Origin of the sequence: Methylophaga sp. UBA2513, assembly GCF_002341285.1 — a bacterium.
Lineage (GTDB): Bacteria > Pseudomonadota > Gammaproteobacteria > Nitrosococcales > Methylophagaceae > Methylophaga > Methylophaga marina.
Genome location: NZ_DDNT01000021.1, coordinates 60,754 through 118,424, shown reverse-complemented (window position 1 = coordinate 118,424; position 57,671 = coordinate 60,754). Strand labels below are relative to the sequence as shown.

Below are 57,671 nucleotides of genomic sequence, written 5' to 3'. Positions count from 1 at the left end.
CAGTCGCTGTGCGGGTTATCTGAGTAAAAAATGTGATGGTCAGTTAACTGATTCATTGGCTGATGTAGCCTTGTTTGAAAGCTTCACCAATCAAGCTGAGTTGATAGCAGAACGCTATGAAAAACGTGAGTTTGGTCAGGCCATGCGTGAAATTATGGCTTTAGCTGATCGGGCTAACCAATATATCGATGAAATGAAGCCGTGGGCGCTGGCCAAAGAAGAAGGCAAAGAACAAGAAGTCCAGGCCATTTACAGCATGGGCATTAATTTATTCCGTGTGTTAATCGCTTATTTAAAACCAGTATTACCAAAAACGGCTGAACAAGCTGAAGCCTTCCTTAATATCGAACCATTGAACTGGACTGATATTGCATCGCCACTGCTTGGTCATACGATAAATAAATTCACACCGTTGATGACACGTATCGAAAAAGAAAAAATCGATGCGATCATTGAAGAATCAAAAGAAAATATGACAGAAACAAAACCAGCAGAAAAGCAAACTACAAGCAATACGAATATTGATCCGATAGCTGATGAAATCCAATTTGATGATTTCGCCAAGATCGATTTACGCATTGCCAAAATCGTCAATGCAGAGCATGTGGAAGGTGCAGATAAATTGCTTAAACTCACCTTAGATATTGGCTTAGGTGAACGTCAGGTGTTTGCAGGCATTAAATCAGCCTATTCTCCAGAAGACCTTATCGGTAAATTAACCGTGATGGTCGCCAATCTAGCGCCACGTAAAATGCGTTTTGGTTTATCAGAAGGGATGGTCTTGGCTGCAGGACCAGGTGGAAAGGATTTATTTATCTTAAATCCAGATAATGGCGCTCAGCCTGGGATGAGAGTGAAGTAATCTCACTTAGTACAGACGAAAAAAAGCCCCGCATTGCGGGGCTTTTTTAAGTCAGCTTAGTGAAGCCATTAACATAACTCGGCTCTCGCACAAACAGTAGTCCAAGTAGTTGTTCCATTAGCAAAGTTACCAGTCATAGTAAACGTATCTGCAGCAGTAATACCACCCACTGCATTAGGTGTCACAACAATTGTTCCTGCACCATTATTCCAAACAACATTGTCAACCATTTGAGTAGGGTCTGTACCAGCAGCCATGTTAGCAGGAACACCATTACTACCAGCCGCACAGCTAGCAAAACCATTATTGACTTGAGCACATGTTTCAACAGCTGTTTTAACAGCAGTAGCTGCCATGACTACTTCCGTGTAACGTGCTTTTTGCGTGTACTGTTGATAAGCAGGTAATGCAATTGCAGCCAAAATACCAATAATCGCAATGACGATCATCAACTCAATTAATGTAAAACCTTGTTGGACTTTTTTCATGTTTTATCTCCGTATCTTTTGATGTAAGCACTACGCTTAAACTTCACTAATACAGTTATTGTGCCAACTGTACTTCCATTGATTTTTCATACACTTATAGAAATAGATTGAATTACTTATTTATTACATATGTTAGCCAGTGTCAGAAAGTGACACTTTATGTCACTTTCTTGAGCAGGTTGCTAAATATTTCTTTAAGCCACCATTCCATGGATAAATCTTTAATGCACGTTCAGCAACTAAACAACTTTGTTGTTTAGCCTCTAACGCCTCAAAGCCGTTAATGACATCTTCAAATAGTTTTAAGTCAGGATTAATATCTAATTCCTGTTGAAACTGATTGAGTAGTTGGGTGATTTTCTGTTTATCGTCATTTTTAATTGCATAGTAGAGCACGCTACGGTTCGCCATCGCTCTGGCATCAGCTTGAAAATAAGGATTTATCAATGCCTGCTGAAGTGGCTTATCAGTTGAGCGACCATAGACATAATCAGTGATATCTTTTTGTGCCGAGGCTGTTTGTAATAAAAATATTAATGAAGTAAGGCCAAATACAAATGTAATACCCCGGATAGAATGCTTTGCCTTCAGACTAAGTTGATTACTTTTATCAGTAGATATGGCTTTTAGTGCAACAAAAATAAGAAATAACCACACGAACCAGTGTAATGATGAAATATAAAATGGCAGTTCAAGCATGTTATGCGTAGATATGGGTAACAACAATGAAAAATAGGCGAAACTTGTTAACCCATAAAACCTTGCTACAGACCATAGTGTTGAAACTAACGCTATCAGAATACCAATAACGGCTATCGCCCCCCCCTCAATCGCCCACATCAGAATTTCATTGTGTGGGTGGCCAAGCGTGTATGGCATATGCTCAACATTTGGATACTTTGGATACAACTCAGCTGAATGATTTAACCACTCACTTTTATAACTCCCGATACCATGCCCAAAAACAGGTGATGATTGAATGGAATCCAGAGCAGCACCATAGATAACCACCCTAGCTTCTGAGTTGTTTGCCTTAACTAAGCCATATGTCTTATCAACAGTTTTATTCAAGCCAGACGGACCAGAAAACAATACATATGATGTTACTGAGCCCACTGACAACAAGACAATCACGCCAAGGAGTTTTGTTTTATTTTTCCTTAGTGTTTTTGCCAATCCTATAGTGAGGAAAATCAGCCCCAATGCTAAAGAAAGTAACCCAAGTCTAGAGCCCGATGATACTAAGACATAGGTACTCAATGTCATAGATACATAGAGAAATGCTTGGATTGTTTTTTTTGTATTTTCTAGTGATATAAACAGTAGATAAATAGCAATTAATAATGTTGTAGCTAGATAGCTAGCTGTAACATTCACCTGCTGGAAAATCGTCGTAGGCAATAAAGTTTTGGTACTTGTTATCGAGTTTTCGTCACTAGCTTGCAAGGGGTGCATTTGAACTATCCCATACAGAGAAATGAACAAACCCGATAGAACAATAAAAAACAGCACACGCTCAATAGACAAGCTTTTGAACTGAAACAAACCAAACAGAAAAATAACGCCTGCAAGGATGTATAAAATTCTGAATAACCAAGTCACAGGCTCAACCACACCCGCTATGACAGCCGATAATAAAATGCCGGCTGGCAACATCAATAGATAAAGGTAATTTTTGGGTAGAGTAATCGTGTCACTACTGGCGATATGCCAGAGCATATAACCAATAACCAATGTTGCAGCAAACCAAACCGAAATATTAAACGGTAAATCAAAACCCGTACCACCAATACTCGATGTAATGTAAAACGGCGAAATAACAAATAATAAAAACAGCAGACCTTCAAGAATTCTGCTGGGCGATAAAGATTGGTTTTGCATTGTGCAATATCCTTTTGGCTTTATTTATTCAATTCACATTGGCTTCAAATCAAACGCAATACAAATACGTTCCTCATCTGAGCTGAATGGAATGGTGCGATGGAAGCAGGATGAGGGAAACATCACCAAGTCACCTACTTCTGGAGCAATAGTCTTTGTGGGAAAGTTGTCGTGTTTTTTTGGGTAATCGTCACCATGCGTGCTTAGCTCAATACTACCTTCATGTTCGTGCTGCTTATTTTTTGGTAATGACAAGTACAGCGAACCACTGACCCAACCTTCCTCATGAATATGGGAAGTCAGGTGACCGCCACTTTTCATTTTCACATACCAGGAGCTGGCGAACTCGGTAGTTTTAGGGAACCCTTTCACAAACTGGCAGTTTTCACCTGCAAATGTTTGACGATACCGTTCCACTGCCTGAGCGACATATTCAGCCAGTTGTCGGAAGGAGGCTTCAGGGCGTTTAAATAAATTCCCAGAAGATTGCACACCGTTGTAGAGTCTTCCCTGCGACTTTTCATCCACATCGCAGGTATGAATATCTTGTAAAAGCTGATTTAAAAACACAGTATTGTTTTTTATCTCAGGTATTTCAGTATGAAACACAAAGTCCAGTGGATTTTTACAGAAGTTGTAATCATTCTCGGTGCCAAAGTTTTCAGCATAATGACCAGCCAGCGTGGCTAAAAATGGCGAGTTATCTTTACTGCGTTTTAATGCATCAAGGCCGTTTTTAAACTCCTCAAACTGCCCTGTTTTATACAGACAGTATAAAGAACGCTCCTGCCAGTCAGCATATTGTGAGCGTTGAAAATGTTCCAAGGCACCCTGCAAATCACCACTATCATAAAGGTAAACCGCCAAACTATAGTTTGCCATCGGTAAATCAGGATTGAGTTCTAAAGCCCGTTTATAGGCAGCAACGGATTCTTCATAGCGGCCTTGATCGCGTAACACTTCACCCACACTACGATGCACATCTGCATAATTCGGGTTGAGTTCTAATGCTTTGTTATACGCAGTAATGGCTTCACCTAATTTGCCTTGGTTTTTGTAGGCTGTGCCTAGGTTGAAGTAAATCTGAGCATCCGAATGAATGGCCAGTGCCCGCTTGTATGTGTCGATAGCTTCAACCAACATGCCCTGCTCTTGTAAAACAACCCCCAAGTTCACTATGGCTTCATAAAAGCCTGGTTCCAGATCGATGGCTTTTTGATAATTCTGACTTGCTTGGGGATATTGTTTTAAGGCTTGATGAGCAATGCCCATATTATAATAAGCGTCGACCAAACCAGGTTTGATACTAACGGCTTTTTTATAACTTTGAATGGCTTCTTCATGACGATTCATATTGGTCAGCAGCGCTGCCACATTAAAATGCATCTCAGCAATACTGGGATCAATTTTTATCGCTTTGCGAAAAGCGTCGACAGCCTCTTTGGTTTTATTTTGTCCGGCGAGAGCATTACCGTACAAGTTATGCAAGACAAAAGCGTTAGGAAACTGCTTTAACAATTTCTTCGCCATTGATTCTGCTACTGCTAGCTGGCCAGAATTCAAAGCATTCACAATGGGTTGAATTTCAGCTTGAGATACTTGTCTTAATGAGGCATTTTTTTTCATGTTGAGCTCAGGGTCTTGAATTCAGCGGTTAGAGGTATCATTTAAAGCAGTTGAATGTAGCGTAGGGAATTTCTTCCCGCAACACTTGATTAAGCATCAAACCTCACAGTCATTGACTCATTTACTTTAAGGTTAAAGAAATCAGATGGATACAGTAACACAAGCTTTACTCGGTGGCGCCGTAGGGTATATGGTCGCGGGTAAAAAAGCCCCACGAAAAGCGGTGTTATGGGGAGCAGCGATAGCTGTATTACCTGATTTAGATATTTTCATTCCTCATGAAACCGATTTAGCGTCCATGACTTTACACCGTAGCTGGACACACTCCTGGTTTGTGCAGACAGCTATTGCTCCTTTACTAGCTATGTTATTCCATCGTTTCGACCGGAATAAAACGTTTAGCTACCTTACATGGTTTCTCCTTACCTGGTTAGCTTTGACAACTCATTCCGCTCTTGATGGCCTGACCGTCTATGGCACGCAGTTATTCTGGCCGCTCATGCCAAGCCCGGTCTCTGGTGGCAGCGTGTTTATTATCGATCCCACCTACTCTATACCCCTATTAATAGGGATTTTGGCAGTGTTACTTTCCCCTGATAAACCGTTCAGTCACAAACTGATGCGTTACACCTTTGGGTTTAGTTGCTTATATCTGACGTGGGGAGTATTTGCTCAGCAGTGGGTGGAACACGAAGCTGAAACAGCTTTCAAAGAACAAGGTATCGAGATTGACCACATGCAAGTTTCAGCGACGGCGTTTAACACAATTTTGTGGCGAGTGGTTGCCGTCAATGATGCTCATTACTACGAAGGGTTTCACTCTTTATTAGAAGGGAATCAGCCCATCATTTTAAAGACATACCCACGTGGTGCCGAACTCATCGATAAGGTGGATCATTACCCAAGCTATAAACGCATCAACTGGTTCACCCGTGGTTTATTCAAGCTTGAGCTGCAAGGTAATCAAGTGATTGCTTCAGACTTACGTATGGGTATGGAGCCAAGTTATTTTTTCCGCTTTCAAATTGCCGAAAAACAACAGCAACGGTTTATGCCCGTTACGCCAAACCGGTTTCCAACCCAGAGTCATCGACGGGATGGCGTGCGTTGGGTGTGGCAACGTATCTGGAATCCGGCTGTAGAATTCAATCCACAGCTGAACTAGATAAACACCTATAAACAACACTTTTAACAGGTTTTCTGTATTGGTTAATTTTGATGTAATGGTGTCATGACACAGACAACTGAAACCAACTTCACTAACGGCCTGCTGAACTGGCAGTTTGATAATCAATTTGTTCAGCGTTTACCCGCCGATCCAGAAACAAAAAATTTCCGGCGACAAGTGTTAGGTGCCTGTTATTCCTATGTCACGCCAAGGACAGTCACATCCCCTACGCTGCTGGCTTATTCAACTGAGATGGCTCATGAACTTGGCTTGAGTGATGAGGATTGTCAAAGTGGGTTATTTACAAACGTCTTTGTAGGCAATCAGAAACTCAGAGGCATGCAGCCTCATGCCCAATGTTATGGTGGTCACCAATTTGGCAATTGGGCTGGTCAACTGGGTGATGGTCGAGCGCTCAATCTTGGTGAAATAATGGGTGAGTCGGGTCAACGTTGGAGCTTACAACTTAAAGGCTCTGGTGAAACCCCTTATTCACGCTCTGCTGATGGTCTTGCTGTGTTACGTTCTTCGGTGCGAGAATTTTTATGTAGTGAAGCCATGTACCATCTTGGCGTGCCGACCACTCGTGCATTAAGTCTGATAACGACTGGTGACGAAGTCATTCGGGATATGTTTTACGATGGACGGCCACAAAGCGAACCCGGTGCTGTGGTGTGTCGGGTTGCCCCATCGTTTCTACGTCTCGGCAGTTACGAAATCTTCAGTGCCCAAGGCGATATTAAAACCTTAAAAACACTGGTTGATTACACCATCGAGTCTTTTTTCCCCCACTTAGGTGCACCAGGTAAGCAAACCTATTTAGACTGGTTCCAAGAAGTGTGTGAACGCACAGCCGATATGGTGGTGGACTGGATGCGAGTCGGTTTTGTGCATGGTGTGTTTAATACTGATAACACGTCTGTTCTTGGTCTCACCATTGACTATGGCCCTTATGGTTGGATTGATGACTACGATCCTAACTGGACCCCAAATACCACTGATGCTACCGGCAAACGTTATCGCTTTGGTGCTCAGCCACAAATTGCTCAGTGGAACCTATTACAAATGGCCAACGCTATCTATCCTTTAATAGAGGATGCTGAAGCCTTGAGAAACATTCTGAACGACTATGTCACGCTCTACACGGATAAATGGCAACAAATGCGCGCAGATAAATTAGGCTTAGCTGCGTTTAACGCAGCTGATGAAGAGTTACATCAAGAACTGAATCGCATCATGCAGCTCACCGAAACCGATATGACCTTATTTTATCGGCATTTAGCTGATATTCGCATCGAAGATAAAGACAAAACAGATGATGAGATTCTTTCGCCCATCATGGTGGCTTTTTACTCACCGGATGCATTGACTCAAGCAGACAAAGAAGATATCGCACAATGGCTAAGAACCTATCTTGGTCGTGTTGAGGAAGACGGTATCAGCGATGACAAGCGACAGAGCAAAATGAATGCGATCAACCCGAAATATGTGTTGCGTAATTATTTGTCACAGCTGGCCATTGATAAGGCTGAGCAAGGCGATCCCAGTCTCATAAACGAACTATTAGATGTGATGCGCCATCCCTATGATGAGCAACCTCAATATGAACAATACGCGGCTAAACGCCCTGACTGGGCCAGGAACAAACCCGGCTGTTCCATGCTCTCATGTAGTTCATAGTCAATTAATAAGGAAATGACAGTGAAACTCGCCAAGACACTCTCCGCGTTTGCCCTTATTTTCAGTAGCCAGTTTATCGCTGCAGATATCACTCGGGATAAAGACCTGACCATCGAAAAGTTAACAACAGATATTTCTCTTGGTTGGGGAATGGATTATCTGAATAACAAAACCCTACTTATTACCAGTCGCGAGGGTCAGTTATTTCAATACGATTTTGACACACACCAAAAAACGGAAATCCAAGGCTTACCTGAGGATATTCTGGTAGAAGGCCAAGGCGGTCTATTTGATGTTAAACACGCGCCGGACTTTGATAAAACAGGCTGGATTTATTTCAGTCATGCCAAAGACATTGATGGTGAGGGAGCAACTACACTCGCCAGAGCTAAACTGGATAACAATAAACTCATCGACTGGCAAGAATTACTGGTAACTCAATCTCGTACAGGCAACGACGTCCATTATGGTGGTCGTATTACTTTTGATGGTCAAGGCCATATTTTCCTGTCTGTGGGTGATCGTGGTGAGCGTCCAAACGGACAAAATTTAATGACTCATGCCGGCAGCATTTTACGACTGAATATGGATGGCACTGCAGCATCCGATAATCCATTTATTAATCAAGACAAGGCTCTGCCTGAAATTTGGAGCTATGGCCACCGTAACCCTCAAGGTTTGTTTTATAACCAACAAAATCAACAACTTTGGGAAATTGAACATGGACCACGCGGTGGTGATGAGATCAACTTAATCGAAGCCGGTAAAAACTACGGATGGCCAGAAATTTCTTACGGCAAAGAATACTGGGCGCCACTTTCCGTCGGCCATGGCACACATCAGGATGGTATGGAACAACCAGTGAAAACCTATATTCCATCTATCGCCCCAAGTAGCCTTATTCAATATCAGGGCACGTTGTTTCCTGAATGGCAAGGTAAACTTATTTCAGGCGCACTCAGTTTACAACATTTAAATATTGTCAGCCTTAATGAGAACAACGAAGCCGTTGACGAGCAACGTTTATTAGACACGCTCTCCAGCAGAGTTCGTAACGTCATTGAAGCACCCGATGGCGCTTTAATCATTAGTACTGATGCTGGCGCTGTATATCGAATTTCACCTGCACTTTCAGCAGAAAATTAGAGCTAGCCAAGACTTAGTTGTCAGCACAGAATCTTAATCTATTAAGATTCTGTGCATTATTTTTAACGGTTTCTTTTATCAAAAAAAGATAAAAATCACCACACGATATGTTCGGCATAACAAATAGCTACACCCTAAACGCCATAGGGCATGGCATCACACCATGCCCTTTTTTATTAAGCTCAGGCTGAATATTGGCCTGATAGTTTGGTCGCTAAATAATCTCTGTGCTGCTCTTCCATAAAGGCATCAGTGATACCGTAATGACTGATTTTCATCGTGTAAAAACGATCAAAATAATCTTGCACTGTCTGTTCAATTTCCTGATTAAAACCAACAGAAGCGGTCACAGTACTGCCGTTAGTGCGTTGTGTTACACGACCATCATTCAGTACAAGCTCACCATTTTTAAACACTTTTTCAGCATGGCGGAACATAACCGATTTGTCATCTTGTTCACGATAAACAGCAATGTCAGCTCTTGACCCTGGTTGTAACGTCCCTCTGTCATTCTGCCCCAGTAAACGGGCAGGCGCCGCTCGGGTCATAATCGCTATCTCATACAAACTGAATTCTTTTTTCAGATCTTTTAATAAGGTCATTTCGGTGATTTCAGGATGCAGATTTTCCAAACAAGCCATGCGATACTCATAACTCATTAATAAATGTAATAAGTCTGGATAACGGGTAAATGGCGCACCATTTGGATGATCAGTAGTAAAAAATAATCGCCATGGATCTTCTGATAGTAAAAATATCTCCAGGCCAATCGCCCACTGCAAGCCATTCACAAAGCTGGTTTGTTTGTATTGATAAGGCACGATACCACCACTGCCCTCATTCTCTGCATGCCAGACGTGCCATTTATTGGGACTGGCATCGCCACGACGAGCAAACTGTGCCATGACGTCACCTGACAAAGTCACCGTTTGACCAAATAGCACCTGCCCGACATCCATCGTAATATTCGGATAACGATTAAATGCTGCCATCAACTGAGCTGCAGCGGAAGAAAAACCAAACTTACCTTCATTGCCATAGCCATAAAACTGCACATGCGCCAGATGCATTGGCAATCCCTGCGCCGCTTCCATCGTATCGACAATCGTCTGGATGTTGCCTGGCGTTCCCAAGTTATTACAATGAACGTGAACAGGATGTGGTAATCCAGTCTGTACAGCAGCAGTCTGCAAGGTTTGTAATAACTGACGTGATGAAATGCCGTAATCACTTAAAACATCATCTAAATCAAAAGTTTCGGCACCCTCTTTAAATGCTTGTGATCCACCGGCGTTAATCACTTTTAAGCCTAGGGCTTTTGTTTTATGTAGCGTCCAGGCCACATAATCATTAATTTGTGACTGGCCCGCACCAGCACGGATTAAATTCACCAATAAATCATCACTACCTAGGATGGCTAAAGCCGCCGTATCGATAATAGGAATATCAGCAAATTCGGCATGCACTTGTGGTGCATTAACAGGCAACATCGCTGGTTCAACAACCATGCTATAGCCCATCTCAGTGTATTTATAACCGGTTTCGAACGACGACCAGCGCGCATTAGAGAAAGGTGTGACAGCTTGTCGCATCAAATGATTACGATGCTGCTCTGGCAGCAATAACCGAGCTGTGTTGACGTTACCTCCAGCAATATGACTGTGTATATCAATGCCACCGGCCATCACAATGTCACCCTTCACATCATAGATGCTGGCTTTCTGCTGTTGATCTAAGTCTGGTGTGTCACAAATTCTGTCCTCTTTGAACCAGATATCACGAATCTCGCCATTCCAATTCTGAACAGGGTCAAAGGCACGGGCATTTTTGATACAAGAATACATAAAACCTCACTGACGCTTGATAACACAGTCTGATAAAGCAGCTCGGATGGCCACTGGTGACAACGGCCTAGTACTAATAAACTCGATCAGGCTCTCCTTCACTGGCACCGAGTTTTGGCTAAAATGAAGCTCAGTGTAGACCTGATTGATAAAAAGTGTGCCCATCTCGGTACTGACAACCGCTTTGAGCCGTTCAACTTCCGATTCACGGCAAAACTGTAATAAGGCCGACTCATCGAATTGATACGTATTATCGAAACGAAAACCAAGGCTTTGCCAACCATCGTCTTGATGTTCATAAACATCAAGGCCACTTTCAGCCTGTTGTTGGCTAATTTTCTGGTCCTGTCTGGGCTCAGGCACCTTTTGCCAAACAGCACGTTTGAATGAAGAAGGCCTATCCAGAAATGAGAGTGATAGCTCGCCCCACTCTGTATGATGCGTAGGTGTGCTATGAGACTCGAACTTATGGAGAAAATTCTGCATCGATACTAAGTCTGCTTGTTGCTGATCATCATACTTATTCACGACAATCAGATCGGCCACTTCTAATTGCTGCACAAATATCTCATGAGTGATGTAACGCTCATCACTAAAATGACGAGCATCGACTAAGGTAATGGTCGCCGCTAAATCAATCCAGTCTCGATATTGCCTGCTTGTGAGGATATCCAATACTTCTTTAGGATGACCGAGGCCACTAGGTTCAATCAATAACCTATCTGGCTGCACTTCCCGTAGGATCTGATTTAACGCTACGGTGACAGGTAAGCCTGCCGTGCAGCACATGCATCCGCCCGGTACTTCTTTGATAATTAAGCCATCAGATTCTGAAGAATCTGACGATAGCAACGCTTTATCCAGCCCCACCTCGCCAAACTCATTCACCAGAACGGCCCACCTCTCAGTTTCTGGCTTTTTCTTGAGTAAGGACATAATCGCCGTTGTTTTCCCTACTCCCAAAAAACCGGTGATGATATTTGTCGGAATTGGCTGCATGGTGTCAGCGTTCATGAAAAACGCTTACCTTGCGCCACAGTAACACCCCAAACACCAAACTCAGTAACAACAGTTTCAGAGAACCCTGCCAGATAAATACAGCATTATCAGGCTGGTAATTAAAACTGGGGATATCAGCAAAATCTGTTTTTTCAAAAGCGGTATCGAAGAAATAAAATGACCAGAAGAAATCACGTAATGACTGTTGATACTCTGCAACTTGCTGATTGAAATCAACATTCGCCAACATATCGCTATTCGCCAAGCGATTAAAACTGTATTGCATTGTCATTACTGGGGAAAACCATGAAAAAGCCTGGCCTTGCTGGTGACTGGCTAACTGACTCTGGTAACGTTTTTCGACTAGATCACTAACCACGACATCACTCATCTGCTGCTGCCCGTAATACCAACGCCAGTCAAATTCATCACCCAACGGGGCGGTAGGCGTCCATTGTGGAAACTTCGCGAGATAAGCCTCAAAGTCAGCTTTCTTATCTTTATCCCAGCTATCATTCATATATTGACGCTGCTCAAACACGATCGCTGCATCTTTCCCAGCTTCTTGTTGTTGAATTTGATAGAGATAAGCCATACCCGGCACAATAAATGTAAACACCAGCCAAATACTAATGAGTGACAGATAATTGAAACTGGCTTCTTTATTCAAAAATACAATCCAGCCACAAATCAGCCACCAACACAGTTGATACAAAACAACTTGTAGTAAGACTGCCAACCAACTGCTATCTATTGTGACCGATGTCATCCATGTGGCTAACACCAATAAAGTCATATTGACGGTCAATACCATCAAAGCGGGTACAGCCATCTTTCTGAAAATTAACTGTGTACCCTTCGATACCTGAGCCACTAACATTGGCCAGCGACCGCTACTTTTTTCATCGGCCAATAGATTAATAGTCATTGCACCAATCAATAGTGGCATCAGGTATAACCATAAAAAGGATAAATCAAATTGACCAAAACGCTGAGCGTCAGTATTGCCAAGCGCGTTAGCATTCACCTGACTCTGTAGACCTAACAATCTGACACGTAAATGATTGGCAGACTCATCACGTTCCCCCCGAAACAAGGCTGACCATGCCTGCGGTAGCTGAGCAACAGGATGAAATAAGTAATAGCCCATATAGCCAAGCTGTAATTGTTGTTTATCAAACTGCTCTTGATAGTGCTCAATCTCATTCTGATAAAAAGTTTCAGCCAACTGATAATGCTCTAATTCACGCTCATAGGTGACCTGACTTAGACTAATGGCAACAACGCCTGCAACAAGATAGGTCAACAACAACCATTTATTTAGCCTGTTCGCCCAAAACAGTTTCATTTCAATAGCAAACAGATTCATAGACTCACCTTCGGTCTGGTAAGAGTAATGGCCGCCAACAAACACAGGAACCAAACCATAATAACGGCAACAGAAGCGGCCATGGTTGGCCATTCTTGTTTTAACTTCGTCGCTTCATAATCAAACTTGGCCAGTTCAGACCAATGTGACTGAGATATACGTGTCTCACGGTCCTTAGCCAGATCGACTTCATGGATATGGATATCATTCAAAGACTGAATTAATTGATAACGGTAGGCTTCAGCTGCTTGTTCGAACTCTCTGATATGCTCATAACTGGTACCACTGAGTTGGTTGGATAGTCGACTCGTTACCAGGTAAGGCGATATTAGGGACAAACCAGAAACCCAGGCATTTTGTTTGGCTATCTGAGCTAAAAGCTGCTCATATTGCTGCTCAAAGACTTCACTGGTTATTCTCTCACCTTCCTGCATCAACAATCCCTTCCAATTCACAGGCAAGTCTTCAACACGATCAACGCCATATGCTTGTAGTGCTTTCTCTCGGAAATCATTGAAATACGGATCATCAGGATCGTGAGAGTCCCCGACTTTGGCAACAGCTTGTGTTGTTTGAATATCAAACACTGCTTTATCCGGTAAAGGATAACGCCACTCTGCTACCGCATAAGCTAGCTTTGGTAACACCACTACCATCACCAGCCACAGTAATAGAGATGAGGATAGGCTCTGATTATTCCCTTGTGCTAATGTCGATACCAATAAAATCAGACCGATCCATATCATGCAATACAGAAAATACAGTGCAAATAACATGGCAAAGCGTGCATAAACATCGCCACTTGCCTCGCCCAGCACCAAAAACAATGCGGCCACAGAAAAGACCAGTGCCAGAAAAAGTAGTGAAATAAATAAGAACGCTAATGCTTTGCCGACAATCAGTTGACGAAAACTGACGCCAAGCGCAATTACCTGTCTTAATGTGCCCTGCTGACGCTCACCACTGATACTTTTATAAGCTAACGCAATCAGCACTAAAGGCCAGACGACCAATATCAGCGTTGCGCCGGATAAATAACCCAACTGCATATAGCTATGGCTACTTAAATATTGCTTAAACTGACTGCTGTTTTGTCGATGTGCTTCCAAAAACAACACATTACCCACAAAAGGGTTTACACCAGCATCAATGAAACTTAATGGTGAGATAACTCGAAACACCATGGCACCATAATGTGCAGCTCGGTGCGGGTGACGGTCCGGCTGAGCTTCCCACTCGGCATCATTGGTTTCCTGCCACTGTTTTTGTACGGCAATAAAATCTTGCTGCTGTTGCCAGTGGCTAAAAGCCACTAGCACAGTCAACATAAGCATCAGGGGTAATAAAATTTTCAGCGTTTTATGACGCCATTGCTCCACTAATTCGTGACGCGCTATCGTAAAAAGCATGTCCACACCCATTAAAAGCGATACAGGACAGAAACAGAGGCATTGATACCGTCACCAGGAGAATAAATAATGTCTGAACCATTCTGAGAATTATCATAGACATATTCATAATATTCGTTGAACAAATTATTCACTTGCAGATTAATCGTTCCCCAGCCAGCGTCGTAGTCAACACTGGTATTAACCAGATTAAACTTACCGTACTTGCCTCCATCATTGGCTTCATTTACATAAGCGCTAGCCTGAGCATCATAATGCACTCGCCAAGTAACGGCTGGGGTCACTTGATAACTCACTCCCATCGAGGCAGTGTAAGAAGGAATACTACGTAATTCATTCCCCTTATTCTCACCTTCTGTACGAATCTCAGAATCCGCAGTAGTAAAATTACCCCAAAGCGTGACGAGGTCAGTTACTCCCCAATTAAAGCCAAAGTCCAGACCTTTTCGCATGGTTTCACCAACATTTTGTGAGGTATTGTCAATGGTGACATATTCATCACTGGCTTTCTGTTGCCAATACGATAAACGTAATTCCAGACTATCGAGTGCCAACCACTTAGTGCCCACTTCCCAGCCATCATTCAACGAAACATCACGCTCCGAGCGATCACCTGCGGTATAGGCTGCTGCACTCGTTGGCGTTTGGAAACTTCTGCCATAGTTTGCAAATACGGTAACGCTGTCTGATGGGTAAAAGAACAAGTTTAATTTTGGCTGCATGATGGTGCCAAAATCATAAATATCTCTCTTCGTACCGGCAAATTTACCATCACCAGTAAATCTGTCTGCTCGAATTGCCACATTCCAGGCAAACCAATCTAATGGTGTATTGGCTAGCTCTAAATAACTACCATAGTTGATAAAATCGAACTCATAATCTCTGAGTACATTTGAGTTATCACGTTGCCGAGCGTTATTAACTGTGCCAAATCGTTGCTCGATGACCTTCTGTTTCTCTACATTCACTCCCCAGTTCAGTGTCCAATCACGGTTTAACTGCCAGTTAAGAGAAGAAATAACGCCATAATGATCTTGATCATCATAACGATTTTGTAAGGAGTTACCTGCAGTAAATCTGACCCAACGCTCTCTTTCATAATGATTAAAGTAGGACTTTAACGACCAGTCCACACTATCGGAAAAAGCATGGTCAAAGTGCAAACTATAGGATTGTGTGTTTTTATCACCACCATCTTGTCTGGCATAGCTTGCTGAGCGAGTTGGGTGTTTTCTAGCCTCTTCTTGCGTTAAGTAGCCTGGGGCATCGGCATCATAGTCTGACGCACGAACAATCAAGCCTAAGGAGGTATCATCTGAAAAATCATAAAACCAACGACCAGAGACAGAATATTTATCCAGCTCAAAATTATCACGATAACCATCAGATTGACGGTAACCAAAGAAATAATTATGTCTCAACTTTCCGGTTTGTTCTCCCGCATAGGCTTGTACTTCACGCGCGTTATAACTGCCTGCAGTAACTTGTACTTCACGCCCTAAATCTGAACGTGTTTCGATGTTGTAATTACCAGCAACATTCAACAAACCATAACGTGGATCACTGGTGCCTTTGAAGACGGTGATATTACTGATATCTCCAGGAAATAACTGATCCATTTCACTGTAACCATTGTGTAAATTGGTAGGGATACCATCAATCAGTAACTTAGCATGTGGTGATGAACCTTCAGCAGCAAATCCACGTATACCGATATCGGTATTAATAATGCCTTGGTTATAACGAGCAAAATAAACGCCGGGGACTTTGGTGAATAATTCCATCGTGTTATTGATGTGACTTTGAGCCAATTCCTCACGTGAAATACTATCGACAGACCCTGCTAAATTCGTATCGCTATAATCTGGCGCATCGCCCACCACAATCATGGGAGAAATTGTTGCCGATGAGCTCTCATCAGCCAAGACTCCGACAGGAAATAATGCTGATAAGACGAGGCTGGTTATAAGGTTTTTTTTCACAGTAAAACCTTTAAGCTGAAAATTGGTTGAAATAGTGTTCTGTTAGATCAGGTAACGTCAGTTGTTCGTTTTTTATGAATTGTTTTAACTGCCCCTGACTCATAATGCCGATGTGATCAGATAGCTGATGTGCACAGAGCAAGTCATGCGTCACAATCAATACCGCTGTGCCCCGTTCTTTAATGGTGTTAACCACATCGATAAACTCTTGTGTTGCGACAGGATCAAGGCCTGAAGTGGGTTCGTCCATCAACACCAGTTTGGCGTGCTTGAGTAAAGCAAAGGCAATAGCCACTTTTTGGCGCATGCCTTTAGAGAAGCTGCCAACTTTGCGATCAAGTTGATTTTCTGTGATGCCAGTTCTGATTAGAACATCTTTAATCTCACCATCACTGACACGCATTTTGGCGAGTTCAGCTAGATAGGCGATATTTTCTATTGCAGTGAAATTAGGATAGAGATGCACATTTTCTGGGATATACATCATCTGTTCGCGGCAAGCCGATCGCTGGTGATACATATCCAGTCCATCTAAAACAGCACTACCAGAATCAGGTTTAATAAAACCCAGTAACATATTGAGTGTAGTTGTTTTTCCTGCACCGTTTGCTCCAAGAAGACATAGAATTTCACCTGAAGCGACAGTAAAATTTAAATCATTAACCGCATGATTTTTTCCATAAAACTTGTTTAAATTACTGACTTCTAGCATGTCTAATTCGGTTCCTCGAGGTAGTTTTTAATGAGAATCAATCGTAAAATAGTGATGTATCATATCATTATGTACACCAAATAAAACCCAGTCTTTCTGGGTTTTATTTGGTTTGGCAGTTTTCACACAAGCCGTGAAGTTCTAACTGTGGGCTATTAAGCTGGAAATGATTCTGTTGAATGCTTTTTTCCAAGGCTTCTATCAGCTTGGTATCAATACCCACTTCACTCACGGATTGGCAATTGTCACAAATCAGAAACTGCGGTGTTTCGTGTTTGTGATTACACGTGATGTGTGAGCAGGCCAGAAACTTATTCGTTGAAGCCAACTTATGCACTAAGCCTTGCTCAATAAGAAATTCCAGCATTCTGTACACTGACATAGCTGGTATTTTTTCACCCATTTTACGTTGATACAAATCAGCAAGTTCATAGGCTGACTGTGGCTGAGCGTTTTCTAGTAAAAGCTCCAGGACCACCTTACGCTTGGGTGTTAGCTTGCCTCCATGTTCAATACAACTTTTTTCGGCTTGATTAATTGCTTTTTTTGTATCCATATCGTCACTTTGGAGAGTAAGGTTCATCACTCGCTATCATCATTGATGAGCGACTAATGATAACGGAATTTTAACAGTTAACCCATCCACTCTGTAATGCACCATATAAAATCACTAGTATTCCTCGCTCAGGCAAAGTCTATACCGAGCAGTAAACGTGGTGAAAGGGCCGAAGCCGATGGCGATCGATGCACCAGTGCTGGCAATGATGAGTTCGGCCATGCCTGCCCTTTCATCAATAAAACATCACCAGGAGAAGCCTGTTGAATCGCTTCTTCGTTGATATATATGCCCGACGTTTCATCTGGCAGACCATTGGCTCCAGCACCCAGCTTCGTTCTGTCAACATTATCTTCAGTTAACCACTGCGTGGTATTTCCTGCATAAGTGGATACCAAACGACACATTAATTTATCAACATGAAAGCGTGGACACATTGTTTTATTCAATAACTCCAGTCGCAAGCCTACATGACTCAAATCAAATAAGTCTGCAAAGATTTCCGCTATGGAGGCGATGTCATTTTCTAAAGCAGTGTATGCCTGCTGCTTTAAAGAGCCTCTCAACCATTCATGAACTTCAGAGGGTTTAAGTACCGCTCGGAATGCAAAGCTGGTGTGGGTATTGAGTAAAGCGGACACATCTTCTGTTATGGCCGCATTCAGTTGTCTTTGCCAAACAACCAGATTCACGAACTGATCATAAATATCTGCTAAATCAATGGTATCTGATGCATACTTGATGTGATTAATTGATTCGGTTTTGTTGATTGCTAATGCTGTCATTGTGATTGCCATGAAGGAAAAGGATCAGGTAATGTCTGCCATAGAGCTTTGCCTGCGAGCAGTTCCTCATCTGTTAATAAGCAGGCATCAAGCTGCTCTTTAACTTGTGACTCATTCAGGTTCTGGCCAATAAAGACTAACTCCTGACGCATGTCACCAAATGGTTCTTGCCAATGTTCCATGATGACTTCTCTAGACTCTTCATCTTCAGGCCAGCGATCTTCTGGCACGGCTTTCCAAAACATGCCAGCAAAACCGTGATGAGCAATACCACCAGCTTGACTCCAGTGACCTGCAAATTGTGGACGGCTGGCTAACCAGAAATAGCCTTTGGAACGAATCAACTTACCGTCAGGCCAATCCTGATGCAAAAACAGATAAAACTTCTCAGGATGAAATGGCTTACGTGCAACATATGAAAAACTACTGATGCCATACTCTTCGGTTTCAGGTACGTGCTCACCCCTGGCCTCTTTTAACCAGCCTGGTGCTTGTGAGGCTTTCTCAAAATCAAACTTATGCGTAGCCAAGACTTTGTCCAGCGACACTTTTCCGTGCTGTAAGGGAATGATATCTGCTTGTGTGTTCAGACTTCTCAATATGGAAGTTAACTCTTCCAGATCCTCTTTTTTGCATAAGTCAGTCTTGCTAACAAGAATGACATCACAAAACTCAACCTGCTCAATCAGCAGATCGGCCACACTGCGCATATCTTCCTCACCGAGATGCTTACCTTTATCTTGAAGAAGTTCAGCTTCACGAAAATCTTTCAAAAAGTTGATAGCATCGACCACCGTGACCATGGTATCGAGACGAGCTATGGTAGAGAGACTATCACCCTCTTCATCCGCAAACGTGAATGTTTCTGCTACGGGTAAGGGTTCTGAAATGCCAGTTGATTCAATCACGAGATAATCAAAACGGCCTTCATCTGCCAGACGTTTGACTTCAATCAACAAATCTTCACGTAAAGTACAGCAGATGCAGCCGTTACTCATTTCCATCAGCTTTTCTTCAGCACGATTGAAATCAACTTCATTGTTAAGCTGTTGTGCATCAATATTGATTTCACTCATATCATTCACAATAACCGCCACTTTTCTACCTTCACGATTATTCAGAATGTGGTTGAGTACGGTCGTTTTACCTGCCCCTAAAAAACCAGATAAAACAGTTACCGGCAGTCGATTATCGTTTGTCTTCATAACGTCGTTCTCTTTTTTCATTTATGTTCTTGATATCCGTGCTGTATTCCGCTGTGGGCCTAATCAGTAAGCGTTTTATACCAATAGGATCACCGCTTTCCAGACAATAGCCATACTCTCCTTGACGTATTCGCTGCCGGGCTTTATCAATTTTAGGAATAAGCTGACGTTTACGGTCTGCCAGTCTTAATGCTATCTGCGCCTCTTCTTCGAGTGTGGCTCTATCAGACACATCGCTGACTCTGCCATAGTTGATGTCTTGCTTTGACGCTTCAATTTCGTCTAGTGTCTCTTGTCGTAATTGAAGCAATCTGGCATCAAAGAAAGCTAATTGTTCTTCATTCATATAGTCATCTTCTGACATGGCCATTAGTGCTTTCTCATCCATTGCTAGGCTCCATCATCTGCACGTTTTTTGTAGTTAATTGGCGATTCCAGAAGTGCCCACTCATAATGAAAAGTGCTGCCGGGACGGTGATCCAAAACTCATAATATTCTGGTAAGAAAAATGTTGAAACTAAGGCGCTAATGCCCAAGCTCACTAAGATCATGGGTAAATAACTACCGTGTTGTATATATGAAAATGGCAAACTCAACAGCGCTAAAATGATGACGGGGATCAACAACAATAAATGCACCCACGGTGATTCAAATGAGCTGCTTGCAGCGCCAAATAAAGCCAAACTAATGATTATCGGTGTCGCTAAGCAGTGCACCAGACAAAGCCCTGAACAGGCGATAGCGATATTATCTTTCATCTCAACCTCACAATTAATGATATATCGTATCATATTGCCAATGATTGAATGATGCAAGAAAAAACAAAAACCTGAAATAACGGATACTAGATGCAGATAAAAAAACAGCAGATATTAGGAATAACGGATAGCCAAGACAAAGTAGACTTTTTTCTGACCTGCGACCTCTATCACGACTTCATCATCCAGCGTTTTACCCAATAACTGACGAGCTAATGGCGAGTCGATACTGATATAACCTTTTGAGGCATCAATCTCATCGGGCCCGACAATGCGATATTCTTTTTCATCACCGGCCTCTGTCTCGACCGTTACCCAGGCGGCAAAAAAAATCTGTGACTGATTATCCGGTGCTTGATCCACGACTTTTAAATCAGGCAGCCTTTTTTGCAGGTAACGAATACGGCGATCGATCTCACGTAATTCTTTTTTACGATAGATATATTCTGCATTTTCAGAGCGGTCCCCTTCTGCTGCTGCGGCAGACAATGCTTTAACCACATCACGACGCCGAGCCCAACGTTCCGTGAGTTCTTGATTAAGCAAAGCATAACCTTCTGCAGTGACATAGGGAGAAGAAGCCATATTTGGTCTCGAATTAAAAACAGCGAATTCTATCAGTATTTATCAGGCTTAATCAGCCTAGAGTGAGTGGCTTGTAATATCCAGCATCAATAACCTAAAAGGTTCACCACGTCTTTTACACTTTCGACTGAGTGCTGCAGTTTCATTTTTTCTTTATCAGTCAAATTGAGTTCGACAATGGCCTCTACTCCATTTTTACCTAAGATAGCAGGTAGCCCGATAAATAAATCGTTATAGCCATACTCCCCATGGGTTAACACTGCACTGGGAATCAATCTTCGCTGATCACGAAGTATTGATTCCACTGTTAATGCTGTCGCTGCGGCCGGCGCGTAGTAACTGCTATAACCGAGTAAATTCACAATCTCACCTCCACCATGGGCGGTTCTGTGAATGATCTGCTCCAGCCGGTCTTCATGAATTAATTCTAAAATGGGTATACCTGAAATCGTAGTGTGAGTTGGTAGTGGCACCATTGCATCACCATGCCCACCGATAACCATGCCATTGACATCTTTCACACTGACACCTAATTCCATTGCGATAAAGGTTTTGTAGCGTGTGGTATCTAAAGCACCAGCCTGTCCAATAATGCGTTCACTAGGAAATCCAGTGATCTGTTTCACGACATGACACATCGCTTCAATCGGATTGGTCACCATAATCACAATAGCGTCAGGAGCGAGGTTTTTAATATGTGCTGAAGCCTGCTCAATGACAGCTTGGTTAATTTTGATAAGTTCGTCACGACCTGGATATTTGCCCGTCTGCGGATTTTTGCGACGGGGCACACCTGCTGACACTACAACAATATCGGCATCAGCAATAATGTCAGGATTATCACTCCCTAAGATAGAGCAATCAAACCCCGCTGCAGGCCCTGCTTGCATTAAATCTAAAGCTTTACCTTCTGCCAGACTCTCATTGATATCAAATAAAACAATATCGCCTAATTCTTTCTGAGCCAACCATTGCGCCGTGGTCGCTCCCACATTGCCGGCACCATACAGTGCAATTTTATGTTTCACAGTAATACCTTATTAAATCTGGATCTGTTCCATTTACACATTAAGCTTATACTTCAGATCCTTGGCTTCATCGCCTGTCATTCCTCTGAATCCCCACTGATAAGGCGCCTGCTCATGAATGGTAATTTCAATATCATTAGGCGAAATGGCCAGTTGTCCTTCTATTTCACAAAATAAAGACCTGATAAGTTGTTTCTGCGTGTCTGGTTTTCGCCCTGACATCATATGTATTTCGATGACGGTATAGTCATCACTCCTGCCGCCGGGATAAAAGAAATCCTCTTTATCCATCGGAATAAAGCGATGTGCTCGTTTATCCTCAGGCAAACCAAGTACCGATTGCATACAAGAATGGATAACATCCGACAGTTGCATCTTGATTGGATTCAGCTTTTCTTTGATACCATAAATCACAATCACTTAATCTCTCCTTAATTGATAACCTAGCTATTCAATCATGCATTGGCAGGCTTGTGAATCAGTTCAGTTTGATGCATTTTTATACTGGTTTATGTGCTTGTTGCATCCAAAACAAGCTAAGTCAGATTCAAACCACCATCACATAACACGATTTCGCCGGTCAGGTAGGTGCTGGAAATGATCATAGCCGCTATATGCGCAATATCTTCTGGGCTGGCACCTCGCTGCATAGGCGACTTCTCTTTCCATAATGACTGTGCATCCAGCCAAGACGCTGTCATGGGTGTATCGACTAAACCAGGGGCAATAGCATTCACTCGAATAGCCGGAGATAAATTTAGCGCGAGCAGTTTTGTCATGTGATTTAACGCCGCTTTTGACGCAGCATACGGAATCGACGCCCCTTTTGGCCTGACGCCCGCGTGAGAACTAATATTAACAATACAACTAGGACAAGCGTCAGAAGCGGAAGCCCTCAAGGCAGACTCTGCTTCAGCGATTAACACCCAAGGCGCTATAACATTCACTTCATATAAATCACGCCAAACATCGGCGTCGGCTTGCTTCAGATCTTTATGCGGAATCATGGCATTGATACCCGCATTATTAACTAATACGTCCAACCGGCCGAACGCTGCCAGCACGGCCTCTATTAAACCTTTGGTTTGCTTTTGGTCTGCCAGATCAGCTTGAAAATAAGAGGCTTTCTTTAGCTGACTGGCGAATAATTTCCCCTCGTCAACTGAATTTTTAGAGTGTATAGCCACGGTGTAACCTTCATCAGCCAAACGTTGAGCAATCGCTCTGCCTATACCAGATGTTGAGCCGGTCACTAATGCCACGCGAGCACTATTTTGATTCGTCATTACTTTCCCATGAGTAGGTGCTGTGATCATCAGGGTCATTAAAAATGATGACTATCACATAATAAGACAGTCTTTAAAACGTGACTGAAAAGGCCTCTTTTCAATTATGTTTTTTAGTTTATTAAATTAAGACTCTATCACTGTTTCAGCTTTGCTTATTCTCTTCAAACACGACAAATTGATTTTTTCCAGCCAATTTAGCCTTATACATCGCGATATCAGCAGTTTTAATCATTTGTTTGGCATCAAGACTATTCCCCTGGCTGATAACCACACCAATGCTGGCTGAGATGGCAAGGGTCACATCACCAATAAATAACTCTTTCTGAATTAACGCCAGAATATCCTCAGCCACATTGATGGCATCTGATTTACTTTGTAACTGTGTGAGGGTCACGATAAATTCATCACCACCCAAACGAGAAACAGTATCAATCCCTTCTCTTACACAAGACAACAAGCGTTTACCGATTTCATATAACAATTGATCCCCGACATCATGTCCCTGTGTATCATTAACCTCTTTAAACCCATCAAGATCAATAAACAATAATGCTGTGTAGCTGTCATAGCGTGATGAAGCCAGAATCGCCTGTTCAAGCCTGTCCATACCTAACAACCGATTAGGTAAGTTAGTGACTGAATCATAATGAGCCAATTTCCGTAACTCATCCCGGTTATTTTCGAGCTGCTGGGCAGCCAGCCTGATGTGCCTGATGTATTTATTCATGAAGGTAGAAAATACAATCAGGATAATAATCACACACAAAACGATGACACCCGTAATAGGCAATATCTCAGTGATATACTGCTTTCCTGGCTGGTGAGGCTTCCATGTAGCATGGCCAATAACATTCCCATCGATATCTTTAATATCTTTAGCGATATAGTTTTTTTTCAATGGGCTATTGGTGGCTTGGATAGTGAGGTCATGTAAATGAAACTGTTTATCCCATTTTGTCAGGAGAGCCCGATCTAACTTACGAGTCATCATTAAGACACCATAAAGCTCACCTGTTTTGAGTTGGTCTGTTTGTTTATCTGCCACAATGACTGATGCAGCGATAACATGAATTTGACCATGAATACTGATATACGACGTGATAGGCTCAGGCGATTCGTAATCGGTTTGTATGGCTTGATCAAACATCCGTGCAAAAGCAGGCTCAGTATAAACCGAGCTACTAAGCTCCTCTCTTACGCCGTTTACGATACTGTCTTTTAGATTGCCGTCGTGTTCATAGATGATGACTTGGTTAATAGTAAAGGTATTGAATAAATAATCACTATCAAAGTTATCTTCGTAATATGATGCATCATCAACACCAGAAAGCGCCTCAGCCGCATCATTCCAGAAGCTGTAGTCATAAACCACTTTTCCTAAACTTTCACGCTCATTGTAAAAAACACTGTCGGAAACAGTTCGGGATGATGAAATCGCATTGTCATTCAAGTGATGGAATGACTGCACCATCAAATAGAGAAAGTAACTACCCAGAAAAAATAATAGTATGAATAAGCTATACATACTGGCTCTCATGTATTTCAACATAATATTGATTTGATGATTACTCATGAGAACCTCGTTAATGTCTTATTTATTTACTATATCAACTACATACATTACTTGCTCACAACTTGGTGTTGAGTGGCATAGTAAAATTGCTATGTTAAAAGTGAAAGAGACAACGAGAGTTATACCAAACGACTTCAGCATCGAGCGGTAAACTATGTTTTATATGGATAAAAAGAACCCGCTTAATTGCGGGTTCCTATTAGATGTTTAGTGGATAACACCACATACCAGACGAGCGCCACCGCCGCCTAAAGGCTTGGGATTATCGGAGTAATTATCACCGTTTTCATGAATCATCAATGAGCGGTTATGTAACTCTTTTAATTTAAGTTTTGGTGATAATACCGGTAAGGTGGCATCACCATTCTCATCAACATATAACGCTGGCAGATCACCTTTGTGACCTTCAAAACTCCATGGTTCAGCGTGTTGGCCTGTCTCGGAAGGATCATAATGACTACCAGCTGCACCGCCGGGCACTAATTCACCGTCTTTTTTCTTGGCGTCACAGGAAGCGATCTCATGCACATGGAAGCCATGTATGCCTGTTGGCAGGTTTTTTAAATCTGGTGTAAAAACGGTACCGTAAGGATGACTGCTGATAGTAACGGTGCCGACGCTTTCACCTGTTTTTAAATTGGTCATATCCACCGTAATATCATCTGCAGCAAAAGCCGTTGATGTCAGTAACAATGACGTTAGAAAAGCTGTTTTAAGTTTCATACCATCTCCTTTTGTGGTTGTAACAACTCACTATTCTGGACTGTCATTGTCAGGAGATGTTCCAATAGCATTGAGTCAACATAACATTAGAAGGCAATATCCAACGTGGCTGATAAGGCGTTATTCTGGTGGGAGTCTGCAAACTCCCCTGTGTAACCGACATTCAAAGACGTGCTTCCTGTCAGCTGCCCGGTAACCCCGAGAGCTAACTGTAAGCGATTATTATCCAGCTCCGGACCATCGATAGAAAAGTTTGATCCAGATATATTTTTAAAATTAGCATTCAGTGTTGAAACACTATCCATATGTTCATGCACATAGGCGATACTGGCAAAAGGGGTAAGAATCCGTTTATCCGCCATGTGGATATCGTGGCTTAAACACATACCAATAGAGGTCAACAAGCTCTCGTCGGTTTCTTTATCTACACTCAGGTTGGCTGCACCTGCCCCCTTCTCATTAAAACTATCTCGTGTGCTGTGCAGATAAGAAACACCGGCAAATGGTGTGAAAGCGGTGTCTGCGTTGAGTGCAAAGTCCTTACCCGCCTCAATCGTGACATTGACGTCAAAACTATCGTAATCGGCTTTAGCCGTACTAACCGAAGAGCCCATGGTAACCGTGCGTGAAGCATCCACTTTATGCAAACCAAAGCCAAGGCTAGCATTAACGTAGATCTGATCCTGTTGCCAACTACCGTAAGTGGCCGCTTGGTATGAATCGATAGTGCTGTTACCTGAATAAGGATCAACATCAGTGTGGGCATAACTGCCTGCGACCCCCATCACAAACTCATGCCAATCAGCATCAATACCAAATGCCAAGCCGCTGGTTTGATAGTCAGCACCGCGTGCGTTATGGCTATCATCAATGTCGTTAAAACTGCCAAAGCCCTGTGCCCACCAGCCTCGTTGTTGTGGCAGGCCGGATGCTGAACCAGAATTCATACCACTAACGTTGAACTGATTATTAAAGGCCAGTGAGCCAGATCCACTTTGACTGCCATGATTGAATAATAACTGATTAAACTGTGAAGCTACGGAACGGGTGATCAGTTGGTTGTTGCTGTGCTGAACACCACTCAAACTATCAAAAGCTTGTCTTGCAGCTAAACTGGATAAGGGCGTGATCTGACTTACTAAATCACTTAGCTGGCTAGTGTTGTTATCAATAGCCATTGCCACTGCTCGTTGGTTACGCGTGCTGGCCACATCACTAAAGTTAGTACTATTGCGAGTCAACTTAAGAAACACATTATTGGCATCATAATTCAAGGTCGGCGTTAAAAAGGCCAGATTGGCATTCACACTATCAAAGGTTGTACCACCCAGTCCGCCGGTGGCGGTAAGAATCGTATAGTCTGTGGCATACGCATAAGTGCCTGGTGCCGCTTTCACATTGACGATACCGCTGGTTAACGTGGCGCTGCCTGTTGCATCGATTTTATCGCTATTCCCTGCTGCATTCACTTCTACATCGTAGTTACCGCCGCCACTAAAATCCACATCTCCCGACACATTGATGGTGCCGATGGAATTACCGGGAGAAAAGGTACCGCCATTGATAAAGACATCACCCATGGTGCCAGTACCACCCAGCGTTCCGCCACTATTCACGGTAGTCATGGAATTACTTATTGAGCCGTTGACTGACAGGGTACCTGAGTTGACTGTTGTAGCCCCAGTGTATGTATTGATGCCGATTAAATTAAAAAGACCTGTGCCCTGTTTAGTGAAGCTACCTGTGCCACTGATAGCACCAGCGTAGCTTGATGCATCAGAACGATTAAAAATAAGCGAGCTATTGTTGATAACGTCGCCAGTACCTAAGGTTCCAGTCGTGCCACCATCGCCGATTTGTAGAGTGCCAGCAGAAATAGTTGTGATGCCTGAGTATGAATTATTTCCGGTTAAGATGAAGCTGCCAGCCCCTTGTTTAGTTAACTGACCACTACCTAAAATCACACCATTATATGTGGTTGAAGTATTGTCGGACCCTGTTGTTAGTGGTTGGCCACTTTTTATGTCGACCATTCCACCCGTACCTCCCAGTGAACCAATGGTTAAGCTCTGGCTATCGACGGCTAGGGTACCGTTATTCACGCTAACGGCACTATTGTTGCCCAAAGCTGATAGATTCCTAGTCATTAGCGTGCCATCAATGACTGTGGTGCGGCCAGTGTAGATGTTAGAGTTCAATAAAACGAGAGTGCCACCACCTGATTTAACTAAATCGCCAGTGCCACTTAGAGTACTACTATAGAAGCTTGTCGCATTTGTCCCTATATTCACTATATACACGCTGTTGTTGATGATGTTTCCACTGATAGCTAGACTGCGCGTTTCTAATGTTCCTGCAGAAATGGTTGTATCGCCAGTGTAGTTTTTAAAACCTGCCAGGATTAGCTTCCCATCGCCCAACTTGGTTAATGCATTAGGTGATACGCCCCCAAACATACCGACAATAGTTCTAATAGTTGCCGTATGATCAGCATTTGTCACGGTATATGTATTGACAGGATTAGCAAATAGAACTGCATTGGCATTATTAGTCTTGGTCAATAAATAGCCATCGGAATTAAATGTTATATCTCCGACAGACTGAGCGGAATCCAAAGTTACTGTACCGCCTGTGCCATCAAACACTGCATTATCACCGTCTCCCCAAGCTTGGTTAGTTGTGCCTGAAGCATCACTAGTCCAGTTGGTAGACGTATTCCAATTTCCCGAACCACCCACTGGAGACCCATTACCGCTGGTAGTATCTGTTCCATCCCAATAAAGCGTGTCTGCGGTGGCATAATGGCTCATTCCAAAATATATCAACGGCAACATAGTTTTGGTGAGTGATTTTAGTTTCCTACGAGGCGATTTTGTGAATATTTGGTTCGGTGATTTCATCTTATTTCTTAATTTATTTTTAAACGAGGTTTGTAATTAAAGGTGTCTTCATGTGCTGGTAAGGTCACACTCAATATTTTTTGGTTTTCAGTTTATTTATTATCTTTATTAATCAATTAACTACAGATAAAAATAACTTTCTTTTGTCACATGCATACCCTCTATTTGGCAAAATTAGCTTGCTTGATTTTGTATGTTGAGTTGGCAAAAACTGATCCACGACATCACCTAAAGGGCTTAGTAAATTTAGGTAAAGCAGAAAGTGTGTATGCATTTCTCATATCCGATTTACCTGTGTAATCCAGCTCATGTAGGCATTGCTCCTGAGGCTTTCCGCTTTGATTCACATGATGTTAGGCAATCTTTAATTAACAAACTCATTAGCGGATGGAGCATAAAGAAATTTGGCATTAAAAACTATCAGCCAAAAGTATGATTTTTGAAAAAAGTGGAATTTTGAAATATTGGAGAGAATAACTGACAAAAGTCTCTTGTAACCATTTGAGTTACGTGGACTCTGCCAGCCATGATTGTAAGATTTATTGGACTTTTTGCTTTCTGTATTTAGCCACTTTATGTCTGTTGCCACAAAGCGCCATACTGCACCAGCGTCTTTTATGTGTTTTGGTGCGATCTAAAAACCACAGTATGCACTCCTCGTGTTCACATACTCTGACCAGATTAAAATCTACCTCTGCTAATAGTGCAGCGGCTGCTTCTGTTATCGGAGCAAAAACTTGTTCGACCGTATCCTGCTTATAACAACGGTGTTGCTGCCATTGCCCTTCCGCATTTTTTTGCAGACGGACCCAGCTCAGCGATGCATCAAGAAAAGGTTCTAAAGACTTAATACTGTCTAGCGAATCCCCTTTCTTTTTTACCACCAGCTTACGAATGACTTCTCTTAACAATCTTGCAGTCTTGAGTAACTCGCCTTGCTTAAACGTTTTATGTGAAGTGAGCTTAATATTCGCTACAGTTTCCAACCAATAAATAACATCTTCATCCGTTTGCCAAAAATCGTCCTGCTGTTTATTCACGATAGCCACTGTATTCAACATATCCAATACAGGATGATCAGCAATAACAATAGGCTTTCTGGTTATATTTCTAGCGTTGGTCATACCTTCTCACTCAGTTTATTCACATAACATTGTAACCATTAAAAACACAATTGACTAGTTACATAAAAACTCACATACTGCACTGCACATGTAACCTGAAAAGTTACATTTTAGAAGTTACACAATAAAGGAGAGAAGAATGACTAAAAACAGACATCATCCTATTCGTTATAAATTTGTAGAGACTGATGGTGTGAGGTTGTTTTACCGTGAAGCCGGTGATGACAAATTACCCACACTCTTATTGCTACATGGTTTTCCAAGTTCATCACATCAATTCCGTGAACTCATTCCCTTGTTAGCTGATAAGTTCCATATTATTGCGCCTGATTTACCTGGCTTTGGCTTTACTGAGGTGCCTGCTACTCGCCACTACACTTATAACTTTGATAGCTTGGGCGACACATTGGTGAAATTTGTTGATACGCTGAAGCTGGATAAATACTCCATCTACGTATTTGACTATGGTGCCCCTGCTGGTCTGCGTCTGGCATTAGCTTATCCGGAACGTGTAACCGGCTTTATCTCACAAAATGGTAATGCTTATATGGAAGGTCTAGGTGATGCCTAGGCACCTGTTCAAGCATATTGGGATGAACCAAATGCAGAAAATCGTCAGGTAGTACATGATGCTATTCTTAATCTGGAAGGTACACGCTGGCAGTATGCTCATGGAGTAGAAAATGAGGAGTTGTTAGCACCGGAAGCTTATTATCTGGATACATTTTTATTTGAACGTGGAGGCAATAAAGAGATTCAGTTAGACCTGTTTCTTGACTATCAAAATAACCTGAAAATCTATCCCAAGTTTCAGCAGTTCTTTCGAGACACTCAAATTCCATCACTGATTATCTGGGGTAAACACGATCCTTTCTTTATCCCACCCGGTGCAGAGGCTTATAAGCGAGATAATCCAAATGCCGTGGTCGAGTTACTAGAGACCGGCCATTTTGCTCTGGAAACCCATGTTAGCTACATCGCTCAACGTATTCGTGAAGTTATCGGTGACGAATAGTTCTGATATACAAAAGCCGCTAGTTTTTTCTAGCGGCTTTTTTTATAGCTTTATTTGCGCAGAAGTTATTTCATATAGTGCTTTTTAATATAGTTAGTAATGACTTGTGCTGATTCTTCTATACTCAGCTTCTCTGTCTCAATCACAATTTCAGCATGTTCCGGTTCTTCGTACACATCACTGATGCCCGTAAAATTTTTCAGCTCACCTCGAAGTGCTCTTTCATAACTTCCGGTTGTGTCTCTTTTTTTACAGGTTTCAATATCCGTTTTCACATAAACAACAATGTTATTTTTCACCATATTTCTTAATGCTTTACGTGATTCTTTATAGGGACTAATAAAAGAAGCGACAGTGGAGATGGAATTATTTTGTAACGTTTTGATTAAGTGCCCCACTCTACTTAGATGTCTGTTACGTTCTTCTCTTGAAAAGCCGATGTTAGGAATTAGATCACGAATATCTTTGGAGTCTATTCGTTCGATGGGTATTTGCATTTTTTCTAATTCAACGTAAACAGCATCTGCGATAACTGTTTTCCCGGATGCGGGTAAACCTGTAAACCAGAGATTAAATGGTTCAATGCGCTTTTTCCCCCATTTGACTTTGTGCCATACCCGTTCATGGCCCCAGTAAAGCGCAATTTTCAATACACTTTCGAGCAACCCGGCCACAATAGCCAGATCAAGCCGACCAAAAAATATATAAACGATAATCACTGTCGTCGTCGTTGCCACAAGGCGCCAAGTTACACCTTTAATAATTGATCGCGTGTTGGTCTCTTTGAACATTCTGATTGCTTCCCTACTTTAATTTTATGTCTAATATCTGAAGTTAGTTTTCACCTGATTATTTCATCACTTCGTTGCAGAGAAACACAGCATTATCATCTCAATTTTACTAACGATTTGAATACTTAAATTTGACATTACATTGAAGGTCCATGCTCTGTCGCGATTAATTAAAACTCAAACAAAGCATGATAACCATACATCATGGATAAATAATCGTTGTATCGAATATGTCAGTCAACACGCCAAGAAAATTACTTGGTTTTAAATCGTTCACATTTTTAATCTGAAAAATTCGATTCTATGCATGAACTTTAAACACATTTAGTACCCAACTAGATAAGGAGGATAAGTTATGCAAAATTCAACCACCACTCTGCAAGGCAAAAAAATTGCGTTTCTCGTGACCGATGGTTTTGAACAGATCGAATTGACTACGCCTTGGGAGCAAATCAAACTCGCAGGCGCTGACTCGGAACTCATTGCACTCAAAGCAGGGAAAGTTCAGGGCTACAATCATCTCGACAAAGCGGATGCTTTTGGTGTCGACAAAGCTATCTCCGAGGTATCAGCCAGTGATTATGATGGACTGGTATTACCTGGAGGTGTCGCCAACCCGGATGCACTTCGAACTGACTCAAATGTTGTCAATTTTATCCGTGATTTTTTCAGTCAACACAAACCAGTTGCTGCCATATGCCATGCGCCTTGGACATTGGTGGAAGCCGATATTCTTAAAGGTAAGATGCTTACCTCTTGGCCAAGTTTAAAAACGGATATTCAAAATGCTGGAGGCACTTGGCTTAATGAAGAAGTGGTAGTCGATAATGGTCTTGTGACCAGTAGAAAACCCGACGATCTGGATGCATTCTGTAGCAAAGCTATTGAAGAGTTTGCTGAAGGTAAACATTGAGAACCTCAAGTCCACAAGGATAGTGGACATCACTTTTAGTTAAATCTCAATAAAGAACACCAGTACTTAAACTGGGTTTTCTGTCATTAACGCATGACCTATATCGTTTCAATTATCTGAGATTATCTCTATTTGTTCTGCTCGACAGGCTAGTTTACTCCTCAAATGTACGTACTGGATTCGTGAGATTATTCAGTCTTTAATTACTGACCACATAACAGCTTGAAATATCAGGTAGTTGACCCGAGCTGAAGCTGGTGTAGTAACTCCAGAATGTATTATCGATGGAACGTAATCTGGCGGGTGTATTTTCACTACGATAACGTGCCAACTGACCTGGTCCGCCGTTATAGGCGGCATAACTTGCTTTTATCAAATTATCATCACCACCGGGTTGTTCGTGCTCGCCACGGCGGATGGCGTAATCAATCATGTAGTGTGTCAAAATATCAATACCGGAATTCACGTTGTAGTCCACTTCATCAACCAGGCGGTCGAGATCGTAAACCTTACGCCACACCCGACCATTGATCTGCATCATACCCACCGCCCCCACTGCCGAACGCAATACTTGGGGATTTTTAGTCGAACCAGAAAACTGACGCCAACAGGACTCTTTCCATGCTGTCGCCCGAACAAGCGGGTCAAGTCGCTCTGTCAGTCTGGCAGGCATCTTTTTATTATTCGCCAACCATGACTTTGACTGTTCTTGTAATAAACTGGCAACCAAATCGAGATAATCATCAAGGTTGTCACGCTGTGGCACCATACCTTTTAAGGCTTCAGCAGGTGAGATGGTTGCAGCATGGGCAACTGGCATTAACCAGCTACCTAATAAACTCACCGTTTCAACGAGACTTTGTGTGACTTCGATGGTGGTGGGTGCAAACTTCTTTCCGGTATCAAAACCAAACAGGTCACGAAAATCTTCGTCCACCTCTAACGGTAACGGTGTAAATCGCGGTGGTGCAGTTCCAGCCAGTAACAAGCGAGCAAGTCTACGCAGACCATCCCGAGTAATTTCCAGACCATATTCAGGTCCAAGTGCATCTAGTGCACGAAGCGCGTCACCACCAGCAATAAATGCAGCTAGTTTGTAATCGACTTCCAAGCCTGGCGTATCCATTCCTTCAAGCTCACTCATCAGTGGGCGTAAGCGTTCCCACGTGGTTAAAAATAACTCACGAACAGGATCAGACTCGGGGTTATCGGTTGTCAGCGCCTCAGCAATCGCATACCTTGCATCCAGCAAAATGGCGAGCAATTCCATTCTTAACACATGAGAGTCGGTTGACTCAGCCAGTACTGAAATAATTGTAGTCAAGAAGCCATCGAATTCATCTTCAAGCGTTTGCCATTGTGCGGCTTCATCGGCATCTAAAACCGGCTCAGAATATTTATGACTCGGGTCAGATGCCCGAACCTGAAAAGCGATCCATGCTTTTAAACCTGTTTCTTCTGTCTGGAGACGTGAAATATGCGTGCGTTGCACCAAGGATTGCTCAACGCTTTGTGTGCTATTTGGCCCTAGTAACTGTTCTATTAAACCATCCAACTCATTAAGCGGCCCACCCAGATCAATTTTCACTGTTTTCATTCGTGGCAGCACCAAGGCATCCGCAATCACCTGTACAGGTTTGCTTAGAATACCGGGGCTATTATCGGGGCGTGATAATTCAATCGATGTGAGAATAAACTCTATTGCAAGGCCAGACTCGGTCACTTGAGGCATCAATTTTAATGCCAGACGCCCTTGCCATGGTGTTAACCCTCGGCAGGAACCAAATACTCGGACTCCGGTGGTTGCCGCTACAGCCATGTCAACCGACAGTTTGTCATCCTCTGTGGCCATCTTCATATCGGATAAATCAATGCGATTGCATGGATCTTGCCCGAGTGTCGCTTTGCCATTCTCATCAAATTCAAGGACGCGACTTATCGCCGTCTGAAGGTGACTGGTTTCAGCCAGAAGCGGGATTTCAACTTCGCCCGCAGCCAATGCGCTCGAACTGTATAAAATGCAAAGCAACCACCCAATGCGTATCATTTGATATTCCAATGATTAAATGCGTCATGACTTGTCAGTCAATGCCTGAACCAGAAATTGGTTTGCCATATTATGCCGTTCTTTTTCTACAACGGATATGAATTTTATCGTTTCAATTCAATATAAAAACCGCCTATCAAAAGCTAGCATCAGAGCTATCTCGTTAACCGTTACAGAGCAAACGCAAAGCGTTTCTTAAGCACATTCTCCAGTAATGAATCACGCTAATTCTGGCATCTTCCGTCCCTCAAACGTCGCCTCAAATCCAGCCAGACGTTTATGGATGGATTGCAACTCAACGATCGTCGCCCAGGAATTAACTAAGTATTGAAATGAACTTGAGACCTGCCCGAATGCCGTCAGGATTTGTTGCAAGAGACCAAACGTGATGGCCCCCGCGGCAATGGTTGGTATCAAAATCACATAGACAAAAATATTATCGGCTTGCAGATAGCTGTAGCGGAAGATATCGAAATAGCAATAGTGAAAGTAAAGACGGAAATAGTTTTTCCTGACGTTGCCGAATAACTCTCTGAGTGTCGGTGGTTGAGCACGATCAGCATGGTCTTCACCATAAACCAGCTCTTTACGATAGGCCGCCTCCACACGCTGGTTTTTGAAATAAAGACCAGGCAACTTAGCACCGGCAATAGCCACCACCAAAGTACCGAAAATTGACCAGGCTAGCGCCGCATTAAACAAAGGTGCCGGTATTTGACCAATTAATGGAAACTCAGTGACATATTTCGATAAGGCAAATAATACGGGTAAGAAGGCAAACAGTGTCATCACTGATTCAATGATTTTGACACCCAAGTCCTCAACAATGGAGGCAAAACGCATGGTGTCTTCCTGGATACGTTGCGAAGCACCTTCAATATTTCTCACTTCTTCCCAACGAGACACATAATAATTATTCATCGCTGTGCGCCAACGAAACACATAATGTTTGACGAAGAAGTTTGTCATCACCAGCACAATAATGGCGACAAAAGCGATGGAAGCGAAATCTATAATCAGTCCATATAAAAGGTCTGAGGTGACACTCCCCTCCTTACTCAGTGCATTTTGCACGGCATCAAAAAACGGGCGTCGCCACTCATTAATGGCAACCATGACCTGAACTGAAAAGTAAGTTGTAAAGAGAATCAGCTGGGAACCGACAACTGACCACCACTGCCAGCGATGCGGTGAATACGTGAACCAGAACAAAGCAAAGACAGCAGAGACAAACAGGTAATAACAGTAAAACCAAAGGAACTGCGGTGTCACAAAAAAACCGACGCCGATAACGGGCTCGGTCTCACCATCCGGCAAATTAAATCCTAACCAACGCCCGATATCGTCACCTAATAGATACCAAAAGGCCACCACAATGGCTGTCCAGATAAGTGCTGATAGAAAAAACAGTTTAGGCTGAGGGAAAAAGGAACGAAACACAGAGGTAAATCCTTAAATAAAATTAACAGTTAATTATATCGGGCTTGAACCCAGCAAAAGACATTTTCGACCGCGATGTTATCGAATAATTTCCCTATTTGTGCTTATCACTGCATCCATACAAGAATAGCGGTAGCAGAAAAATGTCATTTTGTGTTCGAACTAGCGTACAGGAACAATCTCTTCCAAAGTGCATTTGCCATCCGAAATTTTTAGCTTATTCAGCTTTGCCTTACCACCAGATTGTTTCAGGCCCTGTCTAATCTCAAGCAATTGCTCTTTTTTCATGGCTTGTGTGTAGGGAATGGTATTACCGCAATAATGATGTAGTGTTTCAGTTGTTATTTCGCCATCTAGAACACGAGGCGTGTTGACCCCTTTAAATCTGAGCGTGAGATAAGGCACTTGCACGTCCAAATCACCTTCAAAGCTAAAGCCCTCTCTTTCCTGAATGACTTTTTGCTTCTCTTTTTCTCGTTGCTCAGCCAGTTCCTGTCGCGTCGCCAGCACGTCAAAATCAGTAAAGGTACAGTGCAACCGTTTATTGTTTAAATAGACTTGATGGACATTAAGCAGCCTGACCTTTGATCTCAAATACTGTTCAGCAAACGCCTTCATTTCATCATACGAATAGTCCTTGTCGAGAAAATAAGTAGAGCATAAAGTATTTTTTGTCCCTGACATATTCACTTGCAATGGCATATCCGCGTCAAAGGCCCCGGTGTTGGTATAAGCTGAAAGCATTATTTTGTATAAACTTTCGTCGTGCCTGAAGAAGATTTGATCACCTTTCCAATACCCGTGAGCGGTAGCCATCACACCTTCAACATTGCCAAGATTTTCTTTTCGTATATCGCTAGCATGAGTATTCACCGAACTTAAAGAAAAAAGCACGACCGGTAATAACAGTTTCAACATCACATATTCCTCTATTATTTATTCGCAGTTAACATCATAAGAATGGTGTCATCCTTCCATATCCATTAGATTAAACGTATTTGATTAACTGAGTGTTGAGGGCAGTTGAGCGAGCAGATTAGGTGAGCAATCTGCCTCATTCATATTGAATCTTACAAATAAGTAACAGCCTATTTGCCATCAATCTATAACACTTTTGCTTACAGTGTCATTACTGATAAACATAATGGTTTAGGCGTACATCTAACAGTACTGTCAGTGCCGGGCCAGCCAGCAATATGCACTAAACCGTAACCTTATGATTTATATGAATTTGCACATTTCTCACTTACCATTAAAATGAATGCATTGACTTAATCTTGTCACCACACCATTAGCTAAAATAAAAAAGGATTCTTTTATGAAGCAAAATCGATCAGATGTACCTATCTTGGTATTGCTAGCTCTTTTAATGTGTTGTGGTCAGGTGAGCGCACAGGATAAAAGTGAGCGTTACTATAACGATTTGAATGACTTCATTTTGCATGAAGGCAAAGGATTCACCACCATGTCTTCCTTTTACTCATCAGGCAGTCAATGGTGCTCCCATCCTTATGTCAGAGTAGTCGTTGAGTTCGACAATAAAGCAGTCAGACAGTCGGTTCTGACTTCTAACCCTGCTACTTACTTACAGCAAACCATCATTCCTGAAATCAAAAAAATATGTCCGAAGTTTCCTCATGCTGCCTTGTATAACAAACAGGTGATAGATTTTAGATTTAGGCCTAAGCAAGGTGGCATTGCTGATGAGCGTATCAACCCTGACAGATTAGGTTTCAATATAGATGATCAAGGCCAAGTAAAACTGACTAAAGATCTGGCCTATAGAAATTGGAAGGACGTCAATAAAGGATCATATGCTTTTGAACAAGAAAACCACAACAATACTAATCGGTCATTGATAACGGGCGTCGAAACGCTTATGAAAGCAGTAAAAGTTGCTATTCAAAAAATCGAAAAGCCACTGCAAAGTGCATTGCAACGACGTGAAGATTACAAACAGTTCTTTGCCAACACAGCAAACCCAATATTTTTTGAAGCACTCAACTTGAATGAAGACGCGATAGCTTATTTCAATTCCGCATTAACTCATAATAAACAAGCCCTCTCATCTCTCAAAAATGCTCATTCGCAGTACAGTGATTCATCAGGCTCCAAATCGAGCTTAGCAAAAGGTGCTCAATACATGGAAGACTTCAAACAATTTAGAAAACAAGCTAAATCATTTGAAGAAATGGCTTGGGAGAAAGCCCTACAAGGCGATAAAAAAGTGAAGGAAGGCTACCAGGAAGTCATGAAACAAAAAGAACAACAATAAGATGACTCAATCTTATAAAACAGATTACTCAGTTGCAAAACAGCTATGATTTCCATCACCCGAACAGAATATGCGTTCGCCACCATTGATGCGTCTACCCGTGAATGGGAGGCAATCAAAGCGATTGTTCGATACTGTGCTAACAATTATCGAAACACCGAATTACTATATCGTATCCCTGGCCCGGAAGAACAGCGGCTTGATAAGCTTCAGTCATTAAGTGAAATAATGGATCATGTCTGGGGGGCTCCTCCGCATGAGGATATCTATAGAGATCAGCTTTTCCTGATCACTAATTGTATTACAGATACAGACGGTAAGGCCCTTCCTGATGTTGACGATGAATTGCATGCAAATTTAGCTGAGCAAATGTACAGCTTGGGCGTTTACGATATTTTCAATGACGACAATGTCAGCGATGAACAATGGGCATCATGGCAGATTGAGCGGTCAATCCATAATACAAAAACATGGATTATCAAGCTCCATTCCAAACAAACAGATAAAGCTGGGCAGCCCTATGTACAACATCCTCTACGTGTACATATGCGATTACAAAAACTGTTTCCAGATGCAGATGAAGATGTGCGTCATGCCGCCCTGCTACATGATGTGATAGAGGATTGTGGCATCACTCCTCAGGCATTACGAGAGCGAGGTTATTCGGACAAGACAATCCACATTGTCGAGACTGTCACCAAACAAGCTGATGATGGGCTAACGTATAAACAACGCATTCAACAGCTGGCCAAGACGGGTCCATTAGGTGCAATCCAAGTCAAACTGTGTGACCTGATCGACAACACAGATCCTGAAAGACTTAAATCCCTCCCTCCTGAAAAAGCAACATCACTTTCCAAGCGTTATTCAAAAGCCATTGAAATACTTCAGTCACACCTAGATAACTCGGATTAAGCAGATTCAATGAAAAAGGAACGGATAAATGTATGTATTCTCAAGCTTACTTAAAGGCATATAAATGAAAAAATCAGCCAATGTGATGTACTCATTAATAGCGGTCTTTGTTGTCAGTTTCGGTCCGAAGGTGCTAGCTGAACCAAAAGAGCTGACATTTGAAGTTGAACCTGAAGTGATTAAAGCAAAGGCACGTGAGGGACAATTTCTACCAATCCCCGTGCTAAAAAAACCGCTGGATTACCAGACCTTTTGGAGAATGTACGATGAACATCTCAAAAAGCAAAAGGCGGGTATTCATATTGCCGTTATTGTTGACGCTAAAAACGAAAACTGGCCGGACAAAAACACCACGATGCACATTAAACAGGTTCACAACTTTGCTAAAAAAGCCATGACTGGTAGTAAAAATCCACAACAACCAGGCTACGCAGAATTATATGGTGCAAGAATCAACAAAATAATACCCGTTATCTATGATCCCAAAAACCAAAAACCAGCCTCAATAAAAATCGCTGATGGTCAATACAAGAACATCAATGTCCCCGTTTCAGTCAATGACATTATCTTGTTAATCAATGATTATAACCCTGCTGAGAAGAACAATGGGGCATTCATTAATACCGTTGAAGAATTACAAAACCATCTGGACGCCGATCTGAAAGAAGGTTGTCACATGATGTCAAAATCACAATATTTAGAACAACTACTAGTACAGATTAAGCAATTAGACTCAGAGCTTGACGATTTATATGACCACAGAAAAGAATTAAAAGAACTACAAGAGCAGTTACCTTATATTAATGAACATTAAAGTCTGAAGTTAGTCAGTCTAATCCTAAATCAGCTTGTAGTAGTTTACTCCCTAGACTCATAAGTCCTATCACTTAACTTACAGGACAGCACCAAAATATCTTCTTTTTTGAGATGGTCAAAGGCAGCCTCTTTTAGATCCTTTGTCATGAAAGACTGTTCAAAAGGCATCACTTTGCAATGATTTTCCTTAGCAAACGACGCTAACGCAGATGAGTCATCCTTATCCTTTTTCACCTGCAGAGCCAGAGCCACGCCAGGATTGACACAACACCCTATCCAATCTTCAAGATACTCATGCTCTAAAGCCAACAACACCCCACCTAATACCGGTAACGGCTTGTTGGCGATGTAGATATGATTGTAATCGGCAACAATATCAGGTTCATTTTTGATGATGTTATGTTGTTTAAGCGTCTCTAATGCTTTTTGAGTTTCTAATGATGGTTGAACGTTTCCTGCTGAGGCTTTAAGAAGAGACATTAAGGCTTGCTCTGATGATGCCAAAGACATGACCGGACACAGCAAAAGCGCTAATAAAATCACCCTTTTCATAGACTCACCTCATCATTCAACTGCATAGTATTTTTCATATGCGCTTAGCTGGTCACAACAACAACGGCCAATGCATACAGTATTAGCACCATAAAGCCTTCAAAGCCAATATTGCCAATACCATTTCGCTTCCTACGCAATAAACCTAGTAGAAGAACCGTACTCATCAATAAATTAATGGTCAGTATGAATGCCGTGTCTTGTGTTGTGGCGTGATAGATTGAGCCATCTTGATAAGCAAAGTCAGAAAAGGCTAAAAACAACACATCGAAACTGTTTCCACCAATAATATCGCCAACAGCTAATGTAAGCGCCCCCATCCGAACAGCAAACAAAACCGTCACTAATTCAGGTAGTGACGTGGCAACAGAAGTAAATAGCGTCCCAACCACTGTCTCGGAAAGCCCTGTGATTCTGGCGATGGCAATACCAGTCTCACCTATGCCATAACCTGCAAAAGCAATAGCCACAGCATAGCCACTAAATTTCCACCATAAAATTGATAACTTACCTTCTGGGATGGATGTCTCACTTTCTGGCTTGGTCTCTTTGGTTTTCGAAGCAAACCAAAGTGGTTGATGTTGAGTATCGGAAATTAGGCGTAAACCAAAGCCATAAGACAGTAATAAAATGATAGACACGGGATGAATGGCAAAAATAGTGACATCGGGCCCCGTTAATCCCACCAAGGCAATCGACAGCAGAGCAATCAACAAAGTGCATTGAACTAAATTTTCAAGTGAGGCCGCTGCGTGCTCCAAGTTAGCACGGCGGTAAATCATATCAGCGAATATTAAAAAGGTCGTTTGTGCAGCAATGCCGCCCACCGCATTACTGACAGCAAGATCCGCATAACCTTGCCAAGCTGTGCTCACTGACGTGATGATGCCCGGTAGTGAAGTGGTACCGCCCAAAAGTACGGCACCAAATAAGGCAGATCCTATCCCAGTACGTTTTCCCAAGGCATCAGCTAACCGAGTGATACGCACACCAACAAATAAAATAATAATGGTACAAATAGCGAAGCTAATGTAGGTAGCTGCTGGCCATCCCACGAACAAATCAATCATGAGAGAGAAAAGCCTGTTAATTTGATTGTGTTATTTCGCACTTTCCGCACCTCATATGAGCGTTAGCTTATTGTGTGAAATGATGAATACTTGATTAAGCGATTAGTTTACTTATTGATTTTTAAGGACCAGTCAGCATCTTTGATAAACACCGCTTCTACTAGTATGCAGACTAAAGTTCTTTTATGTTAGCCCTATCAGTGATAATAGTCTGAACATAGGGCTGGACGGCGTTCCCTGTCAACATATTGCATCAGCAACATACTTTTCTTAATAATTTTACTGGCGAGGAAGTTCAGAAGACTTGTATTTGACCGGTACCACTTCCTCTCCTTTCTTGTTTATGTAGCCCCATAAGCCACCTTCGAGTGCTTGGTGGCCATCTTCCATTGGAGTAAGAATACAACCGTTACAGACAAGGGCCAAACCTTCATGAAATGGCCATACCCAATCATAGTCAGGTGAAAGTATCAACTCAAAATGCTTATTATAGAATTCGATTTTCCCGTTTTTCTGGGGGCGAGTTAATCCTTCTTGAAAATAGTCAGCACCGTTATCGTAGAACATGACAGGCAGAAATCTGCCATCCGGTTTCACGTAGAAATACTGACCAGATATGAAAAATACCGCCAAATCTTCAGTTCCAAAATGAAGTTTCTCTCTATGCTCTGGTGATATTCGCAACACACCAGCGGCATAAGAAGCACAGCTATCAAACACTTCCCATTCTGGATATTGATACTTCTCAGTCTTCTTTGGAAGATAACCACAAGATCCAAAGTCTTCAGCCTGCACTGAGCCAATAAAAATCATGATGAATGTTGAGATGACTCTTTTCATAGACCTTATAACCCCGGTCGCAAAGGTCAGCGTTAGCGAGTCCAGGCCGCGCTTCTTACAGCTGATTTTGCCTACCTTTTAGGTGTGTTTAAGTACATATTTATTAAATAGTTTGATTATGCCAAAAAATAACCCAACATAGATAAAAGAGAATATGAAGCCGGTTATTGGTGCAAAAGTTCGCCCTGTATCTTGAATGTAACGATTCATTGCTTCTTCTGCGTCAGAGGTAAACTCAGCATCGGAAAAACTTCCATCCTTATCTAAATCGTAAGAATCAAGCTCTTGTTTAAGTTGATAATTGGTAAGCTCGGCTGAACCAACTATGAACACATAAAGAATGACGCAACTAATACCTGCAAGTTTACCTAAACCTTTTACAGGTAAAAGATTTTCTTTAGATAGTACATAAACTACAAACGGCAATCCGAATAAAAAAAGTAGATAAAGTACAGCTTCAATTTGCATAGTCAGAACACCTAACGCCTATCTTAGATCAACGTTAGATCAAGGTAATAGATCATAGATCAAGGGGTCAGCTACTGACGGATCCCCACAAATAATCTAGTCATAAACTGGCACCTGCATCAACAACTGTATTTTTTTATTCGCTGCTTCCCATTCTCGTTTTTTTAATCGTAATCGTCGATCTCGAAATGCTCTCAATCCAATATATTGATAGGATAAAACAGACCGTGTTTTAATCGAATTCGCTTGATAACCAAGATGACTTTTAGTCAGTGTCATGACCATTCCAAGCAAAAATAGAACGTATTGAGCTAGCATGGCAATCAGTAATAAAACACAGAGATAATGTAACTTGCGTGTTTTGCTTACATTAAAGTTGAGCCCTGTTTTTAAGTCTCGAAAGCTTTCTTCAATTTGCATTCGTGTTCGATAGAGTTTCACTACCTTTTTGGTATCTCTTATTTTATTACACGTTAATGAAGTGGCGAGTAACCAGGGCTCTTGCTCACGGCTGGCATTAGAACGTGAGTTGGAACTGGCACGTGAACATTCACCTGTTGCTGTGAGCTTTTTACGGCCTTTGCTTATTTGTTTATAAACGACAAGATGCGTTATAAAGCTGTTCTTAGGCCTCATCCTATATTGGCCTAAATACTTTTCTCGTGTGGTGGCCTGTTGATAAAGTTCACGTGTTAAAAACCAGTCATCCTCCTCGTGTTGTTGACACATGGTTTTGTTTCTAACCCGTCCAACATAATCCCAGCCTAAGGAAGTAATGAGCTGAAACCAAGGTAGTCGGAAACCCGCATCACTGACGATAATAGGTTTAATATCAACCGGCAACATGGCTTTAAGTCTTTCCATAAACTGTTTATGAATAGTGGGTTTGTCTTTTTCAGCTACGGTATAGATTTGCTCGTGCAGGGTCAGTGAGCGGCCATCAATTGCCACTGATGCCCGTAATAAAAAGTGTTGTTTGCGAGGATCTAAATCAGACCAGTCGACCAAAATAACGGGATGAGTTTGTTGACCAATTAACCGCATCGCCAAAGCCGAATAAATGGCCCCGATTTCATGGTAAAGATGTGGATTACTCACGAGACGCATACTGCGTTTTATTTGATGTTTCTCGCTTGTTTTACTATCAATATTACGGCCAATAGCGGTAATGGATAGTTGACTACCTGACACTACACTACTTAATACCGCACATAAGCTGGCTCGTCGAACTTTATGCATGCTGGGCGTGACATCATTTAAGAATGTATTCAAAATAGTGTGGGCTCTCATGGTATTTCCTGATTTGATAAGTGTGGTGACTGATCCGATCGTTAAATATCGTGAGAGTTCCTTTTTTTGGGTTTTAGTTCATTGTTTTTATTGTGCCTTTCGTGGGGATTGGTCAGGGTCAGCCAACTTGATTTTGATATTCAGCACTCTTCCTGTCCCCTCCGTGAGGTTTTAACACAGCAGGCCGCCCAGCTTGTTTGCAGACCCAATCTTGAAACTTTTCACTACCAAGAGCTTCTCCTCTCATGGTGGCATCAGTAATGTTTTGATTTTCATTTCCTAATGCTATTTTGTCCATCATTAATTGATAACATACACCGCGCTCTTTTTTGGTATTTCCCAGCTCAAGATAGAGTGGGTGTTCAGTTATCAACGGATCCTGTTTACCAAGCGCATTGTGATGATAGCTAGACCAGCGATATTCTTGAAGATCTTCCACCATGCCTGCTTTTAAAGGATTCATTTCAATGTATTTGTATAGTGTGAAAAGGTAATTATCACTATCCACCAAACAGGATTTGAAACGCCCTTCCCAAATGGTGCCGGTGCGTTTTCGGCCTGCATTAAAATATCTGACGTAACGATTTGTCATCGACTGCATAAATACAGTCAGTTCGTCTTTGTCTTTTGGTGTAAGAAGTAAATGCAAATGATTTGTCATGATGACATAGGCATGAAGATGACAGTCAGCTTTGGACAGTGACTCTTTAATATCACTGAGAATACGTGCCATATCCTCTTCATTCTCAAATATATCTTGACGGTTATTACCTCTATGCATGATATGCAGAGGCTGATTGGGCAACACCAAACGGGGAAGTCTAGCCATGTCGTTACATCCTTGTAGCGAGAACATTATTGTTAAGTTTATTACATCAGTTTAAGAAGCTAGAGTAAATCAAGTTGGCTGACCCCATGATTTCTCGGGATCAGTAAACCACTACAGCTCGCATTCAAAGTACTTTTAACTTCGAAGTTGTACTTTACAGCTTCGACAGGAACAAAGGTGAGTTCATTTTTCATATATGAAGGAAGTATTTCATCGTCATAGATGAGAACATCCGTTTCATTTGACTGTTCACCTCTTGAGTTTTCGATAATTCCTTTCGAAAATTTATATCTCTTTGGGATAACGTCTCTAATTAGATCGGAAAGCTCGCTTTCGTTTAACCCGCCTTTTATTCCCTGATGCACAACATCTCTATTGCCTTCAAACTCTGCCTTTAAAGTTGTTATTTTCGCGCTGAATTTTTTTGATATGATACTCATTTACTTACCTAATAAGGGTGTAGAACCAATGGGGTCAGACAGTATCTAACCCCTTGGTTTCGATTAGGGCGGTCCCTCCTTGAATGATTTGTTAGGCGTAATTTCGAAGAAAAACTCTTCAAGCTGAACTGCGACATAAATAATGTAGTCTGCGATATCAAGTAGATCAGCATCATTAATTGTTTCGGTAGTTCTAACGAAACCCTTTTTTGCTTTGGCTGTAGATTTAATTCTTTCTGCCTTTAACTCGCTAAGGTAAGGCCCAGACCACTCAGAGTGCAAAATTTGATTTCTTTTTTCTTCTGCTCGAAAGCATTGACGCTCTATTTTTCTCCAACATTCCAGTGTGTCGTCATTGCCTGTATTAAACCTTGTTGAAGGCGCCATAAATTTAACTAAGGATGCTAGGACATGGACTTTGCTTCGGAAAGAGAGCTCTGAAATGACTATGGAGCTTCGTTCTGGATCTGCTCCAAGACAAAGAACAATGGCTTTGGAGATTTGCATTTCTAGCTCAGAGAAATTTAGAACAATTCGGCCGATAGCGGTCGAAAAAGAATCTGGATCGCCCGTTCGTTCTTCAAATGTAAAACTCGTGTGCTCTGGGTTGTAGTAATAATCTGAGCTATCAATTGTCATGCTAGTGACACCTAACAGTGTGCTTTATGAGGCCAGTGGCCTCATAATAAATATTAAACAGGCGGCCTTATAATTCATTTTTGGCAACCATAACATATTGACTATAAAAGAAATTAACCTCACAACTCGGAATTATAAGGCCTAAAACTTGAGCTGGGTTGGAAAAATAGTGCCGAGCTTTTGTTATCTTGTTTGTAAATTTGTTTCAAGGAAGAGGCAATTAGCATGGCAAAATCTCCATTTTTAAGTTAAATCGAATCCTTCATGCTGACGAGGCGCTATAGTCGTTAAGCTCTCCAATCTCGACAGTATTGAACTGAATATTTCACAATTTTTGATACTAAGCAATAAAACGGAATAAATTTACCCTAGCCACAACCATTCACACCTTTATATTTGAAGCATTTCCAGCCTCACGCTACTATCTGATTTTCTCCAAGAAAAATACTCATGAAACGAAGCAAAGAAGACGCAGCGAAAACCCGACAGAAAGTGATTGATGCGGCGTTAAAGTTATTTGGTCAGCGTGGTTATAGTGGTACGACATTACGGTTGATTGCTGATGAGGCGGGTTGCTCGCGTGGACCGATTTACTGGCACTTTGCTAATAAAGAAGAGTTATTTGAAGAGATTCTGGCCTATTCTCAGGCGCCATTAGAAAAGCTGATTGCTCAGTGTGATGACAGTCAGGAGCCCATCGAAGCGGCGAGTAACTTTGCCCGCCAGTGGCTGAGTTTATTATTTGAGGATACGTATTACCGTCAGTCATTTGAGATTTTGTTGAATAAAACCGAATACACGGAATCGGTATCGCCATCACTGGAGCGTGAACGCGCCTTAACGGTGTCGCTCATCAGCACTTTTGCTGGTTTTGTTGAACGCTATCGCCAGCAAGCAGATAGCAAAGCCAGCACTGATAGTCAGGTGGTTGCCATGTCTATGTATAGCTATCTGATGGGTGTGACACAAAGTTGGATGGTGAATCCCAAGCTTAATCAGCTTGAGGACAATATCGAATTTTATGTGACTGAGTTTGTGCGTTTATTACAAAGCCCTCAGTAAACACCAAGGGCTTTTTTTATTAAAAGGCAGTGAGAAAACTTAAGGCATCCACTCCTACCGCTCTTCCCTCTTTTAGTGATGTTGTTACTTCATCATCACCGTATTCTTCAGCATAAATTCTAGCGACACGATGTTTGTGATAAGAGCGAGCTTGCTCCCAGAAAGTCAGTGTTTGTGGTGCGACTTTTTCACCCATTTCTTTGTGTAAAGCCGGTAGCTCATACCAGTTCAATATCGGTTTCTGATGATGGGCGTTGTGATAGCAAAAATTCAGCACCAGCATATTTAGCCACGGATAACGATGTGACAATAAGTTGCTGTAGGTATTGGCCTGCTCGTACTCAAAATCACGACGATGAGGGAACACGGCATCCGGATCATCCAGATTAAAAATCACTTCATAGTTATGCTGATAACAGTCCATAAAACGAAGTACAGTCAACAACACGCATTGAGCAACGGCGTATAACACAAAGGCTTTGACACTAATCAGCAACACCGCCAGCAATAACGCGCCTCTAATTAATACCACTGTCAAAACCCGACGTCGTTGATCACGCTTTGATTCAATAGCCCATGGCGCAAACACCAACATGGTGTGCATCATGATTTCAATGGCGGGAATATAAGCCCATTCCGCTGCTTTGACGACCTTTTCCATAACTGGATGTCGTTTTAAAAAGCTACGGTAATCCCATACGACGGGATCACAGTTATCGACATGATGACGCATGTGTTTATAACGAATATCTTCAAAGCGGCCGTAACAACTGCCGGTAATCCAGTTAAGGACTTTACCGAGTTTGGCATTATCCTTATTGTCTTTAAATAAGGCGTTATGACCACATTCGTGTAATAAATAAGCCGCGATAATCATGCCGTGAGCACAGGCCAGCATGCCCAGAATATTAATTATCCAGTTATTGGCAAACATCGCTGCCCAGCCACCAAAATAGGTGACAGTGATATATGCCAATACGCCGATACTGTATTTCGCCCCGGCGGGATCACGAAGTTGAAATGCGTTAGCCATGAGACACCTCAGCTAATGTGGTTGCTTGTTTCCATTGTTCAAAATGCTGCTGCTCGGTATGACCTATCCAGCTATTGATTTCCCAGAGATCTGCAATGGGGGCATTGGTAAATGGCAGATGGTGCAAATAACCATCTGGGCCAAACTCAGGAGTCATGGTGGTTTCCGAATAACCACGTGCACACTGGGCTGTCCAAATAGCTTCCCAGCAACGTTGATGACTTTCTAAAGCCGCTTGATATTCTGGTGCTGCAGGATGTGGTACTTGTGGCCCTTGGTCATACCCTACCCGACTGTGAATGTGATGAGCATGCTGGGCGGCGAGTTCGATAGCATCCCATTCGCTATCCATTAAACGTTCACTGACTACTACCCAGTGGCTGAAGTCACAGGTGATTTTGATATCAGGCAGGTGCTCTAAAATCGCCATGGTATTCCATGGGCAATAAAAACTACGGCCACGATGCGTTTCAAAGGAACATAACACACCATGTTTATCTGCAATATCCATAGCGGCTTTAAAGAAGTCGATGCTAGTTTGAATTGGCCAGGCATCACAGCCACCCATCACATTGACAAATTTGGGTTTTAGCGATTTACCTAAAATGATTTGTGATTCCAGATCAGCGAGATGTTCTTCCACACTGGCACGACGTCTCGGTACATAAGACCCGGCGGTGCAGATTTCTTGAATCCATTCAGTATTGTGTTTTTCAATCGATGCTTGCAGTGCTGGGAAATGGTTTGGATCGTCATGTTTGGCAGGTGCTTCCAGACCTGAAAACCCAGCTTCTTTTGCCATGGTAACGGCTTCTTCAATAGTACCGGTATGACCCCAGACTGTTTTGAAATTCTTTAGCTTCATTGTCATCTGTATGGTCTCTTCATTAATAAACAATATGAATGCAGCAAACAACATGCCAAAGTGTATGTATAAATATCAATAGCCATCAAAGCCTTATCATGACTTACATAGCAGAGAGTGCCTTGTGTCTGATAATTTAAAAGTGGCGATGAAGAAGGTCTTTATTGCACTGGGTTTGTGCTGGCGATGTTAACTTTTGGGGCGATATCAAAAAGCAAAGAGAAGTTGAAGTGGTAATAAAACTTTACCTTTCTAAACCCGCATTAACCTATGTCAGCAATAGAATTGATGAAACACTTTGCTATGACTATGGAAACACGCTTAATGACTAAGTATTTGATTATTACTTTTGATTTTTCAAATGACCCAAACGCTGAAAAATCTTTGCCAGCATCAGCCAGAAAAATTCAGTATCAAGATAAAACCTACTTTATTATTAATAAAAACGAGTATTTAGGGCTCACAGGCAATCATATTGCCCGTTATTTGGTATCAAACCCGGTGCCAGAAAATAACTTTTAAAAGGAGTTTTTATGCATAAACAATGTATATCAGGTGTTTTTATCACACTGCTTTTTGCCATGGTGGCCCCATCTTATGCTGTTGATGACAGCATGGTGCCTAAAGAACTGGAAGACGCAATGAAGTCCTGCCGTGATTCTGCCAAGGGTAGTGTTGAATCATTCGATAGCTGTATGGAGCAAAAGGGATTTGATGAAAAGCCACAGTCATCTGTACCAGCACCATCTAAAGAAGTTGATGAACAGCTGAAATCAGCCGTAAAAGACTGCCATGAAACTAGCAGTGGTAACCTCCCCGCTTTTGAAAATTGCATGGAACAAAAAGGCTTTAACAAACCAAGAATAGAAGCGCCAGACTAAACTCAGACTCTCCAGCACAACATGGATGTCGATTTTTGCCACTTTGCGATATTGGTCTATTCAGATCTCACTAGTATTGATAGCAGAAAAACAATACGACGAGGTCACTATGAATCACGCATTAGAAACATCCTATAAACCCGAAACAACACCTGGCGTTAAAGCCATTCATCCACTTGATCCACTCACGATAGAAGAAATTGCTATCGCTTCTGATTTACTCAGAAAAGAAAAAGGCTTGGGTGCTGAGTGTCGTTTTCCTTATGTGCAGCTTGAAGAACCGGCAAAAGCGGAAGTATTAGCTTTTGAAAAAGGTCAGTCATTTTCACGCCAAGCCTTTGCGGTGGTACTTGATAAAGCCACAGGTGATATTCATGAAGCGATGATTGACCTGAATACCAACAGTATTACACGTTGGGAACAGATTGATCCTGAAGTGACTGGCCAGCCGGCCATTATGATGGAAGAGTTCTTCACTTGTGTCGATATCGTTCAGGCAGATCCTGGTTTTATTGAAGCGGTGAAACGTCGTGGCTTAACCGATAAAGATATTGAAACCATTCAAATTGACCCATGGTCATTTGGTTATTTTGGTGATGAAGAAAAATACCGTGGTCGACGCTTAATGCGAGGCGTGGCCTTCATTCGTGATGAAATTGTCGATAATGGCTATGCAAGACCTATTGATGGTCTGGTGGCGATTATCGATTTAAATGAAGGCAAGGTCATCGAGTTGTTAGATGATGGTCAGAATATTCCCGTCCCTAAAACGAAACACAACTACGACACTCCATCACTCGCCAAGCCACGTGATGATCTTAAACCTCTGCAAATAACTCAGCCGGAAGGTGTGAGCTTCACTGTTGATGGCTGGAAAGTGAACTGGCAGAAATGGCAATTCCGTCTGGGCTATAACCCACGCGAAGGTTTAGTACTCAACCAATTAAGTTACCAGGATGGTGATCGTCTGCGCCCGATTATTTATCGTGCCAGTATCAACGATATGGCGGTACCCTACTCTGACACCAATCTGAACCACTATTGGAAATGTGCGTTTGATGGCGGTGAATATGGTCTTGGCCGCCTGGCTAATCAGCTTGAGCTGGGCTGCGACTGTCTGGGCGCGATTCGCTATTTTGATATTCCAACCGTCGATGATAATGGCGTGCCATTCTTGATGAAAAATGCCGTCTGTATGCATGAGGAAGATTACGGCACCTTATGGAAACATTACGAGTTCCGCAGTGAAACCTATGAAATGCGTCGCTCACGTCGTTTGGTTATCAGCTTCTTCTGTACTGTGGGTAACTATGATTACGGGTTTTACTGGTATTTATATCAGGATGGCACCATTCAACAAGAAACTAAACTGACCGGTATTATTCAGACAGGCGCATTGGTTCCCGGTGAAAAACCTAAGTTCGGTGGTATGGTGACACCCGAAATCTATGGGCCTACTCATCAACATTTCTTTAGTGCTCGCCTGCATATGATGCTTGATGGTGAAAATAATTCCGTGGTCGAAACCAACTTCACGCCCCGCGAAATGGATGAAGATGAAAACCCATGGGGCAATTTGTTTAATACAGAAGCTACCGTGTTAAAAACAGAACTGGAAGCGGCTCGTGAAGCCAATGGTCAAACCGGCCGGTTCTGGAAAATTATCAACCCCAACAGCATCAACGCCGTGGGTAATCCGACCGGCTATAAACTCGTTGCTGAGCATAACCCGGTGATGCTGGCTCACAATAATAGTTATGTTGCCAAGCGGGCTGGCTTTGCTAAAAAGCATTTATGGGTAACGCCTTATGATCCGGCCGAGATGAATGCGTCCGGCTTTTATCCTAATCAAAATAAAGGTGAAGGTTTACCGTATTACGTGCAAAAAGACCGTCCGATTGAAAATACGGATATCGTGGTCTGGCATACCTTTGGTCACACACATGTATGTAAACCAGAGGACTTCCCCATCATGCCAGTGGAGTATGTTGGCTTTACCTTGAAACCCAATAACTTCTTTATGGGTAATGCGGCAATGGATGTGCCTGCTGAAGGGAATAACCATAGCGTTGATACCGTGACCGGTTCGGTAAAATCTGGCTCAAGCTGCTGTTCTGAATAGTCAGATGTGGTTAGTTTCAGTGGATTTATTGTGCAGCGTGATAGTCATTATCACGCTGCAACAATGGGCTGTTAAGAAAAACTTACTGGCGAAACCGGGCGTATTTCTCACTGGTAACCTGGTATTTTTGTTTGGCATGCTGCCGTGGTTTGATAACTTGGCTCGCTATTCGATTAGCTTGCACAGTTTACAAAGCGTCATGGTGCATCATTTTGCCCCATTATTATGGATTGGCGCTTTACGTCATAAACAGTCATCTAGTATCAGAGCACATAACACCGTATCGCATTGGCCTACTACGTTATTGATGAGCATTTTTGCAGTACTGACCTGGGTATGGATGTTACCGTCATTCCATCCACTGTTAATGCAGAGTGCCATTATCTATAGCGGTATGAAATGGTTAATGGCATTAAGTGGGCTGGCCTTATGTTTATCCATGCTCAGTCACCATCAAAAATCATCTTATTGGCAGAAATTAAATAATGTCACAGTGGTGATGCCCTTATTACTATGGGGACTGTTGATGTTTATCTTTCCCACAATGTATGCCGATACACATACCAGCCATCATCATATGATGATAAGTCATCTACCCGCCTGGCTTCAGCTATCACCCATTCAGGATCAATTTATCGGTGGTCTGCTCTTTATTGTGTCGGGTTTCCTTTACTGGCAATCAAACTCGATCAGCGTAGCGTTTACGCGTCATGCTCGGCGTTTCTCCAAATAAACGACGATATTCCTGAGAAAAATAGCCCATATGGAAAAAGCCATAATTAGCTGCCACATCAGTGACTGAAAGACCACTTGTTATTAGTTCACGTTTGGCTGCATTGAGCTTTACGGCTCGCAGATATTGCATTGGTGAAGTGCCTGTCGCTTTATGGAAACTATAATTCAAGGTGCGGTGTGGGATAGACAAGGCCTTGCATATATCCACAATACTGGCACAACTTCCTTCACTGGAGGCCACATACTCATGACAACGCTGCACAATGTAGTTGTGTTGATTGCCCAGACGTTTTAACGAGTTATTATGTGTTTCTTCGCTTTCGTAAATAGTCAAAGCAAACTGGATTATTTTATCCTCTATCGCTTTGAATAACTGTTTAGCATAGCTCGCAGCCTTATTAACAGCTCTCAGGTTATCTACGAGCAATGCCAGATCATGGCGTAAGGTGTTGAGCATGTCAGCGTCCATTTTGACACCGTAACTTTTTTTAAACCCAATCAGTCGAGTATAAGTATCGTGACTCAACAGTTCGGCAAATGTCTGTTGGTCAATGGAAACAATGCTGTAGTCGAGTTGGGCTGGCCCCACAAAGGAAAAGTCGCTTTCATAAGGTAATAAGGTAATACCCGATGACAAAATTTGACGTGCTTGTTCTGAGGCATCACTCGTTTCAACATGATGTGGAATCATCAAACTGATTTTACCCTTCGGCGTATGCGTATCCTGAACCACACTTTGCTTCATGCGTTCTCTAAACACGCGAACCGAATCCAGCTGAATATCTTCAAGAAAGCCTTCAAACCGCCCCGCACTTATTTGATCGTATTCCTGTGGCCAATTTTGCAGGGAGTGAGCATGTTGATTCACATCATCAAACGTAGCGGACTGACTGAACATGATGTAGATCCCCAGAATGGCTAAGAATAAGAGATCTAAGCAAAAAATGAACCGCTGTTTAATGAGGCAAAGTGTAATGGCCACCCTCGCATTATTAATTCAATAAAATCAATAACTTTGATTTACAAGCAAAGAGTTTTATCAATATAGATGAGAGCGCTTATCTTAATAAGCCTGCCCTTATTTGGAGCATTTCCCGCTAAGTTGATAAAAATGGGGCATCATCAAAAGAGGATGCCCCACTGTTAAGCATGTTTATTTTTTATTTTGAGTAGCGATGCAGTTGATTGAAGTATTCATCCAGTAAGTCATCAATGGCACTGACTACCTGAATACTGGCATGCTCCATCACCGACAACATATTGAGTGTTTCTGCTTTATCACCATTCGCTGCCGCTTGAATCGCCGCTTTACCAGAAACATGAACCTGTTCATGCGGTTTTTCGATAGATTTATAGTTACTAAGTGATACGTACTCACTGGCACCCGCTCCGCGATAGTACCATTCGCCCAGTCGACATTGAGTGTGATCGTTTACGGAAAATTGATAATTCTCAGTATCGATAGCGGCATAAATCTGATTTTTCCAGACAGCGTGATCTAACTTCACCGTATTGAGAAATGAGGCCGTTGATGCCATCAGAATAATCTTTTGCATTTGATTTGAACGCTGTAGCACTTCACTCACTACAGCCCCAATTTGTTCTGATGAGGTCGATACTTCACGCGCACCTTCTTGATTGTCCTGCACCATGCCTTTGATATTACTTGTCTGATTTAGAACCTGACTGACTAATGATTCAATCTTGTCACTGGCATCATGGGCTTTTGAGGCAAGATTTCTGACTTCATCGGCAACAACAGCAAAACCTCGACCGGCATCACCGGCCCTGGCGGCCTCGATCGCAGCATTTAACGCAAGTAAGTTAGTTTGCTCTGAGATTTCTTGTATGGTGGCGACCAATACATTGATATCGTTAGCTGTTTTATCTAGCACCCCAACAACTGTAATACTCTCATTTGCATGAGCATTAATGGTTTCAGCTCGTTGATTTAATTTCTCAACGGCTTGTGTGGTCTGAGCAAAAATCTCTTTTAACTGATCCAGCGTTTCTCTCTCTTCCCTAAGACTCGTTGCACTCTGTAATAATCCATCACGGACAGTTTGAAGCATCTTGCCGCCTTCTAACTGAACACCTATCAGTCCTTCATCCTGACTGAGCTGGCTTTTTAAACTCGCTATTTCACTCTCTTTTTCAGCTAGCTGGGATATCAGCTCATTTTGTTGCGTTTGATGTTGTTTTTCTCTCTCTTTCAGTTCTTGCTCTAATGCTGCTATTTGTTGTTTTAGTTTTTTTGAAAACACAGTTAATTCATCCTTAGAGGTTCATTAAGTAACGCTCACAAAACACTACTAAGTTTTATGAGTTATAACCACAGACAGTTCGGGGAGTAAACGGGCAAAAAAATAAACGGGGCTCGACTCATGCGTTCATCTTCAACCAAACTGAAAAGTTAGGTGACTAAGATTGGCTCATCAATCAGTTTATCAATATTGAAATAAAGACAATCGGGGCTATTGTCTCGTGTATAGATACCATCCAGTACTTTTGCTATCTGACTTAACTGAGCCAGGGCGCCCGCATTACTAGCCTGAAACTCACTCGCGTCATAGCTAATCACATCGTTTATTTCGTCTATCAACAATGCAAATCTGGGCGTTTTTCCATCTTCAGTCACGAATAACAAGACTTGTCTCATAGCAGCTTGTAAATGCTCAACAGCACGAGCAAATAATGTACTCATGCGCTGGATGGTGGCACCACGTTCGCGGCGCAATAATTCCATTGCATCCTGACTGTTGCCACTATTGCTCAGAGTAAGCAAACGTTCTGCCATTTCATAGAGTGTCTGCTGAGTCACATCAAACAAAGACAATAACTCCATCAAAGTGTCATCTCTGGTTTGAAACTGCTTCCGCCATTGGCTGAATTGGTTTTTTTTCAAGTCTGTAGAGTATGTGAATTCACTGCTATTTTTGACGGCCATTTCCAGCGCATTGACCCACTCATTGAGCTCCTGCTCATGCAGCTTCAATTCGGCGATGATTTTGGCCTTACTATCGATACCAGAGTTAACACCCACCCGGTGGGCAAAATCCAATACCGGCACCACAATACCCTGATATTTAATCACCCCTTTCAGACCACGTTCTTCCACCGGGACCTTTTGGACGGAGTCGACATCCTGTCCCAGCATCAGCACATAATCGACATTGAGACCAAACATCATGTCTTCGATAAAGAAGGTGAAAACCTGTGTCTTCTCTGATGCCTTACCGGCATTAGCCGCCTGAGCAGAATGCAGTGTCATATGCTGTCTCCATCGAAAAACTAGTATGCTTATATGAAGCTATATCGGCTGCTTATTCGAAGACTGAAACAAATTTTAGTCTTATCAGTGCAGGTCAGCTCTTAAACGGGTTTCGTCTATCTGTGCTCCAAGTCGCCCACACACAAATCGTAAATCCAGCTCGGCGTTTTCCAGACAACTGGTCGCGCCAGGTGAAGGAGTCATATTAAAGACGATACCTGTACCCGGGTTGATTTTCGCTTCGCCCAGCATCAATTGAGATGATTTTTTATCAATTAACTGAGGACGAACACCGCCAAAACCTTTGGCAAAGGTGACATCTTTTAATTGCAGAGATGGCACGATTTTTCGTGCATCTTTCATAAACAACCAGCGGCGTAGCAGTGGTACTTCAAACAGGAAGTTTTTCAAGATGTAATTACGAATGTCTTTGACCTTAAACAAATCCCAGAAGACTTTCATCACCCGTGAATCCAGCTTTAATACACGCAAGAACTCAAAAAAGGTTTTGCTGTTGTAGCGTTCCAGCATGGGTAATAACAATGCAGTGGGTCCAAAGCGAGTCTTACCCTCAATCAATACATCTGGATCACCATGCACTGCGGCAAAAGGCAATTTGTCGTTTTGTACGGTGTAAACCTTGCCATTGAGTAAGGGCGGTGTGAAATAGAAACTACCGGCAACCGGTAAACATGAGAATTCCAGACCATATCCCATTTGCTGGGCTAATAGCAGGCTGTGTCCACCAGCAGAAACGACGACCGTTTTTGCTTTGATAACCGCGTTCTGAGTAACAATAGAAAATACGCCATCTTTTTCGATGATGTCTTCGACGTGACTGTTCAGAAATAGCTTGAGATCTTTATCTGTTCGCTTTTGTGCCTGATCGACAAAGCTTTCAGCCAAACGCTGGTAATCCACTGCTGAGTATTCATCTAACACAGCCAATGCCACACAAGGTTCTTCACGCATCTTGCCATCGACCATCACCACATTGGGTTCGATCTCAGCGATTTGCTCTTTTTCCAGCAGCTGCATTGAAGTGAAAACGGTGCGGAAACGTTCGAAACGCTCACGTAACATGGCGCACTCTTTTTCACCCACGCCCAATACCATTTTGGGGTATTTAAAAATGATTTCATCACGTTCTGCCAGCTCATCAGCATAGTTGACAATCATCTGAGCTGCGGCTTTGACCTTAGCGGCTTTCTCAAGGGTGTAATTCGTTTCAATATCACCGCAGTGAAGCGTCTGACTATTATTTCTGCCGTTAGAGTTCACTTTGGCAACATGGTCGTATTTTTCAACCAGAGCGATATGTTGTATATCGGTGTATTCAGTGAGCAAATACATCAGTGCTGTACCGCATACGCCACCACCGATAATGGCTACATCATGGACTTGTTCTGTCATTTTTTATCCCAGCAAAAACTGCCGGCGATTTTAACAGAATCAGCGTTTCACCGCAGTCAAAAAATAGCGATGAAACGCGGCGATGAAACCTACTGACTAATCCTCATCTTTTTTCTTATTCATTTGCGAAAAAGACGGTATCGAAGACAATATTGACTGCAATCGATCCTGCTGTTGAGTATCAACATCTTCGTCGTCCTCGCCTTCTTCATTATCGCCATCCAGATATTCATCACCCTGATCGAGTTCAAGCTGAC

55 protein-coding genes and 1 pseudogene (1 of these 56 running past the window's edge) are annotated in these 57,671 nt (G+C 42.3%); 15 read left to right on the top strand and 41 right to left on the bottom strand.

Annotated features, from left to right (window positions below; genetic code table 11):
* On the top strand, positions 1–862 hold the final stretch of the coding sequence (metG, locus tag B3V56_RS13085) for a methionine--tRNA ligase (RefSeq protein ID WP_289282121.1). Its footprint begins 1,166 nt before the window's first position; only the last 862 of its 2,028 coding nucleotides appear in the window; its start codon lies beyond the left edge, outside the window; the stop codon is at positions 860–862.
* 68 nt (positions 863–930) lie between these two features.
* Here the strand turns inward: metG and B3V56_RS13080 are convergent, their stop codons facing one another.
* The 3 genes from B3V56_RS13080 to B3V56_RS13070 all read right to left on the bottom strand — a co-directional run bounded on the left by B3V56_RS13080 (position 931) and on the right by B3V56_RS13070 (position 4,857).
* Positions 931–1,350: a pilin gene (locus B3V56_RS13080; RefSeq protein ID WP_289244710.1), complete on the bottom strand. Its 420-nt coding sequence runs from the start codon at positions 1,348–1,350 to the stop codon at positions 931–933.
* Between the two features lie 162 nt (positions 1,351–1,512).
* Positions 1,513–3,231, bottom strand: coding sequence for a PglL family O-oligosaccharyltransferase (locus B3V56_RS13075; RefSeq protein ID WP_289284391.1), 1,719 nt, complete (start codon positions 3,229–3,231; stop codon positions 1,513–1,515).
* 33 nt (positions 3,232–3,264) lie between these two features.
* The gene (locus B3V56_RS13070; protein WP_289282119.1) at positions 3,265–4,857 is read right to left on the bottom strand and encodes a tetratricopeptide repeat protein; all 1,593 of its coding nucleotides are present in this window, start codon (positions 4,855–4,857) and stop codon (positions 3,265–3,267) included.
* 145 nt (positions 4,858–5,002) lie between these two features.
* Here B3V56_RS13070 and B3V56_RS13065 point away from each other — a divergent pair, with 145 nt between their 5' ends.
* The 3 genes from B3V56_RS13065 to B3V56_RS13055 all read left to right on the top strand — a co-directional run bounded on the left by B3V56_RS13065 (position 5,003) and on the right by B3V56_RS13055 (position 8,851).
* Positions 5,003–6,022: a metal-dependent hydrolase gene (locus B3V56_RS13065; protein ID WP_289284390.1), complete on the top strand. Its 1,020-nt coding sequence runs from the start codon at positions 5,003–5,005 to the stop codon at positions 6,020–6,022.
* 66 nt (positions 6,023–6,088) lie between these two features.
* Entirely contained in the window at positions 6,089–7,705 is a 1,617-nt protein-coding gene (locus B3V56_RS13060; RefSeq protein WP_289284389.1) for a protein adenylyltransferase SelO, read from the top strand.
* A gap of 21 nt (positions 7,706–7,726) precedes the next feature.
* The gene (locus B3V56_RS13055; RefSeq protein ID WP_289284388.1) at positions 7,727–8,851 is read left to right on the top strand and encodes a PQQ-dependent sugar dehydrogenase; all 1,125 of its coding nucleotides are present in this window, start codon (positions 7,727–7,729) and stop codon (positions 8,849–8,851) included.
* 182 nt (positions 8,852–9,033) lie between these two features.
* Here the strand turns inward: B3V56_RS13055 and B3V56_RS13050 are convergent, their stop codons facing one another.
* The 19 genes from B3V56_RS13050 to B3V56_RS12960 all read right to left on the bottom strand — a co-directional run bounded on the left by B3V56_RS13050 (position 9,034) and on the right by B3V56_RS12960 (position 29,692).
* Complete coding sequence (locus B3V56_RS13050; protein ID WP_289284387.1) at positions 9,034–10,695, bottom strand: formylmethanofuran dehydrogenase subunit A; 1,662 nt, start codon at positions 10,693–10,695, stop codon at positions 9,034–9,036.
* A 6-nt stretch (positions 10,696–10,701) separates the two neighbouring features.
* On the bottom strand, positions 10,702–11,709 hold the full coding sequence (locus B3V56_RS13045) for a CobW family GTP-binding protein (RefSeq protein ID WP_289284386.1): 1,008 nt from the start codon (positions 11,707–11,709) through the stop codon (positions 10,702–10,704).
* The gene (locus B3V56_RS13040; protein ID WP_289282110.1) at positions 11,699–13,063 is read right to left on the bottom strand and encodes a DUF3526 domain-containing protein; all 1,365 of its coding nucleotides are present in this window, start codon (positions 13,061–13,063) and stop codon (positions 11,699–11,701) included. Before B3V56_RS13040 ends, B3V56_RS13045 begins: the two co-directional genes overlap by 11 nt.
* Positions 13,060–14,472, bottom strand: a complete 1,413-nt coding sequence (locus B3V56_RS13035; RefSeq protein WP_289282109.1) for an ABC transporter permease — start codon at positions 14,470–14,472, stop codon at positions 13,060–13,062. The genes B3V56_RS13040 and B3V56_RS13035 overlap by 4 nt, the downstream gene beginning before the upstream one ends.
* An 11-nt stretch (positions 14,473–14,483) precedes the next feature.
* Positions 14,484–16,454 carry a TonB-dependent receptor gene (locus B3V56_RS13030; protein ID WP_289284385.1) on the bottom strand — a complete coding sequence of 657 codons (1,971 nt, stop codon included), beginning with the start codon at positions 16,452–16,454 and terminating at the stop codon, positions 14,484–14,486.
* Positions 16,455–16,464: 10 nt separating this feature from the next.
* Positions 16,465–17,166: an ABC transporter ATP-binding protein gene (locus B3V56_RS13025; protein ID WP_289282106.1), complete on the bottom strand. Its 702-nt coding sequence runs from the start codon at positions 17,164–17,166 to the stop codon at positions 16,465–16,467.
* A gap of 103 nt (positions 17,167–17,269) precedes the next feature.
* Positions 17,270–17,722 (bottom strand): Fur family transcriptional regulator, encoded by a 453-nt coding sequence (locus B3V56_RS13020; RefSeq protein ID WP_286304365.1) that lies wholly within the window; start codon positions 17,720–17,722, stop codon positions 17,270–17,272.
* Positions 17,723–17,850: 128 nt separating this feature from the next.
* On the bottom strand, positions 17,851–18,507 hold the full coding sequence (locus B3V56_RS13015) for a DUF1826 domain-containing protein (RefSeq protein ID WP_286304364.1): 657 nt from the start codon (positions 18,505–18,507) through the stop codon (positions 17,851–17,853).
* On the bottom strand, positions 18,504–19,712 hold the full coding sequence (gene zigA / locus B3V56_RS13010; protein WP_289282105.1) for a zinc metallochaperone GTPase ZigA: 1,209 nt from the start codon (positions 19,710–19,712) through the stop codon (positions 18,504–18,506). Before zigA ends, B3V56_RS13015 begins: the two co-directional genes overlap by 4 nt.
* Entirely contained in the window at positions 19,696–20,100 is a 405-nt protein-coding gene (locus tag B3V56_RS13005; RefSeq protein WP_289282104.1) for a TraR/DksA C4-type zinc finger protein, read from the bottom strand. The genes zigA and B3V56_RS13005 overlap by 17 nt, the downstream gene beginning before the upstream one ends.
* Positions 20,093–20,470 (bottom strand): MerC domain-containing protein, encoded by a 378-nt coding sequence (locus tag B3V56_RS13000; protein WP_289282103.1) that lies wholly within the window; start codon positions 20,468–20,470, stop codon positions 20,093–20,095. Before B3V56_RS13000 ends, B3V56_RS13005 begins: the two co-directional genes overlap by 8 nt.
* A gap of 114 nt (positions 20,471–20,584) precedes the next feature.
* Positions 20,585–21,055, bottom strand: coding sequence for a transcription elongation factor GreB (gene greB / locus B3V56_RS12995; protein ID WP_289282102.1), 471 nt, complete (start codon positions 21,053–21,055; stop codon positions 20,585–20,587).
* Between the two features lie 86 nt (positions 21,056–21,141).
* On the bottom strand, positions 21,142–22,083 hold the full coding sequence (gene mdh, locus B3V56_RS12990) for a malate dehydrogenase (RefSeq protein WP_289284384.1): 942 nt from the start codon (positions 22,081–22,083) through the stop codon (positions 21,142–21,144).
* A 33-nt stretch (positions 22,084–22,116) separates the two neighbouring features.
* The gene (locus tag B3V56_RS12985) at positions 22,117–22,503 is read right to left on the bottom strand and encodes a tautomerase family protein (protein ID WP_289284383.1); all 387 of its coding nucleotides are present in this window, start codon (positions 22,501–22,503) and stop codon (positions 22,117–22,119) included.
* A gap of 116 nt (positions 22,504–22,619) precedes the next feature.
* Positions 22,620–23,369, bottom strand: a complete 750-nt coding sequence (locus B3V56_RS12980) for an SDR family NAD(P)-dependent oxidoreductase (protein ID WP_289282099.1) — start codon at positions 23,367–23,369, stop codon at positions 22,620–22,622.
* A gap of 145 nt (positions 23,370–23,514) precedes the next feature.
* Positions 23,515–24,945: a sensor domain-containing diguanylate cyclase gene (locus B3V56_RS12975; RefSeq protein WP_289284382.1), complete on the bottom strand. Its 1,431-nt coding sequence runs from the start codon at positions 24,943–24,945 to the stop codon at positions 23,515–23,517.
* Between the two features lie 207 nt (positions 24,946–25,152).
* Positions 25,153–25,668 carry a superoxide dismutase [Cu-Zn] SodC gene (gene sodC, locus B3V56_RS12970; protein ID WP_289282096.1) on the bottom strand — a complete coding sequence of 172 codons (516 nt, stop codon included), beginning with the start codon at positions 25,666–25,668 and terminating at the stop codon, positions 25,153–25,155.
* A gap of 86 nt (positions 25,669–25,754) precedes the next feature.
* A complete protein-coding gene (locus tag B3V56_RS12965; protein ID WP_289284381.1) occupies positions 25,755–28,478 on the bottom strand; it encodes an autotransporter outer membrane beta-barrel domain-containing protein in 2,724 nt (907 codons plus the stop codon).
* Between the two features lie 629 nt (positions 28,479–29,107).
* On the bottom strand, positions 29,108–29,692 hold the full coding sequence (locus tag B3V56_RS12960; protein WP_289244684.1) for a CGNR zinc finger domain-containing protein: 585 nt from the start codon (positions 29,690–29,692) through the stop codon (positions 29,108–29,110).
* 139 nt (positions 29,693–29,831) lie between these two features.
* Here B3V56_RS12960 and B3V56_RS12955 point away from each other — a divergent pair, with 139 nt between their 5' ends.
* Positions 29,832–30,263 carry an alpha/beta fold hydrolase gene (locus B3V56_RS12955; RefSeq protein ID WP_289284380.1) on the top strand — a complete coding sequence of 144 codons (432 nt, stop codon included), beginning with the start codon at positions 29,832–29,834 and terminating at the stop codon, positions 30,261–30,263.
* Between the two features lie 120 nt (positions 30,264–30,383).
* A complete protein-coding gene (locus tag B3V56_RS12950) occupies positions 30,384–30,707 on the top strand; it encodes an alpha/beta fold hydrolase (RefSeq protein ID WP_289284379.1) in 324 nt (107 codons plus the stop codon).
* Between the two features lie 65 nt (positions 30,708–30,772).
* On the opposite strand, the gene cysC is transcribed toward B3V56_RS12950, so the two are convergent.
* Positions 30,773–31,498: an adenylyl-sulfate kinase gene (gene cysC / locus B3V56_RS12945; RefSeq protein ID WP_289284378.1), complete on the bottom strand. Its 726-nt coding sequence runs from the start codon at positions 31,496–31,498 to the stop codon at positions 30,773–30,775.
* Between the two features lie 355 nt (positions 31,499–31,853).
* On the opposite strand from cysC, the gene B3V56_RS12940 reads away from it, so the two are divergent.
* Complete coding sequence (locus B3V56_RS12940; RefSeq protein ID WP_289282090.1) at positions 31,854–32,411, top strand: type 1 glutamine amidotransferase domain-containing protein; 558 nt, start codon at positions 31,854–31,856, stop codon at positions 32,409–32,411.
* Between the two features lie 199 nt (positions 32,412–32,610).
* Here the strand turns inward: B3V56_RS12940 and B3V56_RS12935 are convergent, their stop codons facing one another.
* The 3 genes from B3V56_RS12935 to B3V56_RS12925 form a co-directional block, all read right to left on the bottom strand.
* A complete protein-coding gene (locus B3V56_RS12935) occupies positions 32,611–34,458 on the bottom strand; it encodes a lytic transglycosylase domain-containing protein (protein WP_289284377.1) in 1,848 nt (615 codons plus the stop codon).
* Between the two features lie 219 nt (positions 34,459–34,677).
* Entirely contained in the window at positions 34,678–35,898 is a 1,221-nt protein-coding gene (gene sbmA, locus B3V56_RS12930) for a peptide antibiotic transporter SbmA (RefSeq protein ID WP_286304339.1), read from the bottom strand.
* Positions 35,899–36,060: 162 nt separating this feature from the next.
* Entirely contained in the window at positions 36,061–36,813 is a 753-nt protein-coding gene (locus tag B3V56_RS12925; protein WP_289284376.1) for a hypothetical protein, read from the bottom strand.
* 403 nt (positions 36,814–37,216) lie between these two features.
* On the opposite strand from B3V56_RS12925, the gene B3V56_RS12920 reads away from it, so the two are divergent.
* The 3 genes from B3V56_RS12920 to B3V56_RS12910 all read left to right on the top strand — a co-directional run bounded on the left by B3V56_RS12920 (position 37,217) and on the right by B3V56_RS12910 (position 39,902).
* Positions 37,217–38,173 (top strand): hypothetical protein, encoded by a 957-nt coding sequence (locus B3V56_RS12920; protein ID WP_289282085.1) that lies wholly within the window; start codon positions 37,217–37,219, stop codon positions 38,171–38,173.
* Positions 38,174–38,218: 45 nt separating this feature from the next.
* A complete protein-coding gene (locus tag B3V56_RS12915) occupies positions 38,219–39,088 on the top strand; it encodes an HD domain-containing protein (protein ID WP_289284375.1) in 870 nt (289 codons plus the stop codon).
* 64 nt (positions 39,089–39,152) lie between these two features.
* Positions 39,153–39,902 (top strand): hypothetical protein, encoded by a 750-nt coding sequence (locus B3V56_RS12910; protein ID WP_289282083.1) that lies wholly within the window; start codon positions 39,153–39,155, stop codon positions 39,900–39,902.
* A 44-nt stretch (positions 39,903–39,946) separates the two neighbouring features.
* Here the strand turns inward: B3V56_RS12910 and B3V56_RS12905 are convergent, their stop codons facing one another.
* From B3V56_RS12905 to B3V56_RS12870, 8 genes are all read right to left on the bottom strand, one after another.
* The gene (locus tag B3V56_RS12905; RefSeq protein WP_289284374.1) at positions 39,947–40,456 is read right to left on the bottom strand and encodes a hypothetical protein; all 510 of its coding nucleotides are present in this window, start codon (positions 40,454–40,456) and stop codon (positions 39,947–39,949) included.
* Between the two features lie 44 nt (positions 40,457–40,500).
* Positions 40,501–41,526 (bottom strand): sodium:calcium antiporter, encoded by a 1,026-nt coding sequence (locus B3V56_RS12900; RefSeq protein WP_289282081.1) that lies wholly within the window; start codon positions 41,524–41,526, stop codon positions 40,501–40,503.
* A 279-nt stretch (positions 41,527–41,805) separates the two neighbouring features.
* Complete coding sequence (locus tag B3V56_RS12895) at positions 41,806–42,366, bottom strand: WG repeat-containing protein (RefSeq protein WP_289284373.1); 561 nt, start codon at positions 42,364–42,366, stop codon at positions 41,806–41,808.
* A 78-nt stretch (positions 42,367–42,444) separates the two neighbouring features.
* On the bottom strand, positions 42,445–42,834 hold the full coding sequence (locus B3V56_RS12890) for a hypothetical protein (RefSeq protein WP_289282079.1): 390 nt from the start codon (positions 42,832–42,834) through the stop codon (positions 42,445–42,447).
* Positions 42,835–42,930: 96 nt separating this feature from the next.
* On the bottom strand, positions 42,931–44,124 hold the full coding sequence (locus B3V56_RS12885) for an IS4 family transposase (protein ID WP_289284372.1): 1,194 nt from the start codon (positions 44,122–44,124) through the stop codon (positions 42,931–42,933).
* Positions 44,125–44,242: 118 nt separating this feature from the next.
* Positions 44,243–44,980, bottom strand: coding sequence for a transposase (locus tag B3V56_RS12880; RefSeq protein WP_289284371.1), 738 nt, complete (start codon positions 44,978–44,980; stop codon positions 44,243–44,245).
* 32 nt (positions 44,981–45,012) lie between these two features.
* Positions 45,013–45,393, bottom strand: coding sequence for a DUF6602 domain-containing protein (locus B3V56_RS12875; RefSeq protein WP_289284370.1), 381 nt, complete (start codon positions 45,391–45,393; stop codon positions 45,013–45,015).
* A 63-nt stretch (positions 45,394–45,456) separates the two neighbouring features.
* Complete coding sequence (locus B3V56_RS12870) at positions 45,457–46,032, bottom strand: hypothetical protein (RefSeq protein ID WP_289284369.1); 576 nt, start codon at positions 46,030–46,032, stop codon at positions 45,457–45,459.
* Positions 46,033–46,482: 450 nt separating this feature from the next.
* Here B3V56_RS12870 and B3V56_RS12865 point away from each other — a divergent pair, with 450 nt between their 5' ends.
* Entirely contained in the window at positions 46,483–47,094 is a 612-nt protein-coding gene (locus B3V56_RS12865; RefSeq protein ID WP_289283487.1) for a TetR family transcriptional regulator, read from the top strand.
* A gap of 19 nt (positions 47,095–47,113) precedes the next feature.
* Here the strand turns inward: B3V56_RS12865 and B3V56_RS12860 are convergent, their stop codons facing one another.
* Both B3V56_RS12860 and B3V56_RS12855 read right to left on the bottom strand, forming a co-directional pair.
* Positions 47,114–48,127, bottom strand: coding sequence for a fatty acid desaturase family protein (locus B3V56_RS12860; RefSeq protein ID WP_289283486.1), 1,014 nt, complete (start codon positions 48,125–48,127; stop codon positions 47,114–47,116).
* Positions 48,120–48,998 (bottom strand): sugar phosphate isomerase/epimerase family protein, encoded by an 879-nt coding sequence (locus B3V56_RS12855; protein WP_289283485.1) that lies wholly within the window; start codon positions 48,996–48,998, stop codon positions 48,120–48,122. The genes B3V56_RS12860 and B3V56_RS12855 overlap by 8 nt, the downstream gene beginning before the upstream one ends.
* Before the next feature lie 264 nt (positions 48,999–49,262).
* Between B3V56_RS12855 and B3V56_RS12850 the strand changes: the two genes are divergently transcribed.
* The 4 genes from B3V56_RS12850 to B3V56_RS12835 all read left to right on the top strand — a co-directional run bounded on the left by B3V56_RS12850 (position 49,263) and on the right by B3V56_RS12835 (position 52,728).
* Entirely contained in the window at positions 49,263–49,514 is a 252-nt protein-coding gene (locus B3V56_RS12850; RefSeq protein WP_289283484.1) for a hypothetical protein, read from the top strand.
* Between the two features lie 11 nt (positions 49,515–49,525).
* Complete coding sequence (locus B3V56_RS12845) at positions 49,526–49,873, top strand: hypothetical protein (RefSeq protein WP_289283483.1); 348 nt, start codon at positions 49,526–49,528, stop codon at positions 49,871–49,873.
* Positions 49,874–49,982: 109 nt separating this feature from the next.
* Positions 49,983–51,995: a primary-amine oxidase gene (locus B3V56_RS12840; protein ID WP_289284368.1), complete on the top strand. Its 2,013-nt coding sequence runs from the start codon at positions 49,983–49,985 to the stop codon at positions 51,993–51,995.
* A gap of 4 nt (positions 51,996–51,999) precedes the next feature.
* A complete protein-coding gene (locus B3V56_RS12835) occupies positions 52,000–52,728 on the top strand; it encodes a cytochrome c oxidase assembly protein (RefSeq protein WP_289283481.1) in 729 nt (242 codons plus the stop codon).
* Here B3V56_RS12835 and B3V56_RS12830 read toward each other — a convergent pair.
* The 5 genes and pseudogenes from B3V56_RS12830 to B3V56_RS12815 all read right to left on the bottom strand — a co-directional run bounded on the left by B3V56_RS12830 (position 52,675) and on the right by B3V56_RS12815 (position 57,414).
* Positions 52,675–53,628, bottom strand: coding sequence for a helix-turn-helix domain-containing protein (locus B3V56_RS12830; RefSeq protein WP_289283480.1), 954 nt, complete (start codon positions 53,626–53,628; stop codon positions 52,675–52,677). The genes B3V56_RS12835 and B3V56_RS12830 overlap by 54 nt on opposite strands.
* Before the next feature lie 262 nt (positions 53,629–53,890).
* Entirely contained in the window at positions 53,891–54,268 is a 378-nt protein-coding gene (locus tag B3V56_RS14765; protein ID WP_414673351.1) for a CZB domain-containing protein, read from the bottom strand.
* A gap of 63 nt (positions 54,269–54,331) precedes the next feature.
* Positions 54,332–54,802, bottom strand: a pseudogene (locus tag B3V56_RS14760) (methyl-accepting chemotaxis protein); the annotation flags it as partial.
* A gap of 341 nt (positions 54,803–55,143) precedes the next feature.
* Positions 55,144–56,001, bottom strand: a complete 858-nt coding sequence (locus tag B3V56_RS12820; protein WP_289284367.1) for a chemotaxis protein CheW — start codon at positions 55,999–56,001, stop codon at positions 55,144–55,146.
* An 84-nt stretch (positions 56,002–56,085) separates the two neighbouring features.
* Entirely contained in the window at positions 56,086–57,414 is a 1,329-nt protein-coding gene (locus tag B3V56_RS12815) for an FAD-dependent oxidoreductase (protein ID WP_289283476.1), read from the bottom strand.
* Between the last annotated feature and the right edge of the window lie 257 nt (positions 57,415–57,671).

Bases quoted from the DNA above. Each gene is read 5' to 3' on its own strand.
- B3V56_RS13080 (WP_289244710.1), bottom strand. From the start codon at position 1,350: ATGAAAAAAGTCCAACAAGGTTTTACATTAATTGAGTTGATGATCGTC.
- B3V56_RS13075 (WP_289284391.1), bottom strand. From the start codon at position 3,231: ATGCAAAACCAATCTTTATCGCCCAGCAGAATTCTTGAAGGTCTGCTG.
- B3V56_RS13070 (WP_289282119.1), bottom strand. From the start codon at position 4,857: ATGAAAAAAAATGCCTCATTAAGACAAGTATCTCAAGCTGAAATTCAA.
- B3V56_RS13065 (WP_289284390.1), top strand. From the start codon at position 5,003: ATGGATACAGTAACACAAGCTTTACTCGGTGGCGCCGTAGGGTATATG.
- B3V56_RS13060 (WP_289284389.1), top strand. From the start codon at position 6,089: ATGACACAGACAACTGAAACCAACTTCACTAACGGCCTGCTGAACTGG.
- B3V56_RS13050 (WP_289284387.1), bottom strand. From the start codon at position 10,695: ATGTATTCTTGTATCAAAAATGCCCGTGCCTTTGACCCTGTTCAGAAT.
- B3V56_RS13045 (WP_289284386.1), bottom strand. From the start codon at position 11,709: ATGAACGCTGACACCATGCAGCCAATTCCGACAAATATCATCACCGGT.
- B3V56_RS13040 (WP_289282110.1), bottom strand. From the start codon at position 13,063: ATGAATCTGTTTGCTATTGAAATGAAACTGTTTTGGGCGAACAGGCTA.
- B3V56_RS13035 (WP_289282109.1), bottom strand. From the start codon at position 14,472: ATGCTTTTTACGATAGCGCGTCACGAATTAGTGGAGCAATGGCGTCAT.
- B3V56_RS13025 (WP_289282106.1), bottom strand. From the start codon at position 17,166: ATGCTAGAAGTCAGTAATTTAAACAAGTTTTATGGAAAAAATCATGCG.
- B3V56_RS13020 (WP_286304365.1), bottom strand. From the start codon at position 17,722: ATGGATACAAAAAAAGCAATTAATCAAGCCGAAAAAAGTTGTATTGAA.
- B3V56_RS13015 (WP_286304364.1), bottom strand. From the start codon at position 18,507: ATGACAGCATTAGCAATCAACAAAACCGAATCAATTAATCACATCAAG.
- zigA (WP_289282105.1), bottom strand. From the start codon at position 19,712: ATGAAGACAAACGATAATCGACTGCCGGTAACTGTTTTATCTGGTTTT.
- B3V56_RS13005 (WP_289282104.1), bottom strand. From the start codon at position 20,100: ATGGATGAGAAAGCACTAATGGCCATGTCAGAAGATGACTATATGAAT.
- B3V56_RS13000 (WP_289282103.1), bottom strand. From the start codon at position 20,470: ATGAAAGATAATATCGCTATCGCCTGTTCAGGGCTTTGTCTGGTGCAC.
- greB (WP_289282102.1), bottom strand. From the start codon at position 21,055: ATGGCTTCTTCTCCCTATGTCACTGCAGAAGGTTATGCTTTGCTTAAT.
- B3V56_RS12980 (WP_289282099.1), bottom strand. From the start codon at position 23,369: ATGACGAATCAAAATAGTGCTCGCGTGGCATTAGTGACCGGCTCAACA.
- B3V56_RS12975 (WP_289284382.1), bottom strand. From the start codon at position 24,945: ATGAGTAATCATCAAATCAATATTATGTTGAAATACATGAGAGCCAGT.
- sodC (WP_289282096.1), bottom strand. From the start codon at position 25,668: ATGAAACTTAAAACAGCTTTTCTAACGTCATTGTTACTGACATCAACG.
- B3V56_RS12965 (WP_289284381.1), bottom strand. From the start codon at position 28,478: ATGAGCCATTATGCCACCGCAGACACGCTTTATTGGGATGGAACAGAT.
- B3V56_RS12960 (WP_289244684.1), bottom strand. From the start codon at position 29,692: ATGACCAACGCTAGAAATATAACCAGAAAGCCTATTGTTATTGCTGAT.
- B3V56_RS12955 (WP_289284380.1), top strand. From the start codon at position 29,832: ATGACTAAAAACAGACATCATCCTATTCGTTATAAATTTGTAGAGACT.
- cysC (WP_289284378.1), bottom strand. From the start codon at position 31,498: ATGTTCAAAGAGACCAACACGCGATCAATTATTAAAGGTGTAACTTGG.
- B3V56_RS12940 (WP_289282090.1), top strand. From the start codon at position 31,854: ATGCAAAATTCAACCACCACTCTGCAAGGCAAAAAAATTGCGTTTCTC.
- B3V56_RS12935 (WP_289284377.1), bottom strand. From the start codon at position 34,458: ATGATACGCATTGGGTGGTTGCTTTGCATTTTATACAGTTCGAGCGCA.
- B3V56_RS12920 (WP_289282085.1), top strand. From the start codon at position 37,217: ATGAAGCAAAATCGATCAGATGTACCTATCTTGGTATTGCTAGCTCTT.
- B3V56_RS12915 (WP_289284375.1), top strand. From the start codon at position 38,219: ATGATTTCCATCACCCGAACAGAATATGCGTTCGCCACCATTGATGCG.
- B3V56_RS12910 (WP_289282083.1), top strand. From the start codon at position 39,153: ATGAAAAAATCAGCCAATGTGATGTACTCATTAATAGCGGTCTTTGTT.
- B3V56_RS12905 (WP_289284374.1), bottom strand. From the start codon at position 40,456: ATGAAAAGGGTGATTTTATTAGCGCTTTTGCTGTGTCCGGTCATGTCT.
- B3V56_RS12900 (WP_289282081.1), bottom strand. From the start codon at position 41,526: ATGATTGATTTGTTCGTGGGATGGCCAGCAGCTACCTACATTAGCTTC.
- B3V56_RS12895 (WP_289284373.1), bottom strand. From the start codon at position 42,366: ATGAAAAGAGTCATCTCAACATTCATCATGATTTTTATTGGCTCAGTG.
- B3V56_RS12890 (WP_289282079.1), bottom strand. From the start codon at position 42,834: ATGCAAATTGAAGCTGTACTTTATCTACTTTTTTTATTCGGATTGCCG.
- B3V56_RS12885 (WP_289284372.1), bottom strand. From the start codon at position 44,124: ATGAGAGCCCACACTATTTTGAATACATTCTTAAATGATGTCACGCCC.
- B3V56_RS12880 (WP_289284371.1), bottom strand. From the start codon at position 44,980: ATGTTCTCGCTACAAGGATGTAACGACATGGCTAGACTTCCCCGTTTG.
- B3V56_RS12875 (WP_289284370.1), bottom strand. From the start codon at position 45,393: ATGAGTATCATATCAAAAAAATTCAGCGCGAAAATAACAACTTTAAAG.
- B3V56_RS12870 (WP_289284369.1), bottom strand. From the start codon at position 46,032: ATGACAATTGATAGCTCAGATTATTACTACAACCCAGAGCACACGAGT.
- B3V56_RS12865 (WP_289283487.1), top strand. From the start codon at position 46,483: ATGAAACGAAGCAAAGAAGACGCAGCGAAAACCCGACAGAAAGTGATT.
- B3V56_RS12860 (WP_289283486.1), bottom strand. From the start codon at position 48,127: ATGGCTAACGCATTTCAACTTCGTGATCCCGCCGGGGCGAAATACAGT.
- B3V56_RS12855 (WP_289283485.1), bottom strand. From the start codon at position 48,998: ATGACAATGAAGCTAAAGAATTTCAAAACAGTCTGGGGTCATACCGGT.
- B3V56_RS12850 (WP_289283484.1), top strand. From the start codon at position 49,263: ATGTCAGCAATAGAATTGATGAAACACTTTGCTATGACTATGGAAACA.
- B3V56_RS12845 (WP_289283483.1), top strand. From the start codon at position 49,526: ATGCATAAACAATGTATATCAGGTGTTTTTATCACACTGCTTTTTGCC.
- B3V56_RS12840 (WP_289284368.1), top strand. From the start codon at position 49,983: ATGAATCACGCATTAGAAACATCCTATAAACCCGAAACAACACCTGGC.
- B3V56_RS12835 (WP_289283481.1), top strand. From the start codon at position 52,000: ATGTGGTTAGTTTCAGTGGATTTATTGTGCAGCGTGATAGTCATTATC.
- B3V56_RS12830 (WP_289283480.1), bottom strand. From the start codon at position 53,628: ATGTTCAGTCAGTCCGCTACGTTTGATGATGTGAATCAACATGCTCAC.
- B3V56_RS14765 (WP_414673351.1), bottom strand. From the start codon at position 54,268: ATGGCATCAACGGCCTCATTTCTCAATACGGTGAAGTTAGATCACGCT.
- B3V56_RS12820 (WP_289284367.1), bottom strand. From the start codon at position 56,001: ATGACACTGCATTCTGCTCAGGCGGCTAATGCCGGTAAGGCATCAGAG.
- B3V56_RS12815 (WP_289283476.1), bottom strand. From the start codon at position 57,414: ATGACAGAACAAGTCCATGATGTAGCCATTATCGGTGGTGGCGTATGC.